Here is a 46,978-nt window from a genome sequence, read left to right on the forward strand (position 1 = left end):
ACCCTCCCCCAAAGATGGGGGAGGGAGAAGATCAGCGAGCTCGGCGCCTCCAGTCCCCTCCCCCGATTTCGGGGGAGGGTTAGGGTGGGGGTGCGACTGATGACTCTCACCGAACACCACGACGTCCCCGATCTTCAGCTTCTTGCCCGGCTTGGCGAAGGCGTCCCAGGCCCGGGCATCCTCGGGCGAGCGGCGGATCAGGGTGACCTCGATCCGGGCCTCACCCTTCCGGCCCTCGAGCTGGGCCGGGATGACCTTGGTGTCATTGGCGATCAGCAGGTCGCCGGGCTGGAGCAGCTCGGGCAGGTCGCGCACCAGCCGGTCCTCAAGACCGCTCCCGACCACCAGCAAACGCGCGGAATCCCGCGGTTTTGCCGGGTGCCGGGCGATGCGGTCCGGGGGCAGGGGGAAGTCGAAATCGGCGGTTTTCAGGCCCATTGGGCGCGGCTATAACAGCGGCCGATCCGGAAAGCCACCCCCCGAGAATCCAACGGGGAAGCTCAACCCAGACCCGCTGCTCCAGGACCGCCGAGACCCGATGCAGACCAAACTCCCGAAGGCCGAACATTCCACGCTTTACGTCGCGGTGGTGGCGTTCTTCGTGGCCGACCTGCTGATCTCCAACGTGATCGCGGTGAAGATGATCTCGCCCTTCACGGTGTTCGGCTATCCGGTGACCCTGCAGGCGGCGGACCTCATCTTCCCGGTCACCTATATTCTCGGCGACGTCTTGACCGAGGTCTACGGCTTCAAGCGGGCGCGCAAGGCGATCTGGATCGGCTTCGGCTGCAATCTCTTCGCCGCGGCGGCGATCTGGCTGGGCGGGCAGCTCCCGGCCAATCCGGACTGGCAGGACCAGGCGTCCTACGACGCCATCCTCGGCACCCAGTTCCGCATCCTCGGCGCCTCCTTCGCCGCCTACCTGGTGGGCGAGTTCGTGAACTCCACCATCCTCGCCAAGATGAAGGTCTGGACCCAGGGCCGCTATCTCTGGAGCCGCACCATCGGCTCGACCATCGTCGGCCAGGGCTGCGACAGCGCCATCTTCTGCACTCTCGCCTTTTACGGCGAGCCCTGGATGTCGAACGAGGCGCTGTTGAGCCTCATCCTGTTCCAGTGGCTGTTCAAGGTCGCCTACGAGACCGCGGCGACGCCGGTGACCTATCTCGTGGTGAGTTACTTGAAGCGCCACGAGGGCGTCGATGTCTACGACCGGGACACCAAGTTCAACCCGTTCGCGCTGGCTGAGTAAGGGGGAGCCGGGCTGGAGTCGCTACTCGTCCCACGCGATTTCGCATTCCGGCGGACGGTTCTCTTCATCAATCCAGGGAGTGCACGTCGCGGTCTCGGGCGTGGGTTCGAGATAATTAGCAATTGCCTTTCTACAGGCTGGACCTAGGTCGGCACTCGGCTGGGTCTTCCGAATCTGTTGCGCGAGGAGAATGCTCTCCATGTAGCCGGCCCAGTCGCCGTCAAACCAGTCGCGTCCACGCGGATTGGGCGCGCTTCCGCAACGAATATGCACGCCCGTCAGGTCCAGATCAGAGATCGGTGGCGCCTCGGGCGAGCTCAGTGAGCCGATCCCGATCCGGGCACCCGCCAGTTTGGCGTTTCTTACGTACTCCAGTGCATACAATCTCGTATCACGGAGATCGGCGCCGGCGAGGCTGACTTTCCTCCATGAAACCCACTCAAGATCTGCCCCTCGGAAATTCGCTTCCGAGAGGTCTGTCGACTCGAACTTGGCCAGGTGAAGCTCCGTGCCGCGAAAATCGGCGCCGCGCAGGTCAAGCTCAGTGAACTGGAAGCCGCGCAGATTGACACTGCGGAAGTCGAAGGGACCCGGCGTCGGGAAGCGCTCGGTCGGCGGCACTGCGTCACGGGCATAGAGCAACGCCAGAAGCCCGCGGGCCTGTGCATCTTCCGGCCGCAGCGCTACGGCCTGCTCGAGCGACGCCTTCGCCCGCGCATCCCGCTGGTAGAACAGCATCCGGCCGACCGCGGTTGCCCCAGCGGCGGGCTGAAGCGCGGCCACGCGGCGATAGGCCTCCAGGGCGCTCGGATAGTCCTCCCATCTCTCCAGGAACGCCGCGAGGTCCTGCCAAGCACCGATGTCCTGCGGCGCTTGCGCGGTGCGCGCGATCAATCGCCGCCAATCATTTCCGTAGCTGTCGAGATGGTCCCGATATCGAGCATCTTCTGTCAGATCGAGAAGGCAGCTGTTGGTTCGATAGTACGGCCGACTGCCGTCGGTCGGTATCATCCACTGCGCCACGATCTGCCGCGTCGATCCAACCACGAACTTAGGTTCGCAGTCATCGTCGTAGGCGACTTCGACCGATTCTTCGCTGCTGCCCTTATAGATGTTCGTGACCGAGAGCACGACCGCGTCGAGATTGACGCAGGGAAGGATGTCGTTGTCATTCGGCGCGCAGACCACATCGGTCCGAAGCCCGACAACTTTCGCGTCGACGGCAAGATCGGTGTAACGGAAGTACCGCTCGGCATCCGTTTCGGTTAGATCGCTCGTGCTGCAGGTGCAGGCCAAGGCCGCATCGCTGCCCAGCAGGCCGAAAAAAGCCAGCAGCACCGCAGCAAAGATACGCTCCTGCTTCGCCATCGATCCCTCGCCAACACCACGCCTGAACCATAGCACAGGCGCATGCAACCGGCGATGGCGCAGGTTTCAGCCAGGGGCGGCTTTGACTGCCTTTGCTCTGCGCCATTGCGCCCAGGCGAAGAAGGCGATGGCGAAGAGGATGATGCCCAGGCCCAGCGCTTCCAGGGGCGCGGGACGTTCGGCGAGTTGGATCCAGCTCGATGCCAATCCAATCGCCGGTGCCAGCAGCACGCCGAGCGCAACCATGCCGGCTTCGAGGCGCGAGATCAGCAGGAACCAGAGATAGACGGCCACCACGGTTGCCAACACCGTCGTGTAGGTGAGCGCGCCGATGAAGGCCGGGGTCCATTCGATCGCGTGCTCGCCGGGCACGAAGGGGATGAAGAGGCCCATCGAGAGGCCGCCGACCAGGAGCTGCCAGGCGGCGAAGACCGTCGGCTCGTCGCCGTGCCTCTTGTGGAAATGCTGGTAGAGCAGCACGCCGCTCGCCCAGCAGATGCCGGCGATGACCGCCAGCGCCACCGGCATGAACTGCTCCACACCACCGGCCAGCGCCACCAGCAAGGTGCCGACACCCGCGAGCGAGGCGGCGATCCAGCGCCGCGGACCGGCGCGTTCGCCGAGGAAGAGGAAGCCCAAGAGCAGCACCCAGAAGGGCATGGTGTAGGTGAGGACGGCGCTCTTGCCCGCCTCGCCGAACTTCACCGCGATGGCGCCGAGACCGAAATTGCCGGCGGTCTGGACGATGCCGACGATGATCGCGGCTTTCGGTGATTTCAGGCGGATGCTGCCGCCGCGGAGCTTCACGATCGCCAGCATCAGGGGCGCGGCGATGATGCAGCGGATCGCGGTGTAGGTCAGGCCGCCGCAGTAGGTGAGGCCGATCTTCATCACCGCCCAGTGATAGCCCCAGATGATCGAAAGGCCGACGATGATGATCAGCGACATGCTCGGCGAGAGCGTGCGGCTGCGGACGTCGGAGACGACCGCCATCGCTCAGCCCTCGGCCTGGGCGGTGACCGGCAACTTCCTGCGCTGGCTCACCACCATGACGGCGATGCCGGTCAGGATCAGCGCCATGCCGATGGCGTCGGGTCCGCTCGGCCGCTCGCCCAGTTGCAGCCAGCCGGCGGCGATGCCCACCAACGGCACGATCAGCACGATCAGCGAGAGCAGGTTGGCCTCGATCCGCTGCTGCAGCATGAACCAGAGCAGGAAGGCGACGGCACTGGCCGGCCCGACGTTGTAGATCAGCGCCAGGACCAGGCTGGTGGTCCAATGCAACGGCGCTTCCGGCACCAGGAAGGCGAGCAGCGTCAGGATCACGCCGCCGATGCAGAGCTGCCAGGCGGTCAGGGCCAAGGTATCGATCTTTCCGCCATGCCGGCGCATCAGCGCTTGCGTCACCACCGTCCCGGCGCCCCAGCAGATGCTGGCCGAGAGCGCGAAGACGATCGGCTCCCATGAGACGGCCTTGCCGTTGAGGAAGGTCATCACCATGACGCCGGCGAAGGCGACCGCGGTCGCCAGCCATTGCATGAGGCGCGGCCGTTCCTTCAGGAACAGGAAACCGAGGATCATCACCCAGACCGGGAGCGTGTAGTTGAGCACGGCACTCTTGCCCGCTTCGCCGCCGCTCAAGGCAGCCGCGATCAGGCCCTGCGCCAGCGCGGTTTGCAGCAGGCCGATCGCGGCGACGGTCCAGGGTTCGGGAACGCGGAAGCTGCGCCGCAACAGCAGCAGCACAAGGGCCAGAATGATGCCGCCGCCGAGGCAGCGGATCGCCGCGAAGGCGACCGGGCCGGCATCGTGCAGCCCGATCTTCATCACCACCCAGTTATAGCCCCAGCAGACGGCAAGGCCGAGCAGCAGCAGGAGCGATCCGGCGTGCGATCGGGACAAAGTGAGTAATTCCTTTGCTGGAAGCGAAAGAGGGATGCGTCGGGTAGGTTCGAATGGCAGACCCAACTCGCTCGTCATCCTCCGCGAAGGCGGAGGATCCACGAGTTTGCCGCCATCGCTCAGTGATCGCGTCTACGTTCCAGAACTGCTCCGACAAAGTCGTGGATGGTCCGCCTTCGCGGACCATGACGAGTTTAGAGTGAGACTTTTCGAGTTCAAGCGGCGCCGAGCCCGGTCAGTCGCCGGTAACGAGGCGCTCGACCAGCTGCTTGACGGTGGGGATGAAGCCGTTCGAGTAGAAGGGATCGTCGCGGAAGCGGTAGGCGTTGTGGCCGGCGAACATCAGCTGGTCGTCGATCTTGTCCGAATGGCTGATCTCCTGGAGCGTCTTCTGGATGCAGAAGCTGCGCGGGTCGGCCTTGCGCCCGGTGGTGCCCTGCTCGTTCTGCGACCAGTTGGAGAACTGGCACTGCGAGAGGCAGCCCATGCAGTTGATCTGGTCGGTCAGGATCTCGTTGGCCTTCTCCGGCCGGACGAAGATCAAGGTCGAATCCGGCGTGCGCAACGCCTCGGTCAGGCCCTGGTCGACCCAGCTCTGGGCCCGGAGCTTGTCGGCGGCGGTGAGATAGACCAAGCGGCCGCGGGCGCCGACCGGGAACGGCCATTCATGCTCGCCGACCTTGCTCTGGCTGTAGGCGACCTGGTGCTCGGCCCGCGCTTTCAGCTCGTCGAGGAACGGGTTGCTGACCGCCGAGGAGTAGAAGCCGGTCGGGCTGAAGCGGTTCAGGTAGACGTCGCCTTCGTTCAGGTGCAGCAGGCGCTGCTTCCAGGCGTCGGAGATCGGGCTTTCCTGGGTCAAGAGCGGCCGGGTGCCGAACTGGAAGGCGACCGGTCCCATCTCCGGGTTGCCGATCCAGTGATCCCATTCGCGCAAGTACCAGACGCCGCCGGCCATGATGATCGGTGTCTCGGCCAAGCCGCATTCGTCGCGCATCAGCTTCCTGAGCTCGAGCACGCGCGGATAGGGGTCTTGCGGCTGCTTCGGATCCTCGACATTGGAGAGGCCGTTATGACCGCCGGCCAGCCACGGATCCTCGTAGACCACGCCGCCGAGCAGATCATGAAACTTGTGATAGGCGCGTTTCCACAGTGCGCGGAACGCGCGGGCCGACGAGACGATCGGGTAGTAGTGCAGGCCGTAATGCGCGCAGATCTCGGCGATCTTGTAGGGCATGCCGGCGCCGCAGGTGACGCCGTGGATCATGCCCTTGGCGCCTTCCAGCACGCCGTGCAGCACGCGCTCCGCGCCCGCCATCTCCCAGAGCACGTTCATGTGGATGCGGCCATGGCCGTTGGAGGCTTCGTAGGCGATTTTCGCCTGGGTGATGCCGCCCTTGATCGCATAGGCAAGCAGCTCCTCATGGCGCTCGCGCCGGGTCTTGCCGTGATAGATCTGCGGGATCGGGTTGCCGTCGGCGTCATACGAATCCGCGTTGACGCCGGAGAAGGTGCCGATGCCGCCGGCCGCCGCCCAGGCGCCCGACGACTCGCCATTAGAGACCGAGATGCCCTTGCCGCCTTCCACCAGCGGCAGAGCCTCGATCCCCGATATCTTCAGCGTGTTCAGCGGCTTCAAATCAAAACTCCCAGGCCTTCTTTCCACGTCATCGCCGGGCTTGACCCGGCGATCTTTCAGGGCAGGCACCAGATGCCCGGATCAAGTCCGGGCATGACGGTTTCTTTTTGGATTATACGCCTTTGGCCAAGCGGGCCAAGACGGCGCCGGGCGCATCGGTGAAGACGCCGTCGGCGCCCCATTCGATGAGCCGCGCGGCGCGTTCCGGTGCGTTGACCGTCCAGACCAGCACGCCATAGCCGGCCTGTTTCAGCTCGGTCATCCAGCCCTGGGTGGCGTGGTCGGTGTCGATGTTCATGGTGGCGGCCGCGACGCTCCGCGCCTTGGCCAGCCAATCGACTTCGCGGCCCCAGATCAGATAGCCGCGGGGAAACTCCGGCGCCTCGGCATGCGCCGTGCGCAGGCATTCCAGCTCGAAGCTCGAGATCAGCGGCTTCGGCTTGGCTGCGGGCCAGAGCTTGCGGAGCTCCGTCATCACCGCTTTGGCCAGCTCGGCATGGCGCTTCTCGGGCGCCGCCTTGATCTCGACATTGGCCATGAGGTCAAGCTCGGTGAGACAGGCGATGGTCTCGGCCAGGGTCGGAAGCCTGGCGCCCTCGAACGACTTCCCGAACCAGAAGCCGGCGTCGAGGGACTTGAGCTCGGCGATGGACTTGAGATGCGCCGGGCCCTTGCCGCTGGTGGTGCGGTCGAGCGTGTCGTCGTGCAGCACGAAACACTGTCCGTCGGCCGAGAGGCCGACGTCGAACTCGACCCACTTCGCACCCTGCCTGGCCGCCTCGCGGAAGCCCTCCAGGGTGTTCTCGGGGGCGGCCAAGGCCGCGCCCCGATGCCCGATCACCTGCGGAAGTTGGAGCGCCACGCGGGCGGCTCCTTACTCAGCCTGGCGATCCGCGTTCCGCTGGGCGCGACGCTCGGCGTCTTCCTTGGCGATCTGGTCGCTGATGTCGGCGCCGGTCGCCTGATCGACCACCTTCATCGAAAGCTTCACCTTGCCGCGGTCATCCATGCCGATGACCTTGACCTTCACCGTCTGGCCGACGGCGACGACGTCGCCAACCTGCTTCACCCGCTGCGGGGCGAGCTCGCTGATATGCACCAGGCCGTCGCGGCTCCCCAGGAAGTTCACGAAGGCGCCGAAGTCCATGATCTTCACGACCTTGCCTTCGTAGATCACGCCCTGCTCCGGCTCGGCCACGATCCCCTTGATCCAGTTGATCGCCTTCTCGGCGGCGGCGGCATCGACCGCCGCCACCTTGATCGTGCCATCGTCCTCGATGTCGATCTTGGCGCCGGTCATCTCGGTGATCTCGCGGATCACCTTGCCGCCGGTGCCGATCACTTCGCGGATCTTGTCCTTCGGGATGTTGATCACGGTGATGCGCGGCGCGTTCTGGTTCACGCTGTCGCGGGCGCCGGTGAGAGCCTTGGCCATTTCGCCCAGGATGTGGAGACGGCCGCCCTTGGCCTGCTCCAGTGCGATCTGCATGATCTGCGCGGTGATGGACGTGATCTTGATGTCCATCTGCAGGGCGGTGATGCCCTGGTCGGTGCCGGCCACCTTGAAGTCCATGTCGCCGAGGTGATCCTCGTCGCCGAGGATGTCGGAAAGGACGGCGAACTTGTCGCCTTCCTTGATCAGGCCCATGGCGATGCCCGCCACCGGACGCTTCAGCGGAACGCCGGCATCCATCAGCGAGAGCGAGGTGCCGCAGACGGTCGCCATTGACGAGGAGCCGTTGGACTCGGTGATCTCCGAGACGATGCGGACGGTGTAGGGGAAGTCGTCGCCGACCGGGAGCATCGGACGCACCGCGCGCCAGGCCAGCTTGCCATGGCCGATTTCGCGGCGGCCCGGCGAACCCATGCGACCCGCCTCGCCCGTGGAATAGGGCGGGAAGTTGTAGTGCAGCATGAACTTCTCGCGGTATTCGCCGGCGAGCGCGTCGATGATCTGCTCGTCCTGGCCGGTGCCGAGGGTGGCAACGACGAGGGCCTGGGTCTCACCGCGGGTGAACAGCGCCGAGCCATGGGCGCGCGGCAGCACGCCGACTTCCGAGACGATCGGGCGCACGGTCTTCAGGTCGCGGCCGTCGATGCGGCTGGAGGTCGCGAGGATGTTGCCGCGGACGATGTCCTTCTCCAGCTCCTTGAAGAGCTTGCCGACCAGCTCGGCCTTCTTCTCGTCGGTGCCGATGGTCTCCTTCGCCTTGGCCTTCACCTCGGCGACCTTGTTGGTGCGCTCCTGCTTGGCGGTGACCTTGTAGGCATCGGCGAGCGAGGTCGAGAACTGGCTCTTCAGCGCGCCGTAGACGGCGTCCACTTCCGGGTTGGCTTCCGCCAGGGCCCAGGGCTCCTTCGCCGCCTGCTCGGCGAGCTCGATGATCGCGTTGATCACCGGCTGGAACTGCTGATGACCGAAGTTGACCGCGCCCAGCATGACCTCTTCCGAGAGCTCCTGCGCTTCCGACTCCACCATCAGCACGCCTTCGGCGGTGCCGGCGACCACGAGGTCGAGCTTGGAGTTCGGCAGGTCGCTGAGCTTCGGGTTCAGCACATACTGGCCTTCGATGTAGCCGACGCGCGCGGCGCCGATCGGGCCCATGAAGGGAATGCCGGAGAGCGTCAGCGCCGCGGAAGCGCCGACCATGGCGACGATGTCCGGATCGTTCTCCATGTCATGGGAGAGAGTGGTGCAGACCACCTGGGTCTCATGACGATAGGCGGCGTGGAACAGCGGGCGGATCGGCCGGTCGATCAGGCGCGAGGTGAGAATTTCCTTCTCGCTCGGACGGCCTTCGCGCTTGAAGAAGCCGCCGGGGATCTTGCCCGCGGCGAAGGTCTTCTCCTGGTAGTTGACGGTCAGCGGGAAGAAATCGACGCCCGGCTTCGGCGCCTTGGCGCCGACCGCGGTGCAGAGCACCACCGTGTCGCCGTAGCTCGCGAGCACGGCGCCATCGGCCTGGCGGGCAATGCGGCCGGTCTCGAGAACGAGCTTGCGGCCACCCCAGTTGAGTTCTTTCCGGAAAATCTTGAACATTGGATTCGAGTCCTTTCAGACTCCCGCAGATCGGGAGTCTCATACAGCGTTGCGACCGATGCGACGCCGGACCCGCGGAAGCAACGCTGCTCAAGTTTTGTGGTGCGTTGCTTGCGTCGGCCCGGCCCCGAAAGATCCCGCTTGCCGGTCGCGGTAATTGGGCGGGATCCTGAATGTGACAATCCCGCCCCTTTGCAGGGACGGGATCGTTTCGTCGTTAGCGGCGCAGGCCGAGACGGCTGATGATCTCGGTGTAGCGCGCGTTGTTCTTCTTCTTGAGATAGTCGAGCAGGCGACGGCGCTGGCCGACCATGACCAGCAGGCCGCGACGGGAATGGAAATCCTTCTCGTGGCCCTGCAGGTGTTCCGTCAGATTCTTGATCCGCTCGGAGAGGATTGCGATCTGAACTTCGGGGCTGCCGGTGTCGTTGGTGCCCTTGGCGTATTCCTTGATGACTTCCGATTTCCGCTCTGCGGTAATCGACATCGGGTTTCTCCTTTCGAGAAATCTAAAGGTTCATCACGCGCACCGGAACGAGCTCGCCTGCTTCGAAACGGGTCAAAGCAACCAGCCTGCCTTCCGACATGGCGCAAACCATGTCGCCCGGGGCAAATCCCCGGATGCGGTCGCGGTCTAGACGGTGGAGAAGCCCAACCGGTTGTCCGGACCGAAGGCGTATCGCCTCGGTGGCCGTCAAGGCCAGTGCCGGGATGTCGTCCAGCGCGGTCTCGATCGGCAAAACGTGCTTAAAAGCGGCGGGACTATGTCCCAAAGCCTTCAGGGGGTCCAGCGAAATCGCCCCCGCCTCGGTGAAGGGACCCACCCCCGTCCGGCGCAGGGCTGAGACATGCCCGACCGACCCCAGCGCCAGCGCGATATCCCGGGCTAAGGCCCTCATATAAGTGCCTTTTCCGCACTTTACCGCGAAGGTCGCGTGGTCCGGATCGGGCCGTTCGGTGAGCTGCAGATCGTGGATTTCCACGGTCCGGGGCGCGAGCTCAACCACCTCCCCGTCCCGGGCCAGGTCATAGGCCCGCTCGCCCTGGACCTTGATGGCCGAGAAGGCCGGCGGGGTCTGGGTCACCGACCCGGTGAAGCGGGGCAGGACCGCGACGATCTCGGCATCCGAGGGCCGGACATCGGAGCGGGCGGTCACCTCGCCCTCGCCGTCATCGGTGGTCCGGGCCTCGCCGAATTTCAGGGTGAAGCGGTAGGCCTTCTCGCCGTCCATGACCAAGGACATGGTCTTGGTCGCTTCGCCGAGCGCAATCGGCAGCACGCCGCTCGCCAACGGGTCGAGGGTCCCGCCATGGCCGGCCTTCTGGGCGTCGAACAGCCGCTTCACCGCGCCCACCGCCGCGGTCGAGGTGATGCCGACCGGCTTGTCCAGGATCACCCAGCCATCGACCTTCTGGCCCTTCTTGCGCCGAGCCATCAGTTTTCGTCTTCGTCGCGGCGCGGGTGTTTCGTACCCCCACCCCTACCCTCCCCCGAATCGGGGGAGGGGGATTCTTCTCCCGCCCCCGATTCGGGGGCGGGCCGGGGTGGGGGTACGTCCGCATCATCAAACTCGTCGTCGTCGCGCGCGAGGTCGCGGGCGACGGCGGGATCGTGCAAGGCGGCTTCGATCCGGCTCGCCTCGTCGAAGCTTTCGTCGAGCTTGAAGCGGATGGTCGGCGAGAACTGCATCCGCACTTCACGCGCCAGCATGCCGCGAAAATAGCCGGCGGCACGGTTCAGCGCCTTGATCAGTGGCGCGGAATCCTCGCCGCTCACCGTGGCGCCCAGCGGCACGACGAAGGCGGTGGCGTTCCGGAGGTCCGGGCTGATCCTGACCTCGGTGACCGTGACCTGCTTGCCGTAGAGGTCGGGATCATCCAGCCGGTCGGCCTCGAAAGTCAGGATGTGCGACAGCGCATGGCGAATCTCTTCGCCGACCCGCAAGGGGCGCTGACCGGTGGGGGTGGATGATTTCTTCTTCCTGGGCATTTCCGCGCTGCAATTGCGCGGATTGGCGCGAGAGTCAAGCTTTCCGGCACGCCGGCCCCGGGACCTGGCCGGAAGGCCCGGGAGTCCCGGACGTTGACGGGAGTCAAGGTGCGACCCTGCCGACCGGCCCATCTTCCCAGAAGTCATTTCGCTGAGGAGCCGTCGATGCCGCGTGCCGCCCGCCACGACTTGAAGATCAGCAAGACAAAGATCGCCGGGTCGAGGCAGTCCGCGCAACCCGGCGCTCCCGGCGCCGACCGTCCCGCGGCGGCGCTGCTGGCGGCCGGCAAGGCACTGCGCGACAAGCTCCCGCGCCAGGATCACGCGATCTTCAAGCGCGACAAGAAGCTCGACGTGCTGGCGCTGCTGAAGGCTTCGGATCGCGGGCGAATCGAGCAGCTGCTCCCGATCCGCTACGGGCGGATGCTGCAATCGCCCTTCGCCTTCTTTCGCGGCTCGGCAGGCGTGATGGCGGCCGACCTCGCCAAGTCACCGGCAACCGGCATCCAGGTGCAGGCCTGCGGCGACTGTCATCTGATGAACTTCGGCGGCTTCGCCACGCCGGAGCGCAACATCCTCTTCGACATCAACGATTTCGACGAGACCGCGCCGGCGCCCTGGGAATGGGACCTGAAGCGCCTGGTGGCGTCCTTCGTGCTGGCGGCCCGAAGCGTCGGGCTTTCCGACAGCAAAGCGCGCGACATCGCCGTTACCTGCGCGCGTGGCTATCGCAAGCAACTCCAAGCCTATTCCGAGATGAGCCCGCTCGAGGTCTGGTACGCCCGGATCACGCTAGACGACCTGCTGGCCGAAGCGCCCGCGGCGCTGCGCAAGAATTATGGCCCCGGGCTCCTGGCTCGGGTCAAGAAGGCGACCGCCGATCTTTCCTCGGAGCTGATCTATCCCGAACTCGCCGGCCTGGTCGGCGGCCAGGTCCGCATCCATGACGCGCCGCCCCTGATCTACCATCCCGACGACGTCAGTGCCGACGAATGGCACGACCTGCTGCAGGCGGGTTTGCACGACTACGCCAAGACCCTGGCCGACGACCGGCGCGCGCTGATCGACCAGTACCGGCTGGTGGATGGCGCGATCAAGGTGGTGGGGATCGGCAGCGTCGGCACCAGTTGCCTGGTCATCCTGATGATGTCGGCCAACAACGATCCCCTGTTCCTGCAATGGAAGGAAGCGCGGCAGTCGGTGCTCGAGCCCTATGCCGGCGAGAGCGTCTACACCCATCCCGGCCAGCGCGTGGTGATGGGGCAGCGGCTGATGCAGCCGGCGACCGACGTCTTCATGGGCTGGGCCACCGGCCGCGGCGGCAAGCGCGGCTACATGCGCCAGCTGCGCGATGTGAAGATCAAGCCGCTGGTCGAGACCATGGACGCGGCGGCACTGACCTTCTATGCGAAGATGTGCGGCTGGGTGCTGGCGCGGGCCCATACCAAGGCCGGCGCCCGTGAGCTGGAGATCGCCGGCTATCTCGGCAGCCAGGACAATTTTGACGAGGCGATGGGAAAGTTCGCCATCGCCTATGCCGACCAGGCCGAGCGCGACCACGCGGCTCTCAAAGCCGCGGTGCGCGCCGGCAAGATCGCCGTGCACATCGAGGAGTAGCCGCGCCGGAGGTCAAGCGTTGCGCGCGGAATACCAGGCCAGCGCCAGGGCTTCGGTCTGGTCGATCCAGGGCCGTTTTGCCGCGCCATAGGCATGGGAATCGCCGGGATGCTGGTCCCGCGCGCGGCGCTTCACCGCGGCATAGGCGGAAGCGGCGCCGGGGTGGGTGCGGAGATAATCCCGAAAGGCGAGATGGCGATGGGCATCGGGCGATCCCATGACAAAGAAGTGGAGCTGCGCCATCCGCCGCGTGCCGACATCCCGGGTGCAATAGCGCCGCCCGGGAGTGCCGTACTCGCCATGCCAGCGATAGCCCAGCGCCTCGACCGCGGCGCGCTCCCGATCCAGCGCCTCCAGATCGGTCACCAGGAGCATGAGGTCGATGATCGGCTTGGCGATCAGCCCCGGCACCGAAGTCGAGCCGATGTGGTGCGCGGCGACCAGCGTGGGCTCCAACACCCGCAGCCGCGCAATCCGCTCCTGCGCCTGCCGCGGCCAGTCGGGATCGTAGTCGGTGAAGTGGACGGGGAAAGGATCGGGCATACGTCGATCGTAACACAGTTCCACTTCCGCTCTCGTCGCCACGTGCCAGCACCCCAAGTTGACCGCATCTCGCGCCGCGACTTAGAGTTCGAGCCGCCGCCGAAGCCGAGGAGTGATCTGCGCATGCGTTTCTGGTTCCGAGCCGCCCTCGCAGCCATGGTCATCGGGCATTCCGGCCTGGCTATGGCCGACGGAAACGGTGACTTCGTCGAATGCGTTGCAGCGTTCCTCCAGGAAGACGACGACAAGGCGCTGGCGCTCTGTACCCTGGCCCTGAAGTCGGGCGATCTTTCCCATCAGCAGACCGTCAACGCGCTGACCACTCGAGGCGCTCTCTATGTAAGCAAAGGCGACTACGACAAGGCCATCCAAGACTTAGATGAGGCGATCCGCCTGAAGCCGGGCGAAGCCAGCGCCTACAACAACCGAGGCATTGCCTATGCCGGCAAAGGCGAATACGACCGGGCAATCCAGGACTTCGACCAGGCGATCCTGCTGAAGCCGGACGATGGAGCGGCCTATACAGGTCGCGCCAGCACTTACGCCAACAAGGGCAAGTATGACTTGGCGATCCAGGGATATGACCAGGCGATTCGGCTGAGCCCGAACTCGACGTACGTTTCCCTATCGAGAGCCAAGCTGCTGTTCGAACTCGCCCGTTTCAGCGACGCCGTCGACGCGCTCGAGGAATTGGTCGACGCCCATCCCGAACTTGCCGAAGGCGCACTCTGGCTCTCTCTGGCGCAGCGGCGCGCAGGGGACGGCGCCGATGACGCACTGAAGGCCCATGAAGAAGCGCTCGATCTGGGGGAGTGGCCCGGGGCCGTGGTTCGCCTCTACCTTGGCCAGATCTCGCGGGACGCAGTGCAGGCAGCCACCCATGATCCGGATGAAGCAACCGCGCGGCTTCGCTCTTGCGACGCCGCGTTCTACATCGCCGAGCTGGATCTCATCTCCGGGCAGATCGAGTCGGCCAAGCCTGGATTCCAGCATGTCATCGACATCTGCCCCAAGAGCTACACCGTATCTCGGATAGCCAAGGCAGAGCTCGGCCGGTTGTAGAGAAACAAAAGGCCGGATGTCACCATCCGGCCTTCTCGTTCTGGATCGAGGCTCCTGGCGTTACGCCAAGGCTCTCGCGACTTCTTCCATTTCGAAGCACTCGATGACGTCGCCCTTCTGGATGTTGTCGTAGTTCTCGAAGGCCATGCCGCATTCGAAGCCTTCCTTCACCTCGCGGACCTCGTCCTTGAAGCGGCGGAGGGTTTTGAGCGTGCCCTCGTGGATCACCACGTTGTCGCGCAGCAGGCGCACCTTGGCGCCGCGCTTGACCTGGCCTTCGGTCACCATGCAGCCGGCAACCTTGCCGACCTTGGTGATGTTGAAGATCTCGCGGATCTCCGCGTTGCCGAGGAACTGCTCGCGCAGGGTCGGCGCCAGCATGCCCGAGAGGGCCGCCTTCGCGTCATCCACCACATTGTAGATGATCGAGTAGTAGCGGATATCGACATGGTCGCGCTTGGCCAATTCGCGCGCTTGAGGATTCGCGCGGACGTTGAAGCCGATGATCAGGCCGGCCGAAGCACGGGCCAGCGTCACGTCGGATTCGTTGATGCCGCCGACGCCGGAATGCAGGATCCGCACCGCGACTTCATCGGTCGAGAGGTTGTTCAAGCTGTTGACGATCGCCTCGACCGAGCCTTGGACGTCGGCCTTGATCACCACCGGCAGCTCCTTGGCCTCGCCGGTCGCGATCTTGGAGAACATCTCCTCGAGCGTGCCGCGCGCACCCGCCGCCGCCTGCTTCTGGCGGAGCTGATGCTGGCGGAACTCGGTGATCTCGCGGGCGCGGGCCTCGGATTCGACCACCGAGAAGACATCGCCGGCCTGCGGCGTGCCCTGGAGGCCGAGTACCTCGACCGGGGTCGCGGGGCCGGCATTGTCGACATTGGCGCCGCGCTCGTCGAGCATCGCGCGGACGCGGCCCCATTCGGTGCCGGCGACGAAGATATCGCCGACATGGAGCGTGCCCTTTTGCACGAGGAGGGTCGCCACCGCGCCGCGGCCGCGCTCCAGCTTGGCCTCGATGACGGCGCCCTGGGCCATGCGGTTCGGGTTGGCCTTCAGGTCGAGGATTTCCGCCTGCAGCAACAACGTCTCCTCGAGCTTGTCGAGGTTCATCTTGGTCTTGGCCGAGACTTCGACGGTCAGGATGTCGCCGCCCAGGTCTTCGGTCACCAGCTCGTGGTTCAAGAGCTCCTGGCGGACCTTCTGCGCGTTCGCATCCGGCTTATCCATCTTGTTGATGGCGACCAGGATCGGCACTTCCGCGGCCTTCGCGTGGCGGATCGCCTCGACGGTCTGCGGCATGATGCCGTCATCGCCGGCGACCACCAGCACGACGATGTCGGTCACGTTCGCGCCGCGCGCGCGCATCTCGGTGAAGGCCGCGTGGCCCGGCGTGTCGATGAAGGTGATCTTCTTTCCGGCAGGCGTGGTCACTTGATAGGCGCCGATATGCTGGGTGATGCCGCCCGCTTCATGGGCCGCGACATCGGCCTGGCGGATCGCATCCAGCAGCGACGTCTTGCCGTGATCGACATGGCCCATGATGGTGACGACCGGCGGCCGCGGCAGCAGATGCTCGGCTGAATCTTCCTCGCCCTCGACGCCGACTTCGACGTCCGACGCCGAGACGCGGCGCATGCGATGGCCGAACTCGGAGATCACGAGCTCCGCGGTATCGGCGTCGATGGTCTGGTTGATGGTCGCCATCACGCCCATCTTCATCAGCGCCTTGATCACGTCGCCGCCGCGTTCCGCCATGCGGTTCGCCAGCTCCTGGACGGTGATCGCTTCCGGCACGATGACGTCGCGCACGACCTTCAAGGCCGCGCCCTGATCCATCATCAGCGCGCGCTTCTCCTTCTCGGTGCGGCGACGGAAGGCCGCGACCGAACGGGTGCGCTCGCTGCCCTCGGTGTCGAGGGCCTGGACCACGGTCAGCTTGGCACCGCGACGGCGTTCGTCGCCACGGGTGCGGGTCGGCGCCGGCTTCGGCGCGACCGCCGGACGGCCGGGGATACCGACGCGACGACGCGGCGCGTCGTCCGCTTCCTCGGTCGCCTGCTTGGCCATCGCCTTGTTGAGATGCATCTTGCCGACATGGGCATGCGCGCCCGCTTCGGCGGTCTTCTCGGCGCGTGCGGCGGTCACCGCGGCGGCCTGCGCCTGGGTCTCGCGCGCGACCTTGGTGGCTTCCTCGGCGGCCTTGCGTTCTTCCTCTTCGCGGCGGCGCTTGTCGACCTCGGCCTTCTCGCGCTCGGTCCGTTCGGCGGCGCGCTTGGCCTCTTCCTCCTCGAACTGCTTGCGGACGTCCTCGTCGCGCTTGGCCTGCTCGAGCGCCTTGGTGCGGGCGACCCGCTCATGCTCGGTCAGGGTGTGGTGCGGACGGTCGTCAACCTCCACCGCGGCCGGCGCCGGCGTGGTCAGGCCAAGCTTCGCCTCGGCCTCGTGCGGGACCTCGGTCATCTTGCCGCCGGCGCCCTGGGTGTAGGTGCGCTTCTTCTTCAGCTCGACCGTGACCGTCTTGGTGCGGCCATGCGGGAAGCTCTGGCGAACCTGGCCGCCATCGACCGTCTTCTTCAGCTCCAGCTTGCCCGGCGAGGACAGCTTGAGCGGTTTCCGGGTCGGGGCTTCGGTTTCGTTGCTCATCGTTGCTTCAGTTCCAGTTCCGCTTTGGTCGCTTGGTTCATTCGGTTCGAGGCTGAGCCGATGCGTGGCCCGCACCGGCAACCCCGTCGTCAGAGAGTCCTTGTTGGCGCCGCAGCACCGTCTTGAGGCGGTTGGCCAGCCCGCCCGGGGCCACCGCGACATGCACGGCATGGTCCCGCCCGATGGCCCGGCCAAGCTGCTCGGCCGTCAGCGGCGCCCATATCTCTACCTCAGGAAGGGTGCGTCGCGCCAGCTTTGCGCGCCCATCCGCCCCGGCATCCTTGGCCTCGATCAGCAAAACCGCCTTGCCGGTGCGCAAAGCGACATCGACCTTTTCGAAACCGGTCACCAAACTGCCACTTCGCCGGGCCAGGCCCAGCAGATCGACGACCTGCCGGTCAATCAGACCCGCCACCCGGTCCACCAGATCGGGATCCGGCCTGACCGGCGCCCGCATCGCCTTGGCGAAGGCGTTCTTCTTGACCGCCTCGGCCAGGACCTTGCGGCTGGCGGTGACCCAATAGCCCCGGCCGGGAAGATTTTCCGACAGGTCCGGCACGATCGCGTTGTCGGGCCCGAGCACGAAGCGGATCAGCTGGTCCTTCTCCAGGGCCTGCCGGGTCACGATGCAGCTCCGCTCGGGCAAGGTGGAATCGGCCGCGCTGCCCGAAACCGGCATCGCCTCCCCTCCGTCCTTGACCGTCATCGTCGCTGCTACCATGCCTTCAAGCCTTACTTCTCATCCGCAAACCAATGGGCGCGGGCCGCCATGATGATGGCGTTGGCATCCTCGGTCGAAACCTCGAAATCCTTGAGGATTCCGTCCTTCGGGTCATTGAGCTCGTCGGCGGCGAGGTCGGCGAGGTCGTCCAGCGACTTCACGCCCTTCTCGCCCAACGCCACCAGCATGGCCGGGGTCAGGCCCTCGATGGCGGCGACATCGTCGGCGACGCCCAGCTCGCGGCGGCGCGCGTTCATGCGCTCGGCCTCGGCTTCGATCCAGGCCAGGGCCCGGGTCTTCAGCTCGGTGGCGACGTCTTCGTCGAAGCCTTCGATGCCGGCCAGGTCCTCGGTCGGCACATAGGCCACTTCTTCAATGGAGGTGAACCCTTCGGTCACCAGCAATTGGGCAATGACGTCATCGACATCAAGGGCGTCCATGAACATCTGCGAGCGGGTCTTGAACTCTTCCTGGCGCCGCTTGCTCTCCTGCTCTTCGGTCAGGATGTCGATGTCGAAGCCGGTCAGCTGCGAGGCCAAACGCACGTTCTGGCCGCGGCGGCCGATCGCCAGCGAAAGCTGCTCGTCGGGAACCACGACCTCGATACGGCCGGAATCCTCGTCGAGCACGACCTTGGCGACCTCTGCAGGCGCGAGGGCGTTCACGACAAACGTGGCCGGATCCGGCGACCAGGGAATGATGTCGATCTTCTCGCCCTGGAGCTCCTGGACGACCGCCTGGACGCGGCTGCCGCGCATACCGACGCAGGCACCCACCGGGTCGATGCCGCTGTCATGGGAGATGACGGCGATCTTGGCGCGGCTTCCGGGATCGCGGGCCACGGCCTTGATCTCGATGATGCCGTCATAGATCTCCGGCACTTCCTGGGCGAACAGCTTCGCCATGAAATCGGGATGGGTGCGGGAGAGGAAAATCTGCGGCCCGCGCGGCTCTTCGCGCACGTCGAGGATCAGCGCCCGGACGCGGTCGCCGTTGCGGAAGGTCTCGCGCGGCAGCAGCTCGTCCCGGCGCAGCATGGCTTCGCCGCGGCCGAGATCCACGGTCACGTTGCCGAACTCGACGCGCTTCACCAGGCCGTTGATGATCTCGCCCTTGCGGTCCTTGAACTCCTCGAACTGGCGCTTGCGCTCGGACTCACGGACCTTCTGGACGATCACCTGCTTGGCGGTCTGGGCGGCGATGCGGCCGAAATCGATCGGCGGCAGCTCGTCGATGATGAAGTCGCCGACCTTCAAATTGGCGTCGCGGCGATGCGCGGCCTTGAGCGGAATCTGGGTCGCTTCGTTCTCGACGACCGTATCGACCACTTCCTGCACGCGGGTCAGCTTGATCTCGCCGGTCTTGCGGTCGATCGCGGCGCGGATGTCGTGCTCATGGCCATACTTCGAGCGGCCCGCTTTCTGGATCGCCTGCTCCATCGCGATCAGCACTTCGTCGCGGTCGATGCTCTTCTCGCGGGCGACCGCGTCGGCGACCTGCAGCAGCTCCATCCGGGGGATGGCGATCGTGGTGTCCATGGCCATGGCTTCTTCTCTCTAACCTCGGTCTCTCAATTCAGCGTTTCTGGTTCTTCGTTGGCGCCACCGTCATTCGCCTCATGCGCGGCGATGAGATCGTCGGTCAGCACCAGCTTGGCTTTCTCGATTTCTTCCAGCGGCAGCGCGAGCGCCGCGCCTTCCACTTCGATCTTCACGTTCTGCGCGTCCAGGCCGAGCAGCTTGCCCTTGAAGCGCTTGCGGCCGTCGATGGGCGCCCGGGTCTCGAGCTTCGCCTCGAAGCCGGCGAAACGCTCGTAATCCTTGGGCCGGGTCAGCGGCCGGTCGATGCCGGGCGAGGAGACCTCGAGCGAATAGGCACCCTCGATCGGGTCCTCGACATCCATCACCGCGGAGATCGCACGCGACAGATGCGTGCAGTCGTCGAGCGACATGTTGAGCCCGTCCTTGCGCTCCGCCATGACCTGGAGAGTCTTGCGGTGGCCGCCGGACACGGTGAGGCGCACGAGCTCATAGCCCATGCCTTCCACCGTCGGCGTGATGATGCGTTCAATCGTCTGGCTCAGCGCCATTCTGCTCTTCAGTCCGTGTCGCTATCCCCAGGCGCCGAATGAGACTCGGGCAATAAAAAAGGCGGGCCGTTGGCCCACCCTTATCTGGATCTCATAACGACCCTGGGATTTGCCGGGAATATAGGCTTTTCCGGCAGGCTGGCAAGGGGTTCCGCGACGGCAATATGGCGAAGTCCCTGGAAACGGCCCGGGAAAACCCCATATTGTTGCGCTCCCCGGATTTGTTGTGACGTGGCAATAGGTTAACGAGCTTCGGCATGTCGCCGCGACACTTGATCCTCCCGGCTTGGCTGATCGGCGCGCTGGCGCCGCGTCTCTACAACGAAATCGGCTTGGCGATCTCCGGCCCTCCCGGCGGCGCTGCTGTCCTGCCATCGGCATCTTCCTGGGTGACGGAAAGCGTGATTGCGCTCGTTCCGGCCATCGGCGCGGCTGCCGCCAAGATCTACCCCGCGCCCGCGCCGGAACAGGCGGCGCTGCTGCACTATGCAGCCGTCGACCTTGCCTGGGCTGCGGTCTTTGCACTCACGACCATCCTGCTGCTGGCGCCGGGGATGCTTGCGCCCGCGCCGTTCAACGCGCTTTTCCCGCATTTCAAGCAGCGCATCAAGACCGGGAGACGGGTCCTCCTCTTCCTCGGCAGCATTTCCATGTGCCTGCTGGCGCTCATCGTTGCGTTCGCCGGCGTGATCGAGATTTTCCATGGCGACGTGGTTACGGATGCGCATCGCTATTGTTCGGTCTCGGATGGCTGGGGGAAGCATTCCCGCTGCCTCGCCCATGCCGACCATGACTTCGCCGGGACTGTCCGCAAGCTGGGCTGGGTCATCAGCGGCATCGCTGCTTTCGCGGGCCTCATCTTTTGGGCGATTCCCGGATCCCTTCGCTATGCGTACTGGATCGCCACCTGGAAGGGTCGGCGCTCGCGGTTCTCGTGACAGAGCGCTTTGTGTGAGTCACCACGTAAATACGTTAACAGCCCAACAGAAAATGTGATACTTATCATATACTTCGCTGCGATTCTCCTGCAGGCTGTCCGGGCTCGACATCGTTTCGGCCAATCAGGAGCGGATCCATGACGAAGCACGACCAGAAGCCTCATCCGGCCCAGCCCAACACAAAACCGGCGACGGACGGCGTTCTTGCCGACGAGACGCTGGATCGCGTCAACGGCGGCACCGCCTGCGAGACCCTGTCCAACGTCTCGAAGACCCGCAGCGAAATCTCGATGACCTTCGCCCGCAACGCGCGCGGCTAGGTCAAGCGCATCGGGATCTGGACCGGCGGCGGCTGGAGCGTAGAATGACCCGCGTGGGGCGGACCCTTTCACTGGGGGACCGGCATGGCGAGGGGCGTTCGAACAGCAGCCGCCAAGCGGCGTCACCGCAGCAAGCCGAAGCCGGCCGGGCCGCGCGCGAAGACCAGGCCGCGCGCCAAGGCGAAGGGTAAAGCAAAAGCCCGAACGACCACGACGACAATGCGCGCCGCCCGGCGGCTGATCGCGCGCAACATCGGCGTGCGCGATCCCAATCGGGTGTTCGAGCCGGTCGAGCGTGACCTCAGCCTGCTCTCGCTGGTGATCGAGGCGGCGCCTTCGGCCAGCGCCACAGCGCTGCGCCGGCATCTTGAGCGGGTCTACGGCGACGTCATCGTCACGCGCCTGTTTCCCGATTACCGCGAAGGCACGGATATTCCGTCGCTCCAGAACTATTACGTGGCGACCTTACCCGCGGTCAGCCTCAACAACCTGATCGCCAACCCGCATGATATCGCCTATGCGGCGGTCGAGAAGGGCGTGGTCGCCGGCGCCGAGCCGGACCTGCCGGTCTCGCCCCTCAGCGTCATCTGCAAGGACCCGCGCGCGGAATCCCACGCGGACAAGCGCTGGTCGCTGACCCAGATGCGCGTGCCGCGGGCCTGGGACAAGCTGGCCGATGCCGGGAAGGACCGCGGCGGCGGGATCACCATCGGGCATATCGACACCGGGATCACCAACCACGACCTGCTGTCCCGCCAGACCAATCCGATCGGCGGTTTCGACGAGATCCGCGGCAGCCCGAGGGGCGAGGATCCGCTGCCGAGCGACCAGAGCCTGGCGCTCGCGGAGTTCTTCGGCCATGGCACACAGACGGCCAGCATCATCGCCGCCGATCCCGGCAACGTCGATGCAGAGCTGAGCGGCATCGCGCCCGATGCGAAGCTGGAGCCGATGCGGGTGACGCGGTCCGTCGTCCTGGTCCCGCCCAGCATCGCCGCCCAAGGCATCGACCGCGCGGTGCGGCAGAACTGCGACATCCTCTCGATCAGCCTGGGCGGAGTCACCGGAACCGGCGTCTGGGCGGCGATCCGCAATGCCTATGCCCGGGACATGCTGATCTGCTGCGCCGCGGGACAATGCGTGCCGGTCGTGGTCTGCCCGGCGCTCTATCCGCAATCGATCGCCGTCGGCGGCGCACGGCGCCGGACCGACGCCGGTGGCGGCATCATGGAGGGCCCCTGGACCCGCAGCGCCTCGGGACGCCTGGACATCGCGGCTTCCGCCGAGAATGTCTGGAATGCCACGGCCAGCCGGCTGTTGCCTTCGACCGGCACCAAGCAATCGGAAGGGACCTCGTTTGCGGCGCCCGCGGTGGCGGCGATCGGCGCGCTGTGGCTGCGCTTCCACGACGACAAGGAGCTGAAGAACCGCTACCGCCGGCGAACCGCGCTCAACCGCGTCTTCCGGCAAGTGCTCGCGGCTTCGGCGCGGATGACGCCCTATTGGCCGGACCATGGCTGGGGCCCGGGCATCGTCGATGCGGAAGCGGTGCTGAACGCAGCGCTGCCGCCGCCCGGGCCACTGATCCCATTGCCGCAGTTCCTGCTCGACAATGACCCGCCCGACCTGTTCGGCCTGTTCGAGCGCATCTTTTGGGACCAGCCGGCGGCGGCGATCCGTGCCGTGCTCGGCCGGATGTTCGGCGCCGCCGATCCCGCAGCCTTGCGCGATCAGCTGCAGCAATACGGCGGCGAGCTCACGCGCTTGCTGCAGCAGACCGAGGAGAATTTCGAGCGGGTGCGCGATGCCGTCGCCGCCGAGGCGCAGGGCCAGGCCGATCGCGCCGCGGAGGCCGCGCATCATGTCGCCCAGTCCGCCTCCGACAAGCTGCGCTCGGTGTTCGGCTAGAGCGCCGGCATCAGGCATCGGATTTGGTGGCGCGCCGGCAAATCCGCTATGATGGCGGGTCGAAGCGGCTTCTCATTGCGATCATGCAACCGGACATCCAGGACGACGCGACGCCCGGGCAGCGCGAATATGCATTCGCCAAGGCCTATACCGAAGCGCGGGCTCGCCGCGGGTACGGACCGCGAAAGCTCGCGAGTATCGGATGGCTTGGCGCGGTGGCGCTGCCGATCCTTTGTGCCGCGGTAACGCCATGGCTCTCGACCGGAGCCGCGCCGGGCTGGATGCGCGCAACGGAGCGGCTGGGCGAGGCTTTCGCCGTTCCCCTGCCCTTGCGCTTCGTCGCGCGGGAGGTCTTCGGGAACGATCAGGGCAGCGCGTCGAAATTCATGAGCATCGCCGGCATCGATCTTCTTTCCATCGTCTGCGCCTGCCTCTGCGCCTTCAGCCTGCTGCCGCGACCGCGCCTGCGCCCGAAGCCGGACGGCATCCAGATCAGCTTCCTGAACGACCTCACCAAGGGCTTCCGCCTCGGCAAAACACGCCGCTCGCTGCGCGTCGGCGGCGCAGCGGGCGGCGTCGTAAGCGCACTGTTCATGCTCGTGCTGATCCTCGGTGGCCTGCACTTCTTATTCCTGCGGCCGATGCAGGAGGGCAGGTTCTTCGCCGATGTTCGGGTGGAATGCGCAGTCAATCCAGCTGTACTGGAGCCCGAAAGCAGCGGGCGGAGCGCCACACCCCATTGCCTTGAAACCAGCGCCTGGCACCTGGCCTGGCGCGCGAGCTTCGCCGGGCTCGCGGTTCCTCTCACCCTGCTGCTGGCGCTCAACTACGCGATCTATCCGGTCTGGCTGGCCCTCGGCCGGCCGATGCGCAGCTAGACCGCCTCCCATTTGCCGCTGTCGCCGCTCTTGTAGAGCGCGTCGATGATGCGCATCTGCTGGACCGCGTCGGTGATCGGAAATGGCCAAGCCATCTCCTTCCGGACCGCCTTGGAGAAGGCTTCGGCCTGGAGCGTGTACTGGTCGCAGGGCTCGACCGCGATGGTCTCGATGCTGCTGCCCTTCAGGTCCTGGCCGGTGTCCTTGAAGATCCGGCAGGGATAGCCCGGGGGCGCGTTGAACGGGATCTCGATTTCGATCCGGCCCTTGGTGCCGAAGACCTGGACCCGCTGGTAGGGCACCAGCTGGGTCGAGACCATGAAGGAGAGCTGCCGGTTGCCGGGGAACTTCACCAGCGCGCTGGCGAGGCGATCGGTGCCGAACTTCGGGTCGCGGTCGATGATCGAGACCACGCGCTCCGGCTCGGTGCCGAAGAACCAGCGGCCGGAAATGATGCAGTAGCAGCCGATGTCGTAGATGCCGCCGCCGCCGATGTCGTTCATGTTACGGACGTTCATCGGGTCGTCGTTGAAATAGCTGAAGCTGACCTGGACCGCGCGCACCTCGCCGATGGCACCCTCGGCCACCAGCTTGCGCGCCGTCAGCCACTGCGGATGCCAGCGCACCATGAAGGCTTCGGCCACCAGCTTGCCGGAGGCGCGCTCGGCCTCGACCAGCTGCTCGGCCTCGGCGGCGGTGAGCGCAATCGGCTTCTCGCAGAGTACGTGCTTGCCGGCTTTGAGCGCCTGGATCGTTACCGGCACATGGAGGTGGTTGGGCAGCGGGTTATAGACCGCCTCGATCTCCGGATCGGCGAACAGCTCCTCATAGGAGCCATAGGCCTTGGGGATGCCGAGCTTCTTCGCCGCTTCCTGGGCCTTCTTCAAGTCGCGCGAAGCGATGCCGCGAAACTCGACCCCCTTGGCCTTGAGCATGGCCGGATTGACCTTTTCCATGCCGATCAACGCCGTGCTGACGACACCCCAGACCACCGGTTTCATGGATGCGCTCCCCTGATGAATGTTTGGAAATCGGCGCGAGTTTAGGTGCTGGATCGGCGCGCGTCGAGATGCTGGATCGCCTGAGAAAGATCGGCGAAGATGGCGAAGCTCACCCCGGGGATCCCGCATTGCCGCTCATCGCTTCGCCCGACGCCTCGCCGGAAACGGTCGGCCTGCTGCAAAGCTGGAAACTGCCGGCCGGCATGACGCTCGCGGTCGAGACCGGCCCGGTCGACAACGATGCCCTGCTGATCGAGCGCTGCGGCAAAGCCGATGCGATCCTGCTGAACTGGGCCAAGGTCTCGGGCGCGGCGATCGCGGCCTGCCCCAACCTGAAGATCATCTCCTTCCTCGGCATCGGCGTGGACGGCTTCGTCGATTTCGCCGCCGCCCAGGAACGCGGCATCCGCGTCGCCAATGTTCCCGGCTATGGCGATCGCACGGTGGCCGAGCACGCCATCGCGCTGATGTTCGGTGTCGCCAGAAGGGTGGTGCAGTTCGACGGGGTGGTGCGCGGCGGCGGCTGGGCCGAGCACCCCTCGGGCCTGGAGCTCAAGGGCCGGCGCATCGGCCTGGTGGGCTTCGGACCCATTGCCCGGGAGACCGCGCGGATGGCGCTGGGCCTGGGCATGGAGGTGGTGGCCTGGACCCGCAGCGCCGGCCGCTATCGCCGCAACTTCTCGACCGTGAAGTTCATCGACCTGGCCGAGCTGTTCGCCACCTCGGACGTGGTATCGCTGCATCTTTCGCTGAACGACGCCACCCGCGGGCTGATCGATGCGGTGCTGCTCAACTCGCTGAAGCCCAGCGCCATCGTCATCAACACCGCGCGCGGCGGGCTGATGGATTACGATTGCCTGGAGAAGCTGCTGGCCGAGAACAAGATCTATGGCGCCGGGCTCGATGTCTTCCCGACCGAGCCGATCCCGGACCGGCCGCTGATGCACCTGCCGAACGTGGTGCTGACGCCGCATATCGGCTTCAACAGCACCGCGGCGCTCGAGCGGCTGGTGCGCGGCGGGCTCGACAACATCCTCAATTTCTTCGCCGGCAAGCCGCAGAATTTGATCGTCTAGCTTGATCGCCTGATCAGGGGTGGCGAACTAGAATCTCGGTGCCGGCCTTCTTCGGCGCGACGATGTTGTAGCTGCCGTCGCCGGTCTTCTTGACGCCGAGACCGGCCCAGATTCCCTCCAGGGTATCCGCGCTGGTCGCCTTATAGGCCACGACGCCGGGCAGCTTCTCCGGGTTGCTGCTGTAGGCCACGACCAGCATATCGTCGAGCAGCACGCCGACGCCGATGCTCGGCGGCTTGGCGATCGGCCAGTAGAACACGAAGGTGTTCCCGGTGCGCTTGATCTCGATCGTGCCGGTGTAGTTGGTGAGACCGTCGCGGTTCTGCCCGAGCGTCACCTTGTAGGTGCCGTTGAGATCGGGCGAGCCTTCGAGCGTCTCCTTGCCCAGCTCCGACTTGAGATCGCCGCTGTCGGCCCAGAGGCCCTCGAGCACGCCACCCTTGACCTTGTAGACGGCGATGCCGAACTTCGTGTCGGGGCCGCCATAGCCGACGCCGATCTTGTCGCCCTGGCGGATGCCGATGCCCTTATAGGCGGCGCCTTCGGCGAGCTTCCACAAGACGATGTGGACCTTGCCGAGCTGCTCGATCTGGACGGCGGCTTTGTAGTTGCGGTTCTGCGGATCGACGCCGGCGGCCGCGTATTTCCCGACCAGGTCGTCCGCCGCCGCCGTGCCGAGCGCAGCGACGAGGAAGAACAGCGCGAGGCAGAGCCGGCGCATCAGTTCTTGTAGCCCGGGTCGATCCGGTCCAAGAGGCGCAACAGCGCGCTCCAGGCGAGATCATAGCCGTCGGGATCGCTCAAGGTGCGACCGTCGCTGGACGGCACTGGCGGCGCGTTGAACTGGCGCTCGGCATGCTCGCAGACATCCTTGGGCGGAATCACCAGCGCCTGGCCGCCGGCCTGCGCCGTCAATTGGATCTCGCAGGCCTTCTCCAGGTAGTACATGCGCAAGAACGCCTGCTGCGCGTCCTTGCCGACGGTCAGGAGGCCGTGGTTGCGCAGGATCATCACCGACTTCGACCCGAGGTCCGCCACCAGCCGCTTCTGCTCGTCGAGGTCGAGGGCGATGCCTTCATAATCGTGATAGGCGACGTTGTTGTAGAATTCGAGATTGATCTGGTTGACCGGCAGCAGCCCGTCCTTCTGCGCGGCGATGGCGCAGCCCGCCTTGGTGTGGGTGTGGAGCACGCAATGGGCATCCTCGCGCGCGCCATGGATCGCGCTGTGGATAACGAAACCGGCCGGGTTGACCGGATAGGGCGTCGGCTCCACCGCGCGGCCGTCGAGGCCGATCTTCACCAGGTTCGAGGCGGTGATCTCGTCGAAGAATAGGCCGTAGGGATTGATCAGGAAATGATGTTCCGGCCCCGGAATCCGCAGCGAGATATGGGTGAAGATGAGGTCGGTCATCTTGAAATGGGCGATCAGCCGGTAGCAGGCGGCGAGTTCGCGCCGGAGGCGCCATTCCTCGTCAGAACGCTGGGGCGCCGGGTTTCCCGGCACGGCTTTCAACGCGGCGGTCATCGATCCATCCTCGTAACGCGGTTCATGCCGTTCATTCTGACGGAAGTCGGGGCATTTATGAAGGGCCGGGAGGGGCCTTGAAACTCGGCGGTATTTTCAGCATATGAGCGGCCGAAAACCGGCATTTCTGGAGGAGCATCGGATCATGGTGGCGGAGCGGAGCGCTGAAAAGCACGGGTTCCAGGCGGAGGTCAGCCGCCTGCTCGACATCGTGGCGCATTCGCTCTACAGCGACAAATCGGTGTTCCTGCGGGAGCTCATTTCCAACGCCTCCGATGCCTGCGACCGGCTGCGCTATCTGAGCCTGACCCAGGCCGGCCTCCTGGGCGACGACCCGGACCTCGCCGTCACCATCGCCATCGACAAGCCCAACCGCCTTCTTACCATTGCCGACAACGGCATCGGCATGAGCCATGACGAGCTGATCGCCAATCTCGGCACCATCGCCCGGTCGGGCTCGGCCCAGTTCATGAACGAGCTCGAAGCCGAAACCAGCGGCGACAAGAAGGTCTCGCTGATCGGCCAGTTCGGCGTCGGCTTCTATTCAGCCTTCATGGTCGCCGACCGGGTCGCGGTCACCTCGAAGCGCGCCGGAGAAGAGAAGTCCTGGACCTGGGAATCCGAGGGCCGCGGCGAGTTCACCGTGACGCCGGCCGAGAAGCCGGGCCGCGGCACCGAGATCGTCCTTCACATCAAGGCCGGCGAGGACCAGTGGCTGGACGCCGGCAATGTCTCGAAGGTGGTCGCCAAGTATTCAGACCACATCGCCTTGCCGGTGCGGTTGAACGACGGCACGGGCGAAAAGCACGTCAACCAGGCGGCGGCGCTCTGGACCCGGTCGAAGTCCGAGATCACGCCGGAGCAATATACCGAGTTCTATCACCACGTCGCGCATGCCTTCGACGCGCCCTGGGCGACCTTGCATTTCCGGGCGGAGGGCAAGATCGACTATACCGGGCTGATCTTCGTGCCCAGTGCCAAGCCCTTCGATCTCTTCCACCCCGACCGCAAGCAGTCGCTGAAGCTCTATGTGAAGCGGGTCTTCATCACCGACCATTGCGAAGACCTGCTGCCGAGCTGGCTGCGGTTCCTGAAGGGGGTGGTCGATTCCGAGGACCTGCCGCTCAACATCAGCCGCGAGACCCTGCAGGCCAACCCGCTGATCGCCAAGATCCGCGCCGGTCTCATCAAGAAGGTGCTGGGCGAGCTCGCCAAGATCGCCGAGAACGAGCCCGAACGGTATCTGCAGTTCTGGGAGAATTTCGGCGCGGTGCTGAAGGAAGGCATCTACGAGGACGAATCCAACCGCGCCGCGCTGTTGAAGCTGGCGCGCTTCCGCACCACAGCCGGAGACGCGCCGATCAGCCTCGCCGACTATGTCGGCCGCATGAAGGAAGGCCAGACCGGCATCTACACGATCAGTGGCGACGAGGTCGAGGCGCTGCAACGCTCGCCGCATCTCGAAGGCTTCCGGAAAAAGGGCGTCGAGGTGCTGCTGCTGACCGATGCGGTCGATGAGTTCTGGATGCAGGCGGTCGCCGAATTTGAAGGCAAGCCGTTCAAGTCGGCGACCCGCGGCGCCGCCGAGCTCGACACCGTGAAGAAAGCCGACGGCGCCCCGGAGGAGAAGCCGGAGCCGAAGGCCGAAGGCATCGACAACCTGATCGCCCTGATGCGTCTGACCTTGAAGGACGCGGTAAAGGACGTGCGGGTTTCCGATCGCCTGACCGACAGCGCCTGCTGCCTGGTCGCGGCCGAAGGCGATCTCGACATGCATCTGGAAAAGCTGCTGCGCCAGCATAAGAAGCTCGAGGCTTCGCTCCAACGGGTGCTGGAGATCAACGGCACCCATCCGATGATCGCGAGCCTCGCGAAAGCGGTCTCCAAAGGCGGCCAGAACAGCGCGCTCGACGATGCCTGCTGGCTGCTCCTGGACCAGGCCCGGATCCAGGACGGCGAGACCCTTCCCGACCCCGCCGCCTTTGCGCGGCGGATGAATGCTTTCCTGCAGAGGGGCCTGTAGGACCGCCTATTCCGCGATGTTCGCTTCCAGGATCTCGCTGCCTTCGAAGCGGTCGGCGAGGATCCAGCGGCCGGTCGGCGTGGTCGGCCCGCCCGAGGTGAAGTGGCGCAGCTTGTTGGCGTAGAGATACCATCTGCCGTCGCGCTGCTCGGCGGTCGTCACCTGGAACTCGTCCCAGACCCAGTGGTAGACGCTGACCACGAGGTCGCTGCTGGTGTTCTCGTCGATGCTGCCGGTCATCTTGTCGAAATGCTGCAGGTCGGCATTCACCACCAGCCGCTTCCACTGGTAGCCGTATTCCGGCCGCCGCAGCACCTCCTCGGCGATCGCGACCAGCTCGGCATCCGACGAGCGCGCCTCGGGCATGCGCACCGAGGCCAGCGCCTCGCTGTGGCTGCCCTGGTATTTCTCCAGGGCGCCGGCGATCTTCGCGCGCTGGGCGGCGCGGTCGGGTGCGTCGGTCCGCGCCACGGCGCCATCCAACGCCGCGGCGGCATCGACCGCGACCAGGCCGGTCTCCAGGTTCTTCTGGTATTCCTCGAACTTGCCGGCGCCGGTGATGAGATTGGCCTGGTCGTCGGCATTGCCGGTGTCGGCATTGTTCAGCAGGTCGGCATAGGTGAGGCCCTGCTGGACCGCGGCGTCGAGCGCCGCCTGGGAATTCAGCAGCGACTGGTTCACCTCCTGCGGCGTCACCACGGCGAGCGCGGATTGCGACCGGTTGAAGCTCTCGACCTGATCTGCGGTCAGCGGAACCTTGCCGTTGATGCTGTCCAGCCAGGCGAGATCCTCCGCGCTCTGCCGGCGAATCCCGGCGATCGCCACACCGTAAGCCGCGGCCTCGTCCTTGGTCGCGCTGCCGGTGAGCGGCGGCGGCACCTTGAAGCCGCGCGCATGCCCATCGATCTCGGCAAGCCGCGCATTCACGTCGCCATATTGCGCCACAGCCGCGCCGGCCGATTGCGCGCGCTGGTCGATGGCGCCGGCGACCTGGGCGATGTCCTGGCCGAGCGCGACGACGCCGGGATCCTGCGGCGCAGAGAGGGCGTCGAGGCCCGCACGAATGCCATCGAGATCGCGTTGCAGGCCATCGACGGTCTCGGCCACCGCGAAGTCGGTGGCGTCGAGGGTGTTCACCCGGTCGATCTGCTGCTGCAGCGTCTGCTTGAGCGCCGCGACGCGTTTCTCGACGATGGTGCCCTTCAGCTTCGCACGGTGCGCGTCGGCCGCCTGCCACTCCGCCGTGGTCTTGTCGGGCAGGGCGTCGAGGGTCTGGCCGATGCGGTCGAGGTCGGCGAGGAAGCGCTCGGCGAGGCGCGCATCGCCCGGCTGCATCGGCTCCACCTGGCGCTCGATCAGGCCGAGCTCATGCTCGGCGCGGGCGACATTGGCGTCGCCACCGCCACCGCTGGGCGCCGCCGCGCCGCCGCCGCTGTTCGCCGCGGCGATCAGCGCGTTCATCTGCGCCACGAGATCGTTATAGCCGTTGGCCGCGGCAACCCAGGCGGGATCGCCCGGGTTCTGCGCCGCGGTGATTTCCCGCGCCAGCTGGTCGAGCTCGCTGCGCTGCTGCTGGATCTTGTCGATCTCGTTGGGCTGAGTTGCGGCGACCGCGGCGTTGAGGGCATCGAGATGCGCCTGCGCGGCGGCGACCTTGGGATCGGCGGAAGGCGCGGTTGCCGGGGCGGCCGCGGGCGGCTCGGCGCTGGTCGCGGCGGGCGCTGCCGGCGCAGGCTCCGGCGTCTTGCCGGCGGCGAGATCGGCCAGCGCCGCCTCGGCCTTGGCGAGCCGGTCGGCCGCCGCGGGATAATCGGGATCGCCCTGGTTGGCACCGGCAAAGCGCTGCTGGGTGACCTTCAGCAGGTTCTGCACCCGCTTGATTCCGGCGCCCTGTCCGGGTGTCAGCGCCGAGATCTGCGGCTCCAATCGGGCGAGGTCGTCGAGCGTCGCCTTGACCGCGGCGTCCTGCGCCCAGGCTGAACCGGAAAGGACGGCCAGCACCGTCCACACGCAAAGCAGCGCCAAGACCCGCGTCATCTGTTCCCCCGCCTTGTGCAGGCATACCGCCTGACACCGCCCCTAAAGGAAAGAATACCCCTCGGACGCGGCTTGGCAACGGGGCTTAGGGTTAAGAGAGCGGAACATCGAAGCGCCGGCGGAGGAGTGATATCCTTGGGCCGTCATGCCACCATCGATTCTTCCATCCCGAATCGGAATCGGCGCTGCGCTTGCGGCGGCGCTGGTTCTCGGGTGGTCGGCGGCGGCGCTGGCGGATAGCTGCGCGTCGGATCTCTCCGACGAGACCTTCGCTGCCGTCATGACTGACTACTGGCGCATCGACCGCCGCATCGTCCCCAGCGGCCAATACGCCCTGGGCCCGGGCAACCTGCTTGCGGCGGTGTCGCCGACACCCAGGAAGATGAACCCCTGGACCATGGTCATCATCGGGGGCGCCGTCGAGGCCGGCTGGGCTTCGGCGAGCATCGACGGTGTGGTCATCGCGCCGACCGGCGCCGGAGATGTCTTCGCGCACGCGATCACGGACGGAGAGCAGCACAGTTTCGATTTTGCGATCACCGATGTCGGTCGTGAGATCGCACGCAAGGCGGGGGCGCCGGCGGACAACCAGTCGCTCTATCCGAAGCTCGGTCACGCCGATCATTTCAATATCCTCGGCAACGATCCGGTGGAAATCGGCGCGCACAAGCTGCGCGTGGTGCAGGCAAATTTCGACCTGGTCGACCGCCCGCCGAACCTGGAGGCCTACGTTCGCGGCCAGATGGCGGTGGTTTCGGCGATGTCCGGTCGCCCCGTCAACAAGGCCAACACGACAGACAGCGAGCATAAGCAGGGGCGCTTCCTGTTGGAGCTCCGTGATGGCTGTCGTTGGAAGCCAGCCGCGGCGGATATCATCGACCTCGGCAAGTCCTTCACGACGCACCGCGTCGACAAGTCGCTCGCCTGCCTGCGGGCCGACCCGGCGGCCACGGCGGAGTCCTGCCTCAGCGCGGACTAGCGCGCCGGCGGCCTTACATCCGCTCCAGCATCAGCTTGGCCGCGGCGAGGTCCTCGATCGCCGTGCCGACGGATTTGAACAGCGTGATCTCGTCGTCGCGCTTGCGGCCGGCATGCTTGCCTTTGCACAGCTCGATCAGGTCCGCGACGACGCTGCTTTCCTTGATCACCCCGGCTTTCAGCGGCTGCACCAGGTCGCCGCCTTCCTTCAGCGCACCACCGCGGGTGTCGCAGAACAAGGTCGCGCGCTTGACCGCTTCATCGTCGGATTCGCGGAGCTCGGGCGTGTAGGCGCCGACCAGGTCGAGATGCGCGCCGGGCTTCAGCCAGGCGCCCCGGATCAACGGCTCGGACGAAAGCGTCGCGCTGGAGATGATGTCGGCGGTCCGCGCCGCCGCTTCGAGATCGCGCGCGACCTCGACGGCGATACCGGCCCTGGCGAGCTCCGCGGCCTTCGCCTCCGCCTGTTCCGACTTGCGGGCCCAGAGCAAGGTCTTCCTGATCGGACGCGCGGCGCGGTGCGCCTCGATCAGCGGGCGGGACAGCGCGCCGGCGCCGACCATGAGATGCGTCGCCGCATCCTGGCGGGCGCAGAAACTCGCCGCCAGCGCGGAAGCCGCCGCGGTGCGCCGCACGGTCAAGGTGGTGCCTTCCATCAGCACCTTGGGAATGCCGGTGGCGCCGTCGAGCAGCAGGTAGATGCCCTGCACCGCGGGGAGATGGCGGGCGCCGTTGCCGGGCGTGATGGTGACCAGCTTGACGCCGACCGACTTGCCGCCTTCCCAGGCCGGCATCAGCAGCAGGGTCTGCTCCGGCTCGCCCGGGATTGCGATCGGATGATGATGCCGGACCGGCACGGTCCAGTCGGCGGCGAAGGCGGCCTTCAGCGCCGCGATCAGCGACGGGTAGTCGAGCTTGGCGTTGAGCGTCGCCGATGAAACGAAGGGAATGTTGGTGGTCATGGATGCCCCTGGTGTTGCGCGGGGCACTCTAGTGGGGTTCCGGCGCCGCGGCTACCAGGCCTCGCCGAAGTCGAAGGCGACGGCAGCGACGATCGGGCCATAATCGGCGAGGTTGGCAATGATGGCGCAGCCGTTGGGATTGGCGGCCTTGGCCTTGGCGTCGAGCTTCAGCGGCAAGGTGCTGCGGCCGCCGTTCCAGACCGCGACCTTCTGCAGCGAGCGCACGGTGTTGAAAGACTCCGACTTGCGGCCGTTGTTCTCGCCGCTGTTGATCGCGGACTCGTCCTTGTACTGATAGGTGACCAGCCAGATCGTGGCCGGCACCGGCAGTTTCGCCTCGGGCAGTTCCAGCAGGACCTGGCCGGTCTGCGGATCGCGCACCACCTCGATCGGATACATCCGCTGGCGGGCCTTGGCCTCGCGGATGCGCTGCTCGATGATGGCGCGGTTGGCGCCCTGGGCATCGCTGGCGCCGGCGACCACGACCTGCGGCGTGTAGACCATGTGCTGGCCCAGGGTCATCGCATAGGCGCGCTGGCGGCCGACATAGACCGGGTCGGCGAACTGGTCCTTCCAGCCGATATAATCCCAGTAGTCGACATGGAAGGAGAGCGGCAGCACGTCCTTGCGGCGCGCGAGCGTGCCGAGATAGGCGTCGGCCGCGGGGCAGTTGCTGCAGCCCTGCGCGGTGAAGAGCTCGATCACGATCGGCCGCGATTCGGTTTCCGGGCGGATCAGTTGGCGTTGCGGCGCGGGTGCGGCGACGCCGATCCCGGCGGCCGGCATATTGGCGGAAGGAATCGTGCCGGGCGACACCGCCTCGTAGCCTTCAGGCGGCGAAGGCTGGGTCCCGATCACCGGCACATTGGGCGGCTTCGGCGTGGTGAGCGGGGTCGGCAGCGGCACGGCCGGTGCTTCCTGCGCGAAGGCAGGCGTCGCGAAGGCGGCCAAGCCACCCGCGAGCAACGCGGCAAGGCCCGCACTCCGCCATTGTCTCAGGAGGGGGCCGTATGGATACCTACCGAAGCGCATTTCGCCTGAACCTAAGTCCGCGAAGGAAGCAGCGGCCAATCACGTTCGGGTGACGGCCTAAGCCACTGGAATTCCATGCCTTCAGTCTAACCAGGCCGGGTGAAGAAAAGCTAAAAATCGGAAACCCGTCCGTTGCGCTCCCAGTCCCCGTATCGGGTGGGCTCCAGACCCTTGGGGCCGCCGATCTCTTTCGGCAGAACGGGCTTGGCCGGTGGCGTTTCCGGCGGGGTTTCGGGCTTGGTCTCGGGTCGCTTCGGCGCTTCGGTCATGCAGCGACGCTAGCTTGAAAAACCCGGGCGGCACCACGATTTTCTACGGAAAGGAGATCGCACCAACCATGGGTTACGCACGCACCGCCTTACTGCTCGCCGCCTTGACTGGGCTGTTCCTGGCCTGCGGCTGGCTGATCGGCGGCCAGACCGGGATGCTGTTCGCCTTCGGCCTGGCGCTTGTGATGAATGTCGGCAGCTACTGGTTCTCCGACAAGCTGGTGCTGCGCATGTATGGCGCACAGCCTGTCGATAACACAGACCTCAATGCGATCGTCGAGGAGCTGGCGGCGCGCGGCGGCATGCCGGTGCCGAAGGTCTATCTGATCGACAGCGACCAGCCGAATGCCTTCGCCACCGGGCGCAACCCGGAAAATGCCGCGGTCGCCGCGACCAGCGGCTTGATGCGGCGCTTGAATCGCGACGAGGTGCGCGCGGTGCTGGCGCATGAGCTCGGCCATGTCCGGAACCGCGACAGCCTTACCATGACCATCACCGCGGTCCTGGCGGGCGCCATCGGCATGCTGGCGCAGTCGCTTTTGTTCTTCGGCGGTCTCGGCGGGCGCGATCGGGAATCGCCGCTGGGCGGCATCGGCGCGCTGCTGGTGATGATCCTGGCGCCGATCGCAGCGATGCTGGTGCAGATGGCGATCTCGCGCAGCCGGGAATACGAGGCCGACCGCGCCGGTGCCGAGCTTTCCGGCCAGCCGCGGGCGCTCGCGTCGGCCTTGCACAAGATCTCGAATGCCGCCGCCGCGATCCCCAACCCGCGCGCCGAGCAGAATCCGGCCAGCGCGCATCTCTTCATCATCAACCCGCTGCACGGCAGCGGCGCCGACAACCTGTTCTCGACTCACCCGTCGACCGAGAACCGAATCGCGCGGCTGCTGGAAATGGAGGGCGGCGTTGCCGCGCCGGTGCCGCAAGCGGCGCGGCCGGGGCGGAGCTTCATCCCGCAGACCGAGCCTTCGCAGCGCTCGCGCGGGCCTTGGGGTTGAGGTTGGGGCTGACGGTGAATCGCGCCCGATAGTCGTTGGGCGCGACGCCGAGCCGGCGCAGGAAGGCGCGGCGCATCCGCTCCTCGTCGCCGAAACCGCAGTCGGCGGCGATCCGCTTCACCGGAAGGATCGACCCGACCAGGGCCCGCGTGGCGGCCTCGACCCGCAGGGCTTCGACCAGCTTGGCCGGCGTCAAGCCGTCGGCGCGGTCGGCGAACAGGCGCGCGAAGCTCCGCGGCGCCATGCCGGCTTTCTCCGCCAGGGCTTCGACCGAGAGATCGGCGGCGAGATTCTCCGCGACATGGCTGGTGATTGCGTTCAGCGCGTCGTCGCGCCCGCCAGCGCCGGCCTGGGCCAGGAGCGCGGCGCTGAACTGCGCCTGGCCGCCCGGGCGCTGCAGGAACATCACCATCTGCTTGGCGACGTCCATGGACAAGGCGGCGCCATGATCGCGCCCGATCAGCGCCACGGCGAGATCGATCCCCGCCGTCACCCCGGCCGAGCTCCAGACCGGGCCGTCCTCGACGAAGATCGGATCGAGCTCCAGCTGCACGTTGGGATAACGGGCGCGAAAGATGTCGGTCATCGACCAATGGGTGACCGCGCGGCGGCCTTCCAGCAATCCCGCTTCGGCCAGCAGGAAGGCGCCCGAGCAGACCGAGCAGGTGCGCCGTGCCTGCGCACCCGCCTTGGCGATCCAGCGCAGCAGCGGCCGGTCGAGGATCGTCTCCTGGATGAAGGAGCCGCCGGAGACGATGAGGGTGTCGATGTCCTCCAGCGATCCCGCCCGCGCCCGCGTGGTCTCCACCACCAGCCCGGACGAGGTGCTGACCGGCCCGCCCGCCAGCGAGACATAGCGCAGATCGTAGAGCGGGTTGCGCGCCGGGTCGTGACGGTTGGCGATGCCGAAGGCGTCGGAGGGACCGGCGATGTCGGTCGCCAGCGCGCCTTCGAACACCACGAAGACGATGCGGCGGGGTGGAGCGGAACCGGGTTTGGCAGGAAACGAGGGCATAACGTCATTTATGCCAAGACGCCCCGGCGGTAAACCGGAATCGCTCCACCGACGAGAGGATTGAGCGATGCTGGAACTCAGACCGAATTGCGAATGCTGCGACCGCGACCTGCCGCCGCAAAGCGCCGAGGCGCGAATCTGCACCTATGAATGCACCTTCTGCGCTTCCTGCGCCGAGACGGTGTTCGCCGGGGTCTGCCCGAACTGCGGCGGCAACTTCGTGCCGCGGCCGATCCGTCCGGAGAACAAGCTGCTGAAGGACCCGGCCTCGACGAAACGGCAGCTGCGCTCCGCGCCCTGCGGCGCCCGCACCGCCGCCTGAGGCGGCGATGCGAAATCGCTCGGGCGTTACGGCCAGGTGGAGATGTCGATCGCGGCGCTGAGCTGCTCCAGGTTGCCGTAGTTCTGGTTCTGGATGCCGTCGATCTCGATCGTGGCCCCGGTGCCGGCGAACTTGATCATCACGTCGCCGTCGTCCGAAGTCCCGATCTTGACGTTGGGATCCAGGAGGTCGACCACGCCGTCCAGGACCAGCAGATCCTCGGCCGGGTTGAAGTCCGTGATCACGTCATGGCCGGTGAGCGCCGAGTCGAAGTGGAACTCGTCGTTGCCCGCGCCGCCGGTCAGCTGATCGTCGCCGGCATCGCCCCACAGCCGGTCGTTGCCGTCGCCGCCGTCAAGCTTGTCGTTGCCGGGAGCGCCGGCATCGTTGAAGCTCTCGTCACCGAACAGGTCGTCGTGCTCGGCGCCGCCATAGATCACGTCGTCGCCGCCTTCGCCGTAGAGCCGATCCTCGCCGGTGCCGCCGTAGAGCGTGTCCTTGCCGACATCGCCATAGAGGCGATCGCCATCGGCCTCGCCATAGAGGATGTCGTCGCCCTGGTCACCATACAGGCGATCGTTGCCGTTCTCGCCGTGCAGGACGTCATTGCTGGTGCCGCCATAGAGATGGTCTTGTCCGGTGCCGCCCCAGAGGGTGTCGACGCCGGCGTCGCCGTAGAGATCGTCGTCGCCGGCATTGCCGTAGATCGTGTCGTTGTTGCCGCCGCCATGAATCTCGTCATCGCCGGTCGGCGTGCCCGCCAGGGGCGTGGGCGCCTGGTTGGTGTCGCCATAAATGACGTCCTCGCCCCAGCCGCCCTGGATGATGTCGTTGCCCGAGCCACCGACGATCAGGTCATTGCCCTCGTCACCGTCGATCGTGTCGATGCCGGAACCGCCGTAGACCTGGTCATTGCCGGCGCCGGCATTGATCGTGTCGTCGCCGCCGTAGCCGTAGATCGCCTCGTTCTTCGACGATCCGTTCAGCGGGTTGTTCAACTCGTCGCCGTAGATGGGCCACAGGATGTTGGGCTGCGGCGCCGGGAAGTTGCCGGGGGTGGGTCCGGGATTGTTGTTGTTCAAAGCCATGACGCGTTCCTCCTCTTGTCCCCTGTGGGGCGCTGCGTACCAGTCCCCAGACCTGTCGCAGGCTCGGGCCACCGGGTTTGCAGGGGAGGACCGTGAAGCGGCCTGGCTGTGAGCGGCATCACGCCGATTCAGCGGCAAATCCGGGAATTGGCCGCCTTTTCTTCGGTGTTTTGCGCTGCAACCGCATCATTTACGGCCACCCTGGGCCGGACAGGGGATACGCCGGGCAAAAACAAAGCCACCCCCGCCGGTCAGGGCGGGGGTGGCCCGGGTTAAGCCGCGTTACGGCTGGTAGGTGATGTTGATGGCGGCGTCGAGCTGGGCGACGTTGGCGTAGTTCGCCGCCTGGAAGCTGTTGAGCTCGAGCGTGGCGCCGCTGCCGGCGAATTGCAGCAGCACGTCGCCGTCGGCCGAGGCGCCGAGCGAGACGTTGGGATCGTTGGCGTCGAGCACATGCTCCAGGACCAAGGTGTCCTCGGCGGCGTTGAAGTCCATGATCACGTCGTTGCCGCTCAGGGTCGCGTCGATATAGAAGCGGTCGTTGTCGGCGCCGCCCCACATCGTGTCGCTGCCGTCATTGCCGAACAGCCGGTCGTTGCCGGCGCCGCCGGAGAGCAGGTCGTCGCCATCGACGCCTTCGGTGTTGTAGCTGCCGTCGCCGTAGAGATCGTCGTTGCCGGCGCCGCCGATGATGACGTCGGCACCGCCTTCGCCGTAGAGCCGGTCGTTGCCGTCGCCGCCGCTGATCGCGTCCTTGCCGTCGCCGCCATAGATGCGGTCCTGGCCGGCCTCGCCATAGAGGACGTCGTCGCCTTCCTCGCCGTAGAGAAAGTCGTTCTCGCCCTCGCCGTGCAGCACGTCATTGCCGAGGCCGCCGTAGAGGTCGTCATAGCCGGCGCCGCCCCAGAGTGCGTCGTCGCCGCTGTCGCCGTAGAGGTCGTCGTTGCCCTTGTTGCCGTAGACGGTGTCGTTGCCGATGCCGCCGCGCACGTAATCGTCGCCGGTCGGCTCGGCCACCGCGGCGTTGACGATGGTCTGGTCGGTGTCGCCGTAGATCGTGTCGTCGCCGCTGCCGCCATAGAGATTGTCGTTGCCGTCGCCGCCGACGATCAGGTCATTGTGGTCGCCGCCGTCGATCGAGTCCTTGCCGGCACCGCCATAGACCTTGTCGGCGCCCGCGCCGGCGCTGATCGTGTCGTCGCCGCCGAGGCCGTTGATGATCTCGTTCTTGGACGTGCCATTGATGGTGTTGGCGAGCTCGTCGCCGTTGATGAACCAGTAGACCGGGAACTGGGAGGGAGGGACGGTGCCGGGCTGGGTGGTGCCGGGATTGTTGCCGCTCAAAGCCATGACACACTCCTGTTTGTCCAAAGGGTGGGTGCGAAAGCCTGTCCCCAGACCCGTCGCGGGGCCGGGCTGTCAGGTTTCCGATGGCGGTCAGGAATGCAGTCTGGCTGTGATCGGGGTCACGCCAATGAGGTCAAGCGCCGGCGCCAGGCCAGGAAAACTGCGCCAACCAGGGAGATGAGGCCGAAGCCGAAGATGAATCCGGCCGCGCCCACCATCCCCCCATGGTCGGCGAGATAGGCGGCGAGCGGGGCCGCCACGGCGCCGCTGAGGAAGCTCAGGAGGTAGAGCCAGGCATAGCCCCGGCCGCGGAAGGCCGGGGGCAGGACCAGGGCCGCCGCGGCGTCGCCCAGGGTCGCCAGCGCAAAGATCGCCATGAACAGCAGCAGCAGGCCGGCGCCGAAGCCATAGAGACTGTCGGTAGCCATCAGCAGCCCGCCCAGCACTTGCATTGCGGCGGCAGGTGCCAGCAGCGCGAGCGCCGACCAACGGGCCAGCAAGCGGCCGACCAGGATCTGCGCCCCGGCGCCGAACAGGGTGACGATGGAGCCGATCAGGCCGATGGTGCCGAGGCTGGCGGCGGTCGCCTGCGGGTCGGCGCCGAACATCGCGCCGCGTTCGCTCAAGAGCTTCGGCAAAGCGATGGTGGCGAGGTTGAAGATCACGCCATCGACCGCGGCGAGGATCGACAGGACGATCAACGCGATGCGGATCGCACCCGGCACCGCTGCGGTGGATCCCGCTTCCGCTGCGGCATGGACGCCGAAGCCCAAGCCGCGCGGCTGGCTGAGCGCCAGGATCACGGCGGCGATCGCGGGAATGAAGAAGGCCGCGCGCCAGCCGAGCAGCGCGATCAGCCCCGCGGCCGCCAGCGGCGCCATGGCGATGCCGACATTGCCGAAGACGCCGTTCAAGGCGAAGGCGCTGCCGGAAGCCTGGCCCCAGCCGGCGATCACGCTGTTGGCGACCGGGTGATAGATGGCGCCGGCGATGCCGATGCCGGTCAAGGCGACCGCCAGCCAGACCGCGCCGAGGCCCGGCGTCGCCGGCGCGAAGGCGGCCAGCGCCAGGGTCGCGGCGACGCCCCAGGCAAACAGCTTCAGCAGGCCCTCGGCGCCGCGCCGGTCGGCCAGCCAGCCCCAGGCCACGGCGAGCGCGCCGAAGGCGATGAAGCCGCCGGTCGCCAGCGCCAGCCGCGCGCCGTAGGTGGCGCCGTATTCCGGTCCCATCTCCAGCGCCGCGGTGGCGAAGATCAGCATCGAGAAATGCGCGATGAAATGCCCGCCGCCGAGCCAGCGCAGCTGGGTCCGGCGGTTGGACTGGCCGGTCGGGAGATCGAGCGTGGTCGCGGTCATGGGTTGGAGAATGCCCTTTGACCGGGCTCTGGTCGAGAGCCGGCGGGGCCCACCGGCGCCGTGCGCCGCGCCCTCGGCCGGGCGCCGCAGGATTTCCTGCGCGACCGCGACGCCGTTCAAGGCTAGAAGACGGGCCATGGCAGCGAACAAGAAGACCTCCCCGAAACCACCGGAAGTGTCCGCGCGCGGCGTGGCGCTCGACCTGATGGCGCGCGTGCTGGAGCAGAAGCGGCCGCTGGAAGAGGCGTTCGAGCGGCATCCGGATCTCGGCCAGCTCGAGAATCGCGACCGGCAATTCGTCCGCGCGCTGACCACGGCGACCTTGCGGCACCTGGCGCGGATCGATCGCATCATCGCGCTGTGCCTGGAGCGGCCGCTGCCGGCGCGGTCGCGCAACGTCATCGATGTGCTGCGGCTGGGCGCGGCACAGCTGCTGGTGCTGAAGACGCCGGCCCATGCCGCGGTCGACAGCGCGGTGGCGCTGACCGCGGGCCTGGGCGGCGCCGCCGGCTACAAGGGCCTGGTGAACGCGGTCTTGCGCAGGATCGCCAGTGAAGGCGATGCGCTGCTCGCACAGGTGCCGCCGGGCGAAGCGAGTCTGCCGGACTGGCTCTGGCGCTCCTGGTCGCAGGCCTATGGCGCCGAGCAGGCGGCGGCGATCGCCGCGGCATTGCTCGACGAGCCGCCGCTCGACTTCACGGTGAAGCGACCGGCGGAGAGCGCGCAATGGGCCGAGGCCCTGCATGCGCGGGTGCTGCCCGGGGGCAGCTTGCGGCGTGCGCCGCATGATCCGGAACGGCCGCAGCGCCTCGACGAGGCGCCGGGCTTCGCCGCGGGCGCCTGGTGGGTGCAGGATTTCGCCGCGGCGTTGCCGGTGAAGTTGCTCGGCAACGTCTTCGGCCAGCGCGTGCTCGATCTCTGCGCCGCACCGGGCGGCAAGACCGCGCAGCTCGCCGCCGCCGGCGCCAAGGTGACGGCGCTCGACCGCTCGCAGGACCGGCTGCAACGGCTGAAGCAGAATCTCGATCGCCTCGGCTTGATCACCGAATGCGAGGCGGCGGACGCGACGATCTGGAATGCGGCCGGCGATTTCGACGCGGTGCTGCTGGACGCGCCCTGCTCCTCGACCGGCACGCTCCGCCGGCATCCCGACGTCGCCTGGCTCAAGGACCCACGCGACATCGTGAAGCTCGCCGGGGCGCAGGACCGGCTGATCGATGCCGCTCTGCGCCTGACACGGCCGGGCGGGACGCTGCTCTACTGCGTCTGCTCGCTGCAGCCGGAAGAGGGCCCGGAACGGATCGCAGCCGCACTGGCGCGGCACGGCAATCTCCAACGCGCGCCGCTCAACGCGGCCGAGGTCTTCGGCTTGCGCGAACTGCTGACTCCGGAAGGCGACCTGCGCACCCTGCCCTGCCATCTCGCGAGCGAGGGCGGCATGGATGGATTCTACGCGGCGCGGCTGGTGAAGATTGCCTAGGCGCTGGTGGTCGCCGTTGACCGGGGTTGAGACAGCCACGATGCATTCCCCCTATGGCCCCGAAGAATGCGCCGAGCGCCTGCGCAATCGATTGGATAGGGAGCGGTCCGAAGACATCATCGGCGACATCACCGCAAGGAGGGTGAAGCTGCGATACAGGACCGGAAGTCCCGAAGCGCAGAACACATGGTTTCCGATGCTCTCCGGCACGCTGGTGCCGGATGGCGATGGAACCCGCATCGAGTGCTTCATCGGAGTGAGTCGCTTCCTCGCTCCTTCCGTTGCCGGCCTCATCCTCGTCGCCTGGATCATCTCCGCTGGAGCGATCGTGCAGAACGTGGTGGCCGCTGTCTTCCCGCTCGGCGCTACATTGTTCCTGTCCGCCATGCACTTGCTCGGCACGGCGGGCGCGCGGCAGCGCGGACGGCAGCTGCTTTATTTCCTCAGCACGATGGTCGATGCGCGCGAGCGAAACATCAACCGAGCCGAGGCGATCGAGGATCTCTGGCGCAATGGATGAACGCATCGCTCTCGCCGCGCGCAACAATGCGGAATGGTGCGATGCGGTCACGCGGAGCTGGGGCGAGCCTTGCCGTTTCGAGGCGGAGCTCTGGATCAATCCGGGCGAAGCGCCGCCCTTCTATCCCAACGCGGTGACCTTGGGACCAGGCGAGCAGGTGCCACCGGCGATCGCGGCGGCACGGGGAGATTTCGCGATCAAAGACAGTTTCGCCGCGCTCGATCTTTCACCGCACGGCTATGAACCGCTGTTCGACGCGACCTGGATCTGGCGCGATCCGCAACCGGTGCAGCAGTCGGACAGCGCGCGGTGGCGGGTGCTGCGGGATGCGGCATCGCTGGCGCGCTGGGAAGAGGCGTGGCGTGGCGATGAGCCTCCTCTCGATCTGTTCCGGCCTTCGCTGCTCGACGAACCGGGTCACGCCTTCATCGCCGCCGAGGTCGGAGGTCGGATCGTCGCCGGCTGTGTCGCCAGCCGGTCGGCCGCGGTGGTCGGCCTCTCCAACCTGTTCGGGCCCGACGACCTGGCCGCGGGATGTCTGGCCGCCGTCCAGGATTTCGCGCCCGGCCTTCCGGTGGCGGGCTATGACCAGGAGCCGGCGCTGGCATTGATGAAAAGCCTGGGATTCCAAGAGCTCGGGCCGCTCCGGGTGTGGCTCCGGGCAACCGGTTAAAGGGCGGAAATCCGCCGGTTATCCCCAAATTTCGCGGCTAGGATTGACGTCTGGTTAACCTTGCGCCGGGATAATCGGGCGGCTTTTCACGGCATCTTCAGACGGAACTTCACCATGGCCGATACCTGGGACATGTCCTTCCTGGTCGATCAGGCGACCCAGATCCAGGAGGCGCGAGGCAATCTCTCCCGGCATTTCGGCATGCTGCAGCAGGTCCTGATCGGCAAGCACCTGGTCAATTTCATCGGCGACGACGACCGCCTGCACGTGATGCGGATGATGGGCCGGCTCTCGCAGCGCAACTGGACCGAGGTGGTCCAGGTCACCCTGCGCACGCCGATGAGCGGCGAGAACAAGCTGGCGCTCCAGGCACGCCCCGGCTCCGGGCCGATGGCCTGGTGGCTGATGCTGTCCGAGAGCGGCGCCGAGAGCGCGCGGCCGATCGCCGAAGTGAGCGACGGCGACGCGCTGGCGAGCGAGGATGAATTTTCCGCGGTCGCCACAGCCGCCGCGGCCAGCGCCGGGCGGGCGCTCGACCTCTCGGTGTTCCGTGCGCATGTCCTGACCGTGTCGCCTTCCGGCGCCGGCCTCTCGGCCGCCAAACATGCCGAGCTGGACCAGAAAATCGGCGAGACCTTGATCGACAATGCGGCGGGCGGCGTGGTCTCGCGCCCGGAACCCGGCCATTACACGCTGATGCACGACCGGGACGTCGCCGCCGCGGATATCGCCGGCAAGATCACCGAGACCGCGGCCGAGGTCGGCGTTTCGGCCGACAAGCTTGGCCTCTCGCACAAGACCGAGGCGATGCCGGTGGATGCCGACGCCGAGGCGATGCGCGATCTGCTGCGCAACATGCGCAGCAACCTCTCGGGGCGCGGCGAGCGCAAGGCCGGCGGCTTCATGAGCAAGATGAAGAGCCTGGTCGGGATGAATTAGGCCCAGGCGCCGGCGCACCACATTCTTGCGCTTCAGACTCCGATAAAATCCGGACTTGTCAATATTTTACCTGGTACTTGACATAGACGAACAAAACGGGTACGGTCTTGACGACCTCAGGAGCGGCGAGAGAGAATCCGTTCAGGCCTTGGCTCCCCGCAAGGCCGCCTGCACCAGGGCATCCAGCGCATTCAGGAATCGCGAGCGGTCCGCCTTGGAGAAGGGCGGCGGCCCGCCGGTGTTGACGCCGGTCTCGCGCAGATACTTGCCCACCTCGCGCCCCGCCAGCGCATTGCCGATGTTGTTCTCGGTCCAGAGCTTGCCGTTGGCGGCGAGCGCCCGCGCCTGTTTCTTCAGGCAGCGCGAGGCCAGCGGGATGTCGTTGGTGACGCAAATGTCGGCCGGCGTGATGCGCTCGGCGATCCAGTCATCGGCGGCATCGGCGCCTTCCGCGACGATGATCATCTGGATGCGCGGGTTGCCGGTGGGCCGGATCGGCCGCGAGCCGTTGGAGACGACGAAGACCTCGAGCCCGACGCGCTCGGCCACGCGATAGACCTCGTCCCGCACCGGGCAGGCATCGGCATCGATGTAGATCGCGGTCATCTCAGTGGCGATGGCTGAGCGCGGCGATGATTTCCTGCACGCGCTCGACCGTGATCCCGTTCCGCTGCTCGACGGCGAGCGGGTGATCGGTCGGCTCGAGCTCGATGAAGGGGCGCTGGCCTCGGTTGCGGAGGTGCAAATTGGTTTTCAGATGCAGCGTCCCGCCGTAGAGCGGGAGGTTGCTGCAGAGCCAGCCGAACAAGGGCGGCTCGTCGTCGCGGATCTCCGCATCCCACAACTCGTGAATGCGATTGAAGCTCCGCTCAGAAACCGAGGCCCAGACGCCGTAGATGAACTTGTCGTTGAGCTCCGTCACCGGAATTTCCAGGCAGCCACGGATGTAACGCTCTTCGCCATCAATGATGCAGACGTCCTGGGTCAGCTTGACCCGACGCGCCGCTTCTTCGTCCGGAATGCCAAACCAGTTGTGCGGGGCCTTGATCGCGAAGTCGAGCGGCAGCGTGTTGTACTGCTTGCCGCAACAGGCGCAGGTCCAGGAATAGTCCATCAGAGCGCCGGGCTCACCAATCTAGGATCACCTTGCCCGACTTGCCGCTGAGCATGGTCTCGAAGCCTTCGACATAGTCCTGGACCGGGAAATGGTGGGTCAGGATCGGGTTGAGGTTGAGGCCCGATTGCAACATCGCCACCATCTTGTACCAGGTCTCGAACATCTCGCGGCCGTAGATGCCCTTGATCTCCAGGCCCTTGAAGATAACCTGGTTCCAGTCGATCGCGGTGTTGGCGGGCGGGATGCCGAGCAGGGCCACTTTGCCGCCGTGGTTCATATGCTCGAGCATGGTCGTGAAGGCCGAGGGCACGCCGGACATTTCCAGACCGACGTCGAAGCCTTCGACCATGCCCAATTCGGTCATCACGTCCTTCAGCTTCTCGCGGGTCACGTTGACGGCGCGGTGCGCGCCCATCTGCCTGGCGAGATCGAGGCGGTAGTCGTTGACGTCGGTCACCACCACGAAGCGGGCGCCGACATGGCGCGCGATGGCCGCCGCCATGATGCCGATCGGCCCGGCGCCGGTGATCAGCACGTCCTCGCCCACCAGGTTGAAGGCGAGCGCGGTATGGGTCGCGTTGCCGAAGGGATCGAAGATCGCGGCCAGGTTGGAGTTGATGTTGTCCGGGATCTTGAAGGCGTTGAAGGCCGGGATGCTCAGGAGCTCCGCGAAGGCGCCGGGGCGGTTCACGCCCACGCCGAAAGTGTTGCGGCAGAGATGCCGGCGGCCCGCTCTACAGTTGCGGCAATAGCCGCAGGTGATGTGGCCTTCGCCGGAGACGCGGTCGCCGAGATTAAAGCCGCGCACTTCCTGGCCCATGGCGACGATCTCGCCGACATATTCATGGCCGACATGCATGCCGACCGGAATCGTCTTCGCCGCCCACTCGTCCCATTTCCAGATATGGATGTCGGTGCCGCAGATCGCGGTCTTGCTGATCTTGATCAGCACGTCGTTATGGCCGACCTCGGGCTCCTTCACGTCCTGGAGCTTCAGGCCGGGTCCGGCTTCGGTCTTGACGAGGGCTTTCATGGTTTCGCGCCTACGTTTCTAAACAAACTGGATCGTCATGCCAGGCTTCAGGCCTGGCATCCACGAGTTTGCCTGATACAAAGAAACTCGTGATGGGGTGGACGGCCCCCGACGGCATCGATGTGCCAGAATGAGGTCGTTGCGCGATCTCAAACAAGGGAGCCGTCCGTGGAAAAGCTTATCCGTGTTGGCATGGATACGTCCAAGCGTGTTTTTCAGTTGCATGGGGTTAACGCCGGTGAGCAGGCGGTGCTGAAGAAGAGGCTGCGC

Annotated in this window: 45 protein-coding genes and 1 pseudogene; 17 read left to right on the plus strand and 29 right to left on the minus strand. The window is 66.3% G+C overall.

Features of this window, described 5'->3' with window-relative positions; genetic code table 11:
* A partial coding sequence (locus tag ACH2CY_RS19115) for an S-adenosylmethionine:tRNA ribosyltransferase-isomerase (RefSeq protein ID WP_395020932.1) occupies positions 1–438 on the minus strand: 438 nt, incomplete at its 3' end.
* A 100-nt stretch (positions 439–538) separates the two neighbouring features.
* Between ACH2CY_RS19115 and ACH2CY_RS19120 the strand changes: the two genes are divergently transcribed.
* Positions 539–1,252: a queuosine precursor transporter gene (locus tag ACH2CY_RS19120; RefSeq protein ID WP_395020934.1), complete on the plus strand. Its 714-nt coding sequence runs from the start codon at positions 539–541 to the stop codon at positions 1,250–1,252.
* 21 nt (positions 1,253–1,273) lie between these two features.
* Here ACH2CY_RS19120 and ACH2CY_RS19125 read toward each other — a convergent pair whose 3' ends face one another.
* From ACH2CY_RS19125 to rbfA, 9 genes are all read right to left on the minus strand, one after another.
* Positions 1,274–2,620: a pentapeptide repeat-containing protein gene (locus ACH2CY_RS19125; RefSeq protein ID WP_395020935.1), complete on the minus strand. Its 1,347-nt coding sequence runs from the start codon at positions 2,618–2,620 to the stop codon at positions 1,274–1,276.
* Positions 2,621–2,686: 66 nt separating this feature from the next.
* Positions 2,687–3,613: a DMT family transporter gene (locus ACH2CY_RS19130; protein WP_395020937.1), complete on the minus strand. Its 927-nt coding sequence runs from the start codon at positions 3,611–3,613 to the stop codon at positions 2,687–2,689.
* Positions 3,614–3,616: 3 nt separating this feature from the next.
* Positions 3,617–4,522 carry a DMT family transporter gene (locus ACH2CY_RS19135; protein ID WP_395020938.1) on the minus strand — a complete coding sequence of 302 codons (906 nt, stop codon included), beginning with the start codon at positions 4,520–4,522 and terminating at the stop codon, positions 3,617–3,619.
* Between the two features lie 235 nt (positions 4,523–4,757).
* A complete protein-coding gene (locus ACH2CY_RS19140; protein WP_395020940.1) occupies positions 4,758–6,158 on the minus strand; it encodes an NAD(P)H-dependent flavin oxidoreductase in 1,401 nt (466 codons plus the stop codon).
* 112 nt (positions 6,159–6,270) lie between these two features.
* Entirely contained in the window at positions 6,271–7,020 is a 750-nt protein-coding gene (locus ACH2CY_RS19145; RefSeq protein WP_395020941.1) for a glycerophosphodiester phosphodiesterase family protein, read from the minus strand.
* A 12-nt stretch (positions 7,021–7,032) separates the two neighbouring features.
* Positions 7,033–9,198 (minus strand): polyribonucleotide nucleotidyltransferase, encoded by a 2,166-nt coding sequence (pnp, locus tag ACH2CY_RS19150; protein WP_395020943.1) that lies wholly within the window; start codon positions 9,196–9,198, stop codon positions 7,033–7,035.
* A 217-nt stretch (positions 9,199–9,415) separates the two neighbouring features.
* Entirely contained in the window at positions 9,416–9,685 is a 270-nt protein-coding gene (rpsO, locus tag ACH2CY_RS19155; RefSeq protein ID WP_395020944.1) for a 30S ribosomal protein S15, read from the minus strand.
* A 22-nt stretch (positions 9,686–9,707) separates the two neighbouring features.
* Positions 9,708–10,634 carry a tRNA pseudouridine(55) synthase TruB gene (truB, locus tag ACH2CY_RS19160; RefSeq protein WP_395020946.1) on the minus strand — a complete coding sequence of 309 codons (927 nt, stop codon included), beginning with the start codon at positions 10,632–10,634 and terminating at the stop codon, positions 9,708–9,710.
* On the minus strand, positions 10,634–11,188 hold the full coding sequence (gene rbfA, locus ACH2CY_RS19165) for a 30S ribosome-binding factor RbfA (RefSeq protein ID WP_395020947.1): 555 nt from the start codon (positions 11,186–11,188) through the stop codon (positions 10,634–10,636). The genes truB and rbfA overlap by 1 nt, the downstream gene beginning before the upstream one ends.
* A 165-nt stretch (positions 11,189–11,353) precedes the next feature.
* Here rbfA and ACH2CY_RS19170 point away from each other — a divergent pair, with 165 nt between their 5' ends.
* Positions 11,354–12,805 (plus strand): DUF2252 domain-containing protein, encoded by a 1,452-nt coding sequence (locus ACH2CY_RS19170; RefSeq protein ID WP_395020949.1) that lies wholly within the window; start codon positions 11,354–11,356, stop codon positions 12,803–12,805.
* 12 nt (positions 12,806–12,817) lie between these two features.
* Here the strand turns inward: ACH2CY_RS19170 and ACH2CY_RS19175 are convergent, their stop codons facing one another.
* Positions 12,818–13,348 carry a GrpB family protein gene (locus tag ACH2CY_RS19175; RefSeq protein WP_395020951.1) on the minus strand — a complete coding sequence of 177 codons (531 nt, stop codon included), beginning with the start codon at positions 13,346–13,348 and terminating at the stop codon, positions 12,818–12,820.
* A 123-nt stretch (positions 13,349–13,471) separates the two neighbouring features.
* Between ACH2CY_RS19175 and ACH2CY_RS19180 the strand changes: the two genes are divergently transcribed.
* The gene (locus ACH2CY_RS19180; protein ID WP_395020952.1) at positions 13,472–14,410 is read left to right on the plus strand and encodes a tetratricopeptide repeat protein; all 939 of its coding nucleotides are present in this window, start codon (positions 13,472–13,474) and stop codon (positions 14,408–14,410) included.
* Positions 14,411–14,470: 60 nt separating this feature from the next.
* Here ACH2CY_RS19180 and infB read toward each other — a convergent pair whose 3' ends face one another.
* Genes infB through rimP form a run of 4 tightly spaced genes read right to left on the minus strand, consistent with a single transcriptional unit; the run spans position 14,471 to position 19,872 of the window.
* Positions 14,471–17,062 carry a translation initiation factor IF-2 gene (infB, locus tag ACH2CY_RS19185; RefSeq protein WP_395020954.1) on the minus strand — a complete coding sequence of 864 codons (2,592 nt, stop codon included), beginning with the start codon at positions 17,060–17,062 and terminating at the stop codon, positions 14,471–14,473.
* Between the two features lie 37 nt (positions 17,063–17,099).
* Positions 17,100–17,768 (minus strand): RNA-binding protein, encoded by a 669-nt coding sequence (locus ACH2CY_RS19190; RefSeq protein WP_395020956.1) that lies wholly within the window; start codon positions 17,766–17,768, stop codon positions 17,100–17,102.
* Between the two features lie 26 nt (positions 17,769–17,794).
* Positions 17,795–19,294, minus strand: coding sequence for a transcription termination factor NusA (gene nusA / locus ACH2CY_RS19195; RefSeq protein ID WP_395020991.1), 1,500 nt, complete (start codon positions 19,292–19,294; stop codon positions 17,795–17,797).
* A gap of 59 nt (positions 19,295–19,353) precedes the next feature.
* The gene (gene rimP, locus ACH2CY_RS19200; RefSeq protein ID WP_395020958.1) at positions 19,354–19,872 is read right to left on the minus strand and encodes a ribosome maturation factor RimP; all 519 of its coding nucleotides are present in this window, start codon (positions 19,870–19,872) and stop codon (positions 19,354–19,356) included.
* A gap of 257 nt (positions 19,873–20,129) precedes the next feature.
* Between rimP and ACH2CY_RS19205 the strand changes: the two genes are divergently transcribed.
* The 4 genes from ACH2CY_RS19205 (at position 20,130) to ACH2CY_RS19220 (ending at position 23,916) form a co-directional block, all read left to right on the plus strand.
* Entirely contained in the window at positions 20,130–20,810 is a 681-nt protein-coding gene (locus tag ACH2CY_RS19205) for a hypothetical protein (protein ID WP_395020959.1), read from the plus strand.
* 137 nt (positions 20,811–20,947) lie between these two features.
* A complete protein-coding gene (locus tag ACH2CY_RS19210; RefSeq protein ID WP_395020961.1) occupies positions 20,948–21,130 on the plus strand; it encodes a hypothetical protein in 183 nt (60 codons plus the stop codon).
* Between the two features lie 84 nt (positions 21,131–21,214).
* On the plus strand, positions 21,215–23,038 hold the full coding sequence (locus ACH2CY_RS19215; RefSeq protein ID WP_395020962.1) for a S8 family peptidase: 1,824 nt from the start codon (positions 21,215–21,217) through the stop codon (positions 23,036–23,038).
* 26 nt (positions 23,039–23,064) lie between these two features.
* On the plus strand, positions 23,065–23,916 hold the full coding sequence (locus ACH2CY_RS19220; protein WP_395020963.1) for a hypothetical protein: 852 nt from the start codon (positions 23,065–23,067) through the stop codon (positions 23,914–23,916).
* On the opposite strand, the gene ACH2CY_RS19225 is transcribed toward ACH2CY_RS19220, so the two are convergent.
* Positions 23,913–24,917: a Gfo/Idh/MocA family protein gene (locus tag ACH2CY_RS19225; protein WP_395020964.1), complete on the minus strand. Its 1,005-nt coding sequence runs from the start codon at positions 24,915–24,917 to the stop codon at positions 23,913–23,915. The genes ACH2CY_RS19220 and ACH2CY_RS19225 overlap by 4 nt on opposite strands.
* 128 nt (positions 24,918–25,045) lie before the next feature.
* Between ACH2CY_RS19225 and ACH2CY_RS19230 the strand changes: the two genes are divergently transcribed.
* Positions 25,046–25,993: a 2-hydroxyacid dehydrogenase gene (locus ACH2CY_RS19230; protein ID WP_395020965.1), complete on the plus strand. Its 948-nt coding sequence runs from the start codon at positions 25,046–25,048 to the stop codon at positions 25,991–25,993.
* Between the two features lie 13 nt (positions 25,994–26,006).
* Here the strand turns inward: ACH2CY_RS19230 and ACH2CY_RS19235 are convergent, their stop codons facing one another.
* A complete protein-coding gene (locus ACH2CY_RS19235) occupies positions 26,007–26,714 on the minus strand; it encodes a hypothetical protein (RefSeq protein WP_395020966.1) in 708 nt (235 codons plus the stop codon).
* The gene (locus tag ACH2CY_RS19240) at positions 26,714–27,520 is read right to left on the minus strand and encodes a class II aldolase/adducin family protein (protein WP_395020967.1); all 807 of its coding nucleotides are present in this window, start codon (positions 27,518–27,520) and stop codon (positions 26,714–26,716) included. The genes ACH2CY_RS19235 and ACH2CY_RS19240 overlap by 1 nt, the downstream gene beginning before the upstream one ends.
* A gap of 145 nt (positions 27,521–27,665) precedes the next feature.
* Here ACH2CY_RS19240 and htpG point away from each other — a divergent pair, with 145 nt between their 5' ends.
* Positions 27,666–29,543: a molecular chaperone HtpG gene (gene htpG / locus ACH2CY_RS19245; protein ID WP_395020992.1), complete on the plus strand. Its 1,878-nt coding sequence runs from the start codon at positions 27,666–27,668 to the stop codon at positions 29,541–29,543.
* Between the two features lie 6 nt (positions 29,544–29,549).
* On the opposite strand, the gene ACH2CY_RS19250 is transcribed toward htpG, so the two are convergent.
* Complete coding sequence (locus ACH2CY_RS19250) at positions 29,550–31,580, minus strand: hypothetical protein (protein WP_395020968.1); 2,031 nt, start codon at positions 31,578–31,580, stop codon at positions 29,550–29,552.
* A 145-nt stretch (positions 31,581–31,725) separates the two neighbouring features.
* On the opposite strand from ACH2CY_RS19250, the gene ACH2CY_RS19255 reads away from it, so the two are divergent.
* The gene (locus tag ACH2CY_RS19255; protein ID WP_395020969.1) at positions 31,726–32,559 is read left to right on the plus strand and encodes a hypothetical protein; all 834 of its coding nucleotides are present in this window, start codon (positions 31,726–31,728) and stop codon (positions 32,557–32,559) included.
* 13 nt (positions 32,560–32,572) lie between these two features.
* On the opposite strand, the gene ACH2CY_RS19260 is transcribed toward ACH2CY_RS19255, so the two are convergent.
* The 3 genes from ACH2CY_RS19260 to ACH2CY_RS19270 all read right to left on the minus strand — a co-directional run bounded on the left by ACH2CY_RS19260 (position 32,573) and on the right by ACH2CY_RS19270 (position 34,821).
* Positions 32,573–33,520, minus strand: coding sequence for an ornithine cyclodeaminase family protein (locus tag ACH2CY_RS19260; RefSeq protein ID WP_395020971.1), 948 nt, complete (start codon positions 33,518–33,520; stop codon positions 32,573–32,575).
* Between the two features lie 51 nt (positions 33,521–33,571).
* Positions 33,572–34,471 carry a DUF1223 domain-containing protein gene (locus tag ACH2CY_RS19265; protein WP_395020972.1) on the minus strand — a complete coding sequence of 300 codons (900 nt, stop codon included), beginning with the start codon at positions 34,469–34,471 and terminating at the stop codon, positions 33,572–33,574.
* Between the two features lie 191 nt (positions 34,472–34,662).
* Positions 34,663–34,821: a DUF1674 domain-containing protein gene (locus ACH2CY_RS19270; RefSeq protein ID WP_395020973.1), complete on the minus strand. Its 159-nt coding sequence runs from the start codon at positions 34,819–34,821 to the stop codon at positions 34,663–34,665.
* Between the two features lie 68 nt (positions 34,822–34,889).
* Between ACH2CY_RS19270 and htpX the strand changes: the two genes are divergently transcribed.
* Positions 34,890–35,819 (plus strand): zinc metalloprotease HtpX, encoded by a 930-nt coding sequence (gene htpX, locus ACH2CY_RS19275; RefSeq protein ID WP_395020974.1) that lies wholly within the window; start codon positions 34,890–34,892, stop codon positions 35,817–35,819.
* On the opposite strand, the gene ACH2CY_RS19280 is transcribed toward htpX, so the two are convergent.
* Entirely contained in the window at positions 35,770–36,834 is a 1,065-nt protein-coding gene (locus ACH2CY_RS19280) for a GlxA family transcriptional regulator (RefSeq protein ID WP_395020975.1), read from the minus strand. The genes htpX and ACH2CY_RS19280 overlap by 50 nt on opposite strands.
* 67 nt (positions 36,835–36,901) lie before the next feature.
* Here ACH2CY_RS19280 and ACH2CY_RS19285 point away from each other — a divergent pair, with 67 nt between their 5' ends.
* Complete coding sequence (locus ACH2CY_RS19285; protein ID WP_395020976.1) at positions 36,902–37,156, plus strand: DUF1272 domain-containing protein; 255 nt, start codon at positions 36,902–36,904, stop codon at positions 37,154–37,156.
* Positions 37,157–37,182: 26 nt separating this feature from the next.
* On the opposite strand, the gene ACH2CY_RS19290 is transcribed toward ACH2CY_RS19285, so the two are convergent.
* The 3 genes from ACH2CY_RS19290 to ACH2CY_RS19300 all read right to left on the minus strand — a co-directional run bounded on the left by ACH2CY_RS19290 (position 37,183) and on the right by ACH2CY_RS19300 (position 41,096).
* Positions 37,183–38,244 carry a calcium-binding protein gene (locus ACH2CY_RS19290; RefSeq protein ID WP_395020977.1) on the minus strand — a complete coding sequence of 354 codons (1,062 nt, stop codon included), beginning with the start codon at positions 38,242–38,244 and terminating at the stop codon, positions 37,183–37,185.
* Positions 38,245–38,526: 282 nt separating this feature from the next.
* The gene (locus ACH2CY_RS19295; RefSeq protein ID WP_395020978.1) at positions 38,527–39,594 is read right to left on the minus strand and encodes a calcium-binding protein; all 1,068 of its coding nucleotides are present in this window, start codon (positions 39,592–39,594) and stop codon (positions 38,527–38,529) included.
* A 116-nt stretch (positions 39,595–39,710) separates the two neighbouring features.
* Positions 39,711–41,096 carry an MFS transporter gene (locus tag ACH2CY_RS19300; RefSeq protein WP_395020979.1) on the minus strand — a complete coding sequence of 462 codons (1,386 nt, stop codon included), beginning with the start codon at positions 41,094–41,096 and terminating at the stop codon, positions 39,711–39,713.
* Here ACH2CY_RS19300 and ACH2CY_RS19305 point away from each other — a divergent pair.
* From ACH2CY_RS19305 to ACH2CY_RS19320, 4 genes are all read left to right on the plus strand, one after another.
* Entirely contained in the window at positions 41,083–42,426 is a 1,344-nt protein-coding gene (locus tag ACH2CY_RS19305) for an RsmB/NOP family class I SAM-dependent RNA methyltransferase (protein ID WP_395020980.1), read from the plus strand. The genes ACH2CY_RS19300 and ACH2CY_RS19305 overlap by 14 nt on opposite strands.
* A gap of 40 nt (positions 42,427–42,466) precedes the next feature.
* Positions 42,467–42,946, plus strand: coding sequence for a hypothetical protein (locus ACH2CY_RS19310; protein ID WP_395020981.1), 480 nt, complete (start codon positions 42,467–42,469; stop codon positions 42,944–42,946).
* The gene (locus ACH2CY_RS19315) at positions 42,939–43,619 is read left to right on the plus strand and encodes a hypothetical protein (protein ID WP_395020982.1); all 681 of its coding nucleotides are present in this window, start codon (positions 42,939–42,941) and stop codon (positions 43,617–43,619) included. The genes ACH2CY_RS19310 and ACH2CY_RS19315 overlap by 8 nt, the downstream gene beginning before the upstream one ends.
* Before the next feature lie 114 nt (positions 43,620–43,733).
* Positions 43,734–44,558: a PAS domain-containing protein gene (locus ACH2CY_RS19320; protein WP_395020983.1), complete on the plus strand. Its 825-nt coding sequence runs from the start codon at positions 43,734–43,736 to the stop codon at positions 44,556–44,558.
* A gap of 141 nt (positions 44,559–44,699) precedes the next feature.
* Here ACH2CY_RS19320 and ACH2CY_RS19325 read toward each other — a convergent pair whose 3' ends face one another.
* The 3 genes from ACH2CY_RS19325 to tdh are packed head-to-tail and all read right to left on the minus strand — an operon-like array spanning position 44,700 to position 46,708.
* Complete coding sequence (locus tag ACH2CY_RS19325; RefSeq protein ID WP_395020984.1) at positions 44,700–45,164, minus strand: YaiI/YqxD family protein; 465 nt, start codon at positions 45,162–45,164, stop codon at positions 44,700–44,702.
* A gap of 1 nt (position 45,165) precedes the next feature.
* Entirely contained in the window at positions 45,166–45,672 is a 507-nt protein-coding gene (locus ACH2CY_RS19330) for a DUF2199 domain-containing protein (RefSeq protein ID WP_395020985.1), read from the minus strand.
* 13 nt (positions 45,673–45,685) lie between these two features.
* Positions 45,686–46,708, minus strand: coding sequence for an L-threonine 3-dehydrogenase (tdh, locus tag ACH2CY_RS19335; protein WP_395020987.1), 1,023 nt, complete (start codon positions 46,706–46,708; stop codon positions 45,686–45,688).
* 168 nt (positions 46,709–46,876) lie between these two features.
* On the opposite strand from tdh, the pseudogene ACH2CY_RS19340 reads away from it, so the two are divergent.
* Positions 46,877–46,978: pseudogene (locus tag ACH2CY_RS19340) on the plus strand (IS110 family transposase); the annotation flags it as partial.

Source organism: Dongia sp. (assembly GCF_041905885.1).
Lineage (GTDB): Bacteria > Pseudomonadota > Alphaproteobacteria > Dongiales > Dongiaceae > Dongia.

What these genes read in the sequence shown, in the direction of transcription:
- tdh (WP_395020987.1), bottom strand. Translation starts at nt 46,708, where the DNA reads ATGAAAGCCCTCGTCAAGACCGAAGCCGGACCCGGCCTGAAGCTCCAG.
- ACH2CY_RS19205 (WP_395020959.1), top strand. Translation starts at nt 20,130, where the DNA reads ATGTCGCCGCGACACTTGATCCTCCCGGCTTGGCTGATCGGCGCGCTG.
- ACH2CY_RS19305 (WP_395020980.1), top strand. Translation starts at nt 41,083, where the DNA reads ATGGCAGCGAACAAGAAGACCTCCCCGAAACCACCGGAAGTGTCCGCG.
- ACH2CY_RS19240 (WP_395020967.1), bottom strand. Translation starts at nt 27,520, where the DNA reads ATGACCGCCGCGTTGAAAGCCGTGCCGGGAAACCCGGCGCCCCAGCGT.
- rimP (WP_395020958.1), bottom strand. Translation starts at nt 19,872, where the DNA reads ATGGCGCTGAGCCAGACGATTGAACGCATCATCACGCCGACGGTGGAA.
- infB (WP_395020954.1), bottom strand. Translation starts at nt 17,062, where the DNA reads ATGAGCAACGAAACCGAAGCCCCGACCCGGAAACCGCTCAAGCTGTCC.
- ACH2CY_RS19125 (WP_395020935.1), bottom strand. Translation starts at nt 2,620, where the DNA reads ATGGCGAAGCAGGAGCGTATCTTTGCTGCGGTGCTGCTGGCTTTTTTC.
- ACH2CY_RS19285 (WP_395020976.1), top strand. Translation starts at nt 36,902, where the DNA reads ATGCTGGAACTCAGACCGAATTGCGAATGCTGCGACCGCGACCTGCCG.
- ACH2CY_RS19280 (WP_395020975.1), bottom strand. Translation starts at nt 36,834, where the DNA reads ATGCCCTCGTTTCCTGCCAAACCCGGTTCCGCTCCACCCCGCCGCATC.
- ACH2CY_RS19175 (WP_395020951.1), bottom strand. Translation starts at nt 13,348, where the DNA reads ATGCCCGATCCTTTCCCCGTCCACTTCACCGACTACGATCCCGACTGG.
- ACH2CY_RS19225 (WP_395020964.1), bottom strand. Translation starts at nt 24,917, where the DNA reads ATGAAACCGGTGGTCTGGGGTGTCGTCAGCACGGCGTTGATCGGCATG.
- ACH2CY_RS19310 (WP_395020981.1), top strand. Translation starts at nt 42,467, where the DNA reads ATGCATTCCCCCTATGGCCCCGAAGAATGCGCCGAGCGCCTGCGCAAT.
- ACH2CY_RS19130 (WP_395020937.1), bottom strand. Translation starts at nt 3,613, where the DNA reads ATGGCGGTCGTCTCCGACGTCCGCAGCCGCACGCTCTCGCCGAGCATG.
- htpG (WP_395020992.1), top strand. Translation starts at nt 27,666, where the DNA reads ATGGTGGCGGAGCGGAGCGCTGAAAAGCACGGGTTCCAGGCGGAGGTC.
- nusA (WP_395020991.1), bottom strand. Translation starts at nt 19,294, where the DNA reads ATGGAGCTGCTGCAGGTCGCCGACGCGGTCGCCCGCGAGAAGAGCATC.
- pnp (WP_395020943.1), bottom strand. Translation starts at nt 9,198, where the DNA reads ATGTTCAAGATTTTCCGGAAAGAACTCAACTGGGGTGGCCGCAAGCTC.
- ACH2CY_RS19120 (WP_395020934.1), top strand. Translation starts at nt 539, where the DNA reads ATGCAGACCAAACTCCCGAAGGCCGAACATTCCACGCTTTACGTCGCG.
- ACH2CY_RS19210 (WP_395020961.1), top strand. Translation starts at nt 20,948, where the DNA reads ATGACGAAGCACGACCAGAAGCCTCATCCGGCCCAGCCCAACACAAAA.
- htpX (WP_395020974.1), top strand. Translation starts at nt 34,890, where the DNA reads ATGGGTTACGCACGCACCGCCTTACTGCTCGCCGCCTTGACTGGGCTG.
- ACH2CY_RS19250 (WP_395020968.1), bottom strand. Translation starts at nt 31,580, where the DNA reads ATGACGCGGGTCTTGGCGCTGCTTTGCGTGTGGACGGTGCTGGCCGTC.
- ACH2CY_RS19320 (WP_395020983.1), top strand. Translation starts at nt 43,734, where the DNA reads ATGGCCGATACCTGGGACATGTCCTTCCTGGTCGATCAGGCGACCCAG.
- ACH2CY_RS19215 (WP_395020962.1), top strand. Translation starts at nt 21,215, where the DNA reads ATGGCGAGGGGCGTTCGAACAGCAGCCGCCAAGCGGCGTCACCGCAGC.
- ACH2CY_RS19315 (WP_395020982.1), top strand. Translation starts at nt 42,939, where the DNA reads ATGGATGAACGCATCGCTCTCGCCGCGCGCAACAATGCGGAATGGTGC.
- truB (WP_395020946.1), bottom strand. Translation starts at nt 10,634, where the DNA reads ATGGCTCGGCGCAAGAAGGGCCAGAAGGTCGATGGCTGGGTGATCCTG.
- rpsO (WP_395020944.1), bottom strand. Translation starts at nt 9,685, where the DNA reads ATGTCGATTACCGCAGAGCGGAAATCGGAAGTCATCAAGGAATACGCC.
- rbfA (WP_395020947.1), bottom strand. Translation starts at nt 11,188, where the DNA reads ATGCCCAGGAAGAAGAAATCATCCACCCCCACCGGTCAGCGCCCCTTG.
- ACH2CY_RS19235 (WP_395020966.1), bottom strand. Translation starts at nt 26,714, where the DNA reads ATGCGCCGGCTCTGCCTCGCGCTGTTCTTCCTCGTCGCTGCGCTCGGC.
- ACH2CY_RS19170 (WP_395020949.1), top strand. Translation starts at nt 11,354, where the DNA reads ATGCCGCGTGCCGCCCGCCACGACTTGAAGATCAGCAAGACAAAGATC.
- ACH2CY_RS19260 (WP_395020971.1), bottom strand. Translation starts at nt 33,520, where the DNA reads ATGACCACCAACATTCCCTTCGTTTCATCGGCGACGCTCAACGCCAAG.
- ACH2CY_RS19330 (WP_395020985.1), bottom strand. Translation starts at nt 45,672, where the DNA reads ATGGACTATTCCTGGACCTGCGCCTGTTGCGGCAAGCAGTACAACACG.
- ACH2CY_RS19325 (WP_395020984.1), bottom strand. Translation starts at nt 45,164, where the DNA reads ATGACCGCGATCTACATCGATGCCGATGCCTGCCCGGTGCGGGACGAG.
- ACH2CY_RS19270 (WP_395020973.1), bottom strand. Translation starts at nt 34,821, where the DNA reads ATGACCGAAGCGCCGAAGCGACCCGAGACCAAGCCCGAAACCCCGCCG.
- ACH2CY_RS19190 (WP_395020956.1), bottom strand. Translation starts at nt 17,768, where the DNA reads ATGACGGTCAAGGACGGAGGGGAGGCGATGCCGGTTTCGGGCAGCGCG.
- ACH2CY_RS19290 (WP_395020977.1), bottom strand. Translation starts at nt 38,244, where the DNA reads ATGGCTTTGAACAACAACAATCCCGGACCCACCCCCGGCAACTTCCCG.
- ACH2CY_RS19255 (WP_395020969.1), top strand. Translation starts at nt 31,726, where the DNA reads ATGCCACCATCGATTCTTCCATCCCGAATCGGAATCGGCGCTGCGCTT.
- ACH2CY_RS19180 (WP_395020952.1), top strand. Translation starts at nt 13,472, where the DNA reads ATGCGTTTCTGGTTCCGAGCCGCCCTCGCAGCCATGGTCATCGGGCAT.
- ACH2CY_RS19295 (WP_395020978.1), bottom strand. Translation starts at nt 39,594, where the DNA reads ATGGCTTTGAGCGGCAACAATCCCGGCACCACCCAGCCCGGCACCGTC.